This is a genomic window from Paenibacillus massiliensis subsp. panacisoli DSM 21345, assembly GCF_000426545.1.
Taxonomy (GTDB): domain Bacteria; phylum Bacillota; class Bacilli; order Paenibacillales; family Paenibacillaceae; genus Paenibacillus; species Paenibacillus panacisoli.
In genome coordinates, this window is the sequence record NZ_AUFO01000035.1 from 1 (window position 1) to 57671 (window position 57671).

A 57671-nucleotide genomic window follows, 5' to 3' on the forward strand; every position below is an offset into this window, starting at 1 on the left:
TTAATCATAAAAAAGTGCAGCGTATCATGAAGGAGTTAGGTTTGAAATGCATAGTTCGAATGAAGAAATACCGTTCATACAAAGGAACTGTAGGTAAAATAGCCCCAAACCTGCTTGACCGCCATTTTCAGGCGCAAAAGCCAAATGAGAAGTGGGTTACCGACATTACGGAGTTTAAGTTGTTGGGTCAGAAGCTGTACCTATCTCCCGTATTGGACTTGTTTAACGGTGAAATTATCACCTACACTATCAGATCTCGTCCCATCTACTCCTTGGTCTCGGATATGCTAAACCAGGCCTTTGAACGCTTATCCGAAGGGGGTGAACTCCTCCTGCATTCTGATCAAGGCTGGCACTATCAGATGAAACAATATCAGCATGCTTTAAAGAAACAAGGTATTACCCAGAGCATGTCTCGAAAAGGGAATTGTTATGATAATGCGGTGATGGAAAACTTCTTTGGCATTTTGAAATCCGAATTTCTTTATCGCAACGAGTTTGAAAGTATAGCCCACTTCAAGCAAGAACTTACACGATACATCGATTACTACAATCACAAACGAATCAAGTCTAAACTAAAAGGCAAGAGCCCAGTACAATACCGAGCTCTTGCCGTCCAGGTTGCCTAAATAAAATGTCTAACTTTTTGGGGTCACTTCACTCACTCGAAGATGACGGGCTGCCTGCTTATTTTAGATAGTTGAATCTATATACATAACATTAACGAATGGCGACCTTATACGTGCGAAGCCAATAGTTGACTTGAGTCAGGTAGGCGAATAGCTGCGGACCTGACATGAGCTGACCGAACCAAGGCAGATTGGATGAGGCTTCAGGCGAAGCTGCAATTTCCCGTATCCGGGCTGCATCAATCAGTGGCAGAATCGGAGAGGACGGGTCATCCAGCATATCCAACGCCTGCTTGCGCACCTCATGAAGATAGGCGGGATTGTGCGTCTTGGGATAGGGGCTCTTTTTGCGATATAGCACATCATCAGGCAGAACACCTTCTAGCGCCTTGCGCAAGATACCTTTCTCACGATTGCCCGTCACCTTGATCTCCCACGGAATATTCCATACATATTGCACGAGACGATGATCACAGTAAGGGACACGCACCTCCAGGCCTACGCCCATACTCATTCGGTCCTTGCGATCCAGCAATGTGGGCATGAAGCGTGTAATGTTGAGATAGGACATCACCCGCATCTGTGCGGCCTTACCTGTCTCTCCCTGCAGACGGGGAACCTCTCCGACAGCCTCGCTATAACGATCCTGTAAATACTCCAATGGCTTGATCCAGGCCCTGATCTCGGGGGAGAGCAGATTAGCCCGCAGCTCTGGAGCTACTGCCCACGGGAAGGTGCCTGCATTCAACATTTCCTCCCGATGGAACCATGGGTAGCCACCAAAGACCTCATCAGCAGCTTCACCGGAAATGGCCACGGTCGCTCCCTTTTTGATTTCTCGGCAAAACAAATATAAAGAGGAGTCCACATCTGCCATTCCTGGCAGATCCCTCGTGCGAGTCGAATATTCCAAAGCCTCAACAACCTCAGGGGTGTCAAATTCAATCCAGTGATGCTGGGTGTTCAAATCCTCAACCATACGCTGTATCCATGGTGCATCTGCTCCAGGCTGGAAGGAATGGGCTTTGAAGTGCTTGTCATTATCGACGTAATCGACGGAATACGTGTGAATCTGCCCTTGTCCTGTTCGATTATAATAGCGCACTGCAAGTGAGGATAGTGCACTTGAATCCAGTCCTCCTGACAGCAAGGAGCAGACAGGAACATCCGAGGCCAACTGCCGTTCCACCGTATCCTGCAGAAGCTCTTTTACCTTGGCAGCGGTGTCCTCCACATTATCTTCATGGGCGGCGCTTTCCAGCTTCCAGTAGGTACGAATTCGGCTTCCATTGCGGTCGTAGGTCAACGTCTGTCCTGGTCTAAGCTCCTTAATGGAGGCATATACACCATGACCGGGGGTTCTTGCCGGGCCAATAATAAAAATCTCCGCAAGACCGTCTGCATGCACGACAGCCTCTACATCAGGATGCTGAAGCAAAGCCTTGGGCTCTGACCCGAAAATGAAAGCATCCTTGGTCTCACTATAGAAAAAAGGCTTTACCCCCAGTCGGTCCCTGGCCATAAAGACCTGTTCTTCCTTGCCGTCCCATATCGCAAATGCAAAGATTCCGTTCAACCGGTCTACGCAGTCAGGTCCCCATTCCATATAAGCAACGAGCAGAACCTCGGTATCACATTGTGTCGTAAACGAGTGACCTCTCTGCTGCAGCTCCAGCTTAAGCTCTGGCGCATTATAAATCTCCCCGTTATAGACGATCGTATACGTAGTGTCCTCACGCTTGCGGATCATGGGCTGTGCGCCGTTCTCAGGGTCCATGACGCTTAGTCTCCGGTGACCAAAGGCACAGGGATTGGAGATCCAGGTGCCCGATGCATCCGGTCCACGGCTCACGAGCGTGTTCGTCATTTGCAGGAGCAGATTGGATTGTCGGGTGAGATCTGTATTCCACTGTATGAATCCAGTAATTCCGCACATGTAGATTCATCCCTTCCTTGTCATAGTTCATCCAGTGTCTGGTTTTTGACATCGAGAGTATAAACAAGGATATGCCGAATCAAGGCATAAAATGTCTGTCCGCTTCGAAAACTACATATGATCCGGGGGACTACAAGCACTTAGCACCCTCAGGAAGGAGGACGCCAAATGTATTACATTAAGGATGCCAAGATCAGAAGATATACGGAAATCAACGGGATGCGCTGTGCCGAGATTGAGGTTGAGCCAGGAGCAGCAGATGACCCTTCTTTGCTCGTGTACGTTGCTCCCGCCGCAGATGGCAATCAGTATCAGTTGCTTCGTATTGTACGTAATGATGCTGATCTGGAGCTGGACTGGTACGATAACAATCTTCATTCTGCCTTTGAGGATGCAACAGAGCAGGCCTTTACAGATTCAACCTTAACTACAGCTGGCGAGGAACGTGGCAAATTCACCTCTGAGCTAGTAGGGTTCGGAAAGCTGGAGGCAGAGCTATCGGAGGAGTTCGGTGCTCGTTAGCAAGTCCATGCATGACGCAACATACGTTGTAGGCCAAACACTATAAGGAGCATTAGAGCCGTAGTGGAAAGGAGGGGGATTATGAACGTTAAGGATAACTATAAGAAGAACAAGGGCAACAACTATTCGCATGACTCTGAGTATGCAGAAAAAGTCCTTGATCAGAACGTAAAGCATCCATCTGGAAAGAATCCATGGCGCACAGGAAATAAGTAGCCCTGATCGTAAAAAAATAGTCGTCTGCTTGATGTGGACGGCTATATTTTTATGTGAACATTAGTGGCTGATTATTAATTTAAGAAAAAACACTTTCCATAGACCTCCAATCTGTGCTATAATCAAAAACGCACTAAATACATAATTTTAAAGTGTCCCAGTAGCTCAGCAGGATAGAGCAACGGCCTTCTAAGCCGTCGGTCGGGGGTTCGAATCCCTCCTGGGACGTACAGTTAAGAAGCACTCCACTAGGAGTGCTTCTTTTACGTCAGGGGAAGAGAACTCCTTGAGGGGGGCGTCGGAGCATAAGCTTCGTTAGCACGACTTCGCAGTCGGCTCGATTTATGAGCCGTATCCCTCCTGGAACGTACAGTATAAGAAGCACTCCACATGGAGTGCTTTTTTACGTCAGGGGAAGAGAACCCCTTGTAAGGACATTAGCTTGGCTTAACAGCCGTTATTCGAAGCCGCTTGTAATCCGCATACCAGTTCCCATCCTGGAGCAGTTCGGTGCGGCATGCAGCTGCTATTTTACTGTAGATTTCTTGTCTTTCTGATTCTGTAAAAGTTGAGAAGTAGGGCTTTCCAGCAAAGGCCTCCAGCCAAATGTGAAGCCCCTGCTCTCCGCATTCGAGCATAGTCGGACGATCATAGTGGACAGCTGACAGAACCCGGAACCCTTGCTTCTCCAGCAGAGAGCTGTAAGCGCCAAGCGTTGGGAAGTACCAGGGATGAAGGCTGTTGCCATCAATCCCATAATCTGCGCTTAAGACCTCGTGAATGGCATTAACGACTTGCTGCACATTGCCGTGACCACCGAATTCCAGCACCAGCCGTCCTCCGGGCTTAAGTGCTTGCCACATGCAGGATACGACCTCTGCAGCCTCGGTGACCCAGTGCAGAGCTGCGTTGGAGAAGATCGCATCCAGCGGCTCAGGGACGGCAAAGCTTGCCGCGTCTCCTTGCATAAAGGCTAGAGCGGGATATTTGTGCTGTGCCTTCTCGATCATTTCAGGTGACATATCTATGCCAATGACTCGTGCACCAGTCTCCGAAATTGCATGGCATAGATCGCCAGTGCCGCATCCCAGATCAAGAATAAGCTCTCCTGCCTGAGGAGCAAGCACCTCAACCAATCCCTTACCATATTGAGTTACAAAGGCTAACTGCTGATCGTAGGTATCTGGATTCCAAGCATTTGAAGACATCAGGACCATCTCCTTCATCATGTCATCTGTAGTTATGAATGTATTGTCGCACAGAAAGGCACCTGTATAGAAATATTGGAAAACTACTACCTTAATAGGTATATCCTATTAACGGTCGCTTTCTTATTGGATGATTCGGTCTTAATCATTTTCGGAATTAGATGCTAGTTGCTCAGTTAAGCAGATGTTTTCGACTAGTTAATGCTTAGGAATTCGATTGAGGGAGTAATTTGTCGAGCGGTTGTGGTTGTATGGGCTTCTTGAACTCGTTTACAATGGAAGGGTGTGATTACGAGCATTGAGTACATTTTTGATACATTTTGGATACATAGAAGGGAGAGCGCTTGCTGTGAAATTCAGAACGTTGGGCACGACCGGATTGAAGACCTCTGTCATTGGAGTAGGAACCTGGCAATTCGGTGGTGAATGGGGATTGACGTATTCGCAAAGTCAAGTGGACAGCATACTGGATAAGGCTGCCGAATTGGACATCAATCTAATTGATACGGCGGAATGCTATGGCGATCATTTGTCTGAATCGTTCATTGGGGATTATCTCAGTCGACGTGAACGTGAACGCTGGATCGTGGCCACCAAGTTCGGTCATCATTTTCATGGATTGTTCGAACGAACAGATCAATTCTCGGCTGAAGCAGTGCTTGCACAGCTGGATCAATCATTAAAGGCGCTTCGAACAGAGTATATTGATATTTACCAATTTCATTCCGGGTCAGATAGCAGCTTTGACAATGATAGGCTATGGACTATGCTGGACAAGCAGGTGGAGGCTGGGAAAATCAGGCATCTGGGCATCTCCATCGGGAGCAATGCGAACATCCATCAGACCTCGCAGGCCAGTGATCTGAAAGCGGAGGTTATTCAAGTGGTGTATAACCGCCTGGATCGAGTGCCTGAGAAAGAGGTGTTCCCTTCCTGCGAAGAGCAGAAGCTCGGTGTGCTGGCACGAGTGCCGCTGGCAAGTGGGTATCTGAGTGGTAAATATAAGCCGGGAGCGGCCTTTGGTGAAAATGATGTCCGTCATAAGCATGACGTGCAGCAACGGGACGAGCGACTGGCACAGGTGGAGCAGATTCAGCGTGACGAAGTACCAGCAGGCGTACCGATGGCCGAGTGGGCACTGGCCTGGTGCTTGCAGCATCCGGCTGTGACGGCTGTTATTCCAGGCTGCAAGACTCCTGAGCAGGTTGAGTCCAATGCGGCCGCTGCCTCGCTTGCACTGGTAAATGACGAGCATCCACAAGCTGTGAAGTCCTGAATGTACTAAAAGTCGGAATATGCTGTTCGACGTATATTTTTTAGAGTAGAAGAGGCGCTCTCATTATGGAGGGTGCCTTTTCATTTCGAGGGGGAGGGGAACAGGGGCCAGAACATGAAAGAACTTTATAAAAATAATTAAATTGTATTATAAAGAATTTTTAGAAATTAAGTGTTAAAATAACTCGAATGATACATTGTAGGAATAAATGGATGCTATTTCTATCAATATTCTATAAATAGAGGTGATTAGATTGAGTACACCCAAAAAGCGCGTTCAATTAATCGATGCATTACGCGGATTCAGTCTGGCCGGGATCGTGCTAGCGAATATACTGGCATTTCAATATGGGGTCTTCGGCCAGAGTACACCGCAATTATTCGGGATAGTCGGAGCTGAGCGGGCATTGCACTCGCTCCTCCTTGTCACTGTGGTAGGAAGTTTTATGCCAATCTTTGCATTTATGTTTGGCTTCGGCATGATTAAGTTATCAGAAAGCCTACAATCACGAGAGCTGCGCCCAAAGTGCCATCTGGCTCGCCGCTTCCTAATGTTATTTGTCATCGGTATGCTGCACATGACCTTCCTGTGGGAAGGGGACATTCTGATGTTTTACGGGGTCCTTGGCTTCTTCTTGCTGATGTTCCTCAACAGGAAGCCGAGAACGCTACTAATCTGGGCGGTACTGCTACTCGCCGGGTCAGGCTTGTTTGGTCTTCTTGCCTTCAATCCACTGGATCCGCTGGCCCATACACCGTCCACGCATATGGAGAATTATATTCTACAGAGTAAAGATGTCTACGGCAGCGGCAGCTATGCAGAGATCAGAAATTTCATGAACAACGCCGATCCATTCGGCCGGGACTTCGATGAGACGTTAGCCTTGTTGATTCTGGTGTCTGTTCCGCTGTTGCTGGTGCCGATGTTTCTGCTCGGTATGCGCGCCGCCAGAGTGGGCACGTTTGACGATCCTGAGGCAATGCGGCATACGTATCTGCGTCGAGCCGTGATTCTGATTCCGGTCAGCTTGCTGCTCAAAGCATACGGTGTATTGGCGCCACAGCTCAGTGTAGGAGGATGGCCCGGAATGGGCATTGGGGGCGCACTCGGAGGAACGTTACTTGCGCTTGGGTATATTTATGCATTTGCGTGGCTTTATGTGGGGCGCAGCCATGCGAGGCTGATCAGCAGATTCGAGGCGGTTGGGCGACTCTCGTTGACGAATTACTTGATGCAAAGTGTGATCTGTACAATGATTTTTTACGGATATGGCTTGGGATTGTTTGGTCGTGCTGGTGTGTTCATCGGGGCTGTTATTGCGCTTGCTGTCTACGGCTTTCAATTGTGGTTCAGCCCGCTCTATTTAAAGAAGTTTAGCAATGGACCGTTCGAGCATGTCCTACGGATCTGGACGTATCTGTCCTGGAAAGGGCAGCCGAAAAAGAAAAGAAGAACGCAGCAAATGACCACAGAAAATGCATCCGGCGTCAACTGAGCTGACAAGTAACTACGAAACGAAAAAAGATTCATTTATGTGAAGGGTAGTAAGGGGTTCTCATCCCAAGACGTAAAAAAAGCACTCCATGCGGAGTGCTTTTTTTACGTCCCAGGAGGGATGCGGCTCAAAAATCGAGCCGACTGCGAAGTAGCGCTACCGAAGCCTATGCTCAGACGCCCCCCCTGAAGGGGTTCTCATCCCCTGACGTAAAAAAGCACTCCATGTGGAGTGCTTCTTATACTGTACGTCCCAGGAGGGATACGGCTCAAAGTTCGAGCCGACTGCGAAGTAACGCTACCGAAGCCTATGCTCCGACGAACCCCTGAAGGGGTTCTCATCCCCAGACGCAACAAAAAGCACTCCAAGCGGAGTGCTTCTTGTAATACGTCCCAGGAGGGATACGGCTCAAAATCGAGCCGACTGCGAAGTAGCGCTACCGAAGCCTATGCTCCGACGCCCCCCTGAAGGGGTTCTCATCCCCTGACGTAAAAAAGCACTCCATGTGGAGTGCTTCTTACCTATACGTCCCAGGAGGGATTCGAACCCCCGACCGACGGCTTAGAAGGCCGTTGCTCTATCCAGCTGAGCTACTGGGACATAAAATTCAAGCGAATATTAATGTACCATATATCTGATACAAGTTCAAGTTTTATTTTCTAACTATTTCTAAAGTAAGTGATAGGAGGTTTTTTCGTTTTCGAAATAGGGTATGTTAGAATCATATAGGTTTCTAGTAAAAACAAGCTATTGGACTTCGACTGTTGTTTCCCAGTATAATCTACAATCATTTGGGCATTTGAGCTTTTGGAGGAGAGGGGGGAATATTATAAAGGACTCCAAGGTATCCACAGAAGATAACAATATTATCCTGTTCCCGAAGACGCTGGATTATTACCAGATTCAACTGACCGTGATGCTTGAGAACGAGCGATATCAGGAAGCCATGGGGTTGCTGCGCTTTTTGTTGAAATGTCAGGGACAGAATCCGAAGCATTACGAAGAATGGGATGCACTTTTGCAATGGCTGGAAGCGGCTTTTCCGCAAGGAACTGTACATACCGAGCTGTCTGAGAATCGTACGGATGATGAGGGAGACGTCAGTGAAGAGGAGTTGGCAAGAAGGCAGGCTCACCTGAAGCTTCAGCAGGATTCGGGATATGGCGACAAGCTCCTTCGCATGGTCATGGAAGAGCCATTGTCCGAGCAGACGATGCTGGCACTGGAGCAGCTATCTTATCTTGAGCAACCTGAAATTGATGAGGCCCTGATGCAATGGCTTGAGGAGAAGCCGATGCATCCCTTGCTGCAGTTCCGAGTGCTGCAGACGCTACGTAAGCGGGGCGTGGATGGCACGATTCGCTTCAAACGGGATGGATCGGCAGCAGAGATTGACATGGATACAGTGCCACTGCAGCCGGATGATTTTCCACAACCGATTATTCGTATTCTGGAACGTGTGGCGGATCAGACGGAGGTGCATGAACCGACACTGTTTTACTTTGCACAGGAATTGTGGTCTCAATTTGTCATGGCAGTGTATGGAACGGACGATTATCGGTCAATGCTGAGTGAAGACGACAGTATGATGGATATTTGGGCGGCAGCACTGCATCAGACCGTATCAGAGAGCCTGACAGGGGCAAAGGACGAGGAAGAGACAAGAAGTCTCTACGGCATTACCGATTCCATGCGCTTTAGGTATGAGCAGGCTTATCGATCGATGAAGCATTTTGTATCTGTTGGCATGCAAACTCCGTAGCCTCGGGACCAGTTTCCACTCCCTGCCATCAGGGTTGCCCTTGAAAAAGTTTTCAAAGTTGTATATACTATGATGGAAATTTTGTGCGTATTTTTAGCGTGAATTCAAGTTAAGATATTGTTGGAGGGGAAAGCATAAAATGAAAGCAACTTGGGAGAAAATAGACAAGAACGTAGGCGTTCTTGAGGTTGAAGTGGAAGCGGAACGTGTCTCCGCAGCGCTTGACAAAGCTTTTAATAAAGTAGTGAAACAAGTAAACGTACCAGGATTCCGTAAAGGTAAAGTGCCACGCCCGATTTTCGAAAAACGCTTTGGTGTGGAAAGCCTTTACCAAGATGCAATCGACATTCTGCTGCCAGAAGCTTACGGCGAAGCAGTGAATGAGACGGATATCTTCCCGGTAGATCGTCCAGACGTAGATATCGAGCAATTCAACAAAGGCGAAACTTTCAAGTTCAAAGCGAAAGTGACTGTGAAGCCTGAAGTTGAGCTGGGCGAGTACAAAGGCGTTGAAGTGCCTGTAGCCAAATCCGAAGTAACGGATGAAGAAGTTACAGCTGAACTGGAGCGTCTGCAACAGCGTCATGCTGAACTGATCGTGGTAGAAGAAGAGGCTGCTCAAGCCGGCGATACAGCTGTGCTGGACTTCGACGGTTATGTAGACGGCGAGCAATTTGAAGGTGGACAAGCTGAGCGCTATTCTCTGGAACTCGGATCCGGTACCTTCATCCCAGGCTTTGAAGATCAAGTCATCGGCATGAACACTGGTGATTTCAAGGATGTTGAAGTAACCTTCCCTGAGAACTACCACTCTGCTGAGTTGGCTGGCAAAGCAGCGGTATTCAAAGTGAAAATTCATGAGATCAAGCGCAAGCAACTGCCTGCTCTGGATGACGAGTTCGCTAAAGATGTCAGCGAGTTCGATACTCTGGCTGAGTACAAAGAAGATCTCAAGAAACAACTTCAAGAGCGTAAAGACAACGAAGCTAAAGCAGCACGTGAAAATGCTGTAGTAGAAAAAGTTGGCGAGAACGCAACAATCGACATTCCTGAAGCCATGATCAACAGCGAAGTTGAGAACATGATGCGTGATTTCGACAACCGTCTTCGCAATCAAGGCATGAACATTGACATGTTCCTGAGCTTCTCCGGCCAGACTCGTGAGGATCTGCAAGGACAAATGCGTGATGACGCTGCTAAGCGCGTACGCAACAACCTGGTGCTGGAGCAAGTAGCCAAAGCCGAGAATGTTGAAGTAAGTGAAGAAGAAGTGAACGAAGAACTGCAAAAAATGGCTGACACTTACAAGCGTTCTGTTGAAGAAATTCGCGGAATCCTTGAAGGTAATGGCTCCATCAGCAATCTTCGTGAAGAAATCTCTCTTCGCAAAACAATCGCTCTGCTGGTAGACAGCAGCAAAGAAGTAGAAGCTCCAGCGGCTGAGTAAGCTTATCGGCAACAGGGAGATTCACCGAATTACATGACAAATTACTATTGGGTGAGGTATACTCCGTTCCTGATAGTGAATGATACAGAAATAGGGCACGCAGTTAATCAACTCGTGCCTTATTTTTAACTTATGGCATCCAAACCCTGGCAGTTCAGGAGGCAAATAGTACCTGATACTACATGGGGATTCCCTATGACGGAGTGCAAGAATCCGCGGGGATTCAGTAGCCAGCATCTCTTGTACATAGGTCCATTTTGTCGTGTTATCGCCATTACGAAGTACATATACTGATTCAAAGCCTTGCTAATCGGGCTGCCTGAATGCCATTTGCACTGCACATATAAAACATGTTTAAATATGATAAGGTCTGCAATATGACATTGGACCTGTAACATGTTAAAATACGTTTAGGTAAAATTCTGTTTCGGTTTTGCCGATTTTCATTTTACCAATGGAAAAGAGGTTGGTCACAATGAGTCTCGTACCTATGGTTGTTGAGCAAACGAATCGAGGAGAAAGATCCTACGATATTTACTCCCGCTTGCTTAAGGATCGCATTATTTTTCTGAGCAGCGCAATTGACGATGATGTTGCCAATCTCGTTATAGCACAGCTTCTGTTTCTGGCTGCGGATGATCCTGAGAAGGATATCAGCTTGTATATCAATTCGCCCGGCGGTTCTGTAACAGCCGGTATGGGTATATATGATACAATGCAATTCATCAAGCCTGACGTATCAACCATCTGTGTAGGTATGGCTGCAAGCATGGGCTCTCTGCTGCTCACGGCCGGCGCGCCTGGCAAGAGATACGCTCTCACCAACAGTGAGGTTATGATTCATCAGCCGCTTGGTGGCATCCAAGGGCAGGCATCCGATATACAGATTCACGCTGACTGGATTATCAAGACACGCCAGAAGCTTAATCAGATTTATGTGGAGCGGACAGGTCAGCCCCTGGAAAAAATCGAACGGGATACAGACCGCGACTTTTTCATGGATGCCGAAGAAGCTAAAGCATACGGGATCATAGACCAAGTGCTTACCAAGCCGACCAATTTGTAAAGGGGTGGTTACATGTTCAAATTTAACGATGAGAAAGGGCAACTGAAGTGCTCCTTCTGCGGAAAATCACAAGAGCAGGTGCGCAAGCTGGTTGCGGGACCTGGAGTCTATATATGCGATGAGTGTATTGAATTATGTACGGAGATCGTGGAGGAGGAGCTGGGTCACGAGGAAGAGCTTGACCTGAAGGATATTCCAAAGCCACTTGAGATTCGTGCAATTCTGGATCAGTATGTCATTGGGCAGGATCAAGCTAAGAAATCCCTGTCTGTTGCAGTATATAATCATTACAAACGGATCAATACGCAGAGCAAAGCCGATGATGTTGAGCTGACGAAGAGTAATATTCTGATGCTGGGACCAACAGGCTCAGGTAAGACTTTGCTAGCACAGACGATGGCCAAGATTCTGAATGTGCCATTCGCTATTGCCGATGCAACGTCCCTGACGGAAGCAGGCTATGTCGGTGAGGATGTAGAGAACATCCTGCTGAAGCTCATTCAGGCAGCGGATTACGATGTAGAGAAGGCCGAACGCGGTATTATCTACATTGATGAGATCGATAAGGTTGCTCGCAAGTCCGAGAATCCTTCCATTACAAGAGATGTATCCGGGGAAGGTGTTCAGCAAGCTTTGCTGAAGATTCTCGAAGGTACGGTAGCTTCTGTTCCTCCGCAAGGTGGACGTAAGCATCCACATCAAGAATTTATTCAAATTGATACCACGAACATTCTGTTCATTTGTGGTGGTGCATTCGACGGCCTGGAGCAAATGATCAAACGCCGGATTGGCAAAAAGGTCATCGGCTTCAATGCCTCGGCAGACCAGAAAGATTTGAAACCAGGTGAATATCTGCAAATGGTACTACCTGAGGATCTGCTCAAGTTCGGTCTAATCCCTGAATTTGTAGGTCGTCTGCCAGTGATTTCTACGCTGGAGCCGCTTGATGAGAACACACTGGTACGTATTCTGTCGGAGCCTAAGAACGCGCTGACGAAGCAATATCAGAAGCTGCTGGAAATGGATAATGTCACGCTGGAATTCCAGCAGGACGCACTGGAGGCCATTGCCAAAGAAGCAATTAAGCGTAATACCGGAGCTCGTGGTCTGCGTGCGATTATTGAAGGCATTATGCTGGATGTCATGTATGAAGTGCCGTCCCGTGATGACGTTACTACTTGCATCATTAATGAGAAAGTCGTTCAGGATAAGATGGCTCCCGAGCTTCGTGGTGCCGACAAAGATAAAACACAAGAAGAGAGCGCCTAAGACAGTAACTTTCGCGACCTCGATAACATGAGCCTGCCATCCTCCACGTTTCGCCCGCTTTGACGTCTAAGCGGGCGGGGGTGGAGCTTTGGTATTATGGGAGAGATATGACCATGTTCTTAAGACAAGACACCCGTCCCGTCAAAGTCGGCAATCTGACCATTGGCGGAAGCAACGAAGTGATCATTCAGAGTATGTGTACGACGAAGACAGCTGACGTACAGGCTACCGTAGCTGAAATTCTGCGCTTGGAGGAGGCCGGCTGTCAGATTGTTCGGGTAACTGTCAACAATGAAGAGGCTGCCGCCGCCATCAAAGAGATCAAGAAGCAAATTCATATTCCTCTTGTTGCGGATATTCATTTTAACTACAAGCTCGCTCTGCTTGCCATTGAGAACGGCATCGACAAGGTACGGATCAATCCCGGAAATATCGGCCGTCGTGAGAAGGTTGAGGCAGTCGTTAAGGCTTGTAAGGAGAAGGGGATTCCGATTCGGATCGGAGTCAATGCAGGTTCCCTGGAGCAGCATTTGCTGGACAAATACGGCTACCCTACGCCTGATGCGATGGTGGAGAGTGCCCTCTTTCACATTAACATTCTGGAGGAGCTGGACTTCCACGATATTATCGTGTCTCTGAAGGCATCGGATGTGCCGATGGCGATTGAGGCATACACGAAGGCTGCTAAAATCATCCCTTACCCGCTGCATTTGGGTATTACCGAAGCAGGAACACTGTTTACAGGGACTGTGAAGAGTGCGGCCGGGATGGGAGCTCTGCTTTCTGCAGGTATCGGCTCGACGATGCGTATCTCGCTCAGTGCTGATCCTGTCGAGGAGGTTAAGGTGGCTCGTGAGCTGCTGAAGACATTTGGGCTGATTACCAACGCAGCGACGCTCATCTCCTGCCCCACCTGCGGGCGACTGGATATTGACTTGTTCTCCATCGCCAACGAGGTTGAGGATTATATTGCCAAGCTGAAGGTACCCATCAAGGTATCCGTGCTGGGCTGTGCGGTGAATGGACCTGGTGAAGCGAAGGAAGCGGATATCGGAATTGCCGGAGCACGCGGCGAGGGTCTGCTATTCCGTTACGGACAGATGATTCGCAAGGTTCCTGAGGCCGATATGGTAGACGAGTTGAAGAAAGAGATTGATATTATCGTCAAGGCCTATGAGGAGACCGGCGAGATTCCGGGACGTAAGGAACGGCACGGTCATCAAAAGCAAGAGGCTTGAGGATGGAGCGAGTGCTTGTGCTGGACGTGGCTTGTGAACTAATACATTAAATATCTGCCGGATTGGCTATAGATAAATGTGACTCTAACAGCTGTATACGTCGCTGTTCTTGAGTCACAACCGCATATGAGCGGGCTGCTAGGTTCAGTTGCAGCTTGTTATATTGAAGAAGCATGTGAGTAGCTCGCATGCTTCTTTGCTTTGTTACCATCTCTGTTATCATCTCTGTTGCCACTTCTATCTATCACCTCCGTTTTTGCTACGTCATTCACCTTTGACATCTCCCCCTATTTTCTCTGTCTGTAACTTCTTTTGTGTGTATCGTTTAGAGGTCGATGAAAAGGAAATAATGGTTGTCATAGACGATCCCTGCAGACAGGGAGTAAAACGGAGGAATGACAAATGGATTTCACTATGATTATCATGCTCGTGCAGTTGTTCTTTGGAATTGTAATCGGATTGTACTTTTGGAATTTGCTTCGCAGCCAGAAGACCAATCGGGGCGCTGTGGATCGAGAATCACGTAAGGAATTGGATAAGCTAAGAAAGCTGCGTTCCATCTCATTGACCAAGCCTTTGGCTGAACGTACTCGCCCTGCGGCTATTCAAGATATTGTGGGACAGAAGGATGGGCTACGTGCGCTCAAGGCAGCACTATGCAGCGCGAATCCTCAGCATGTCATTATTTATGGGCCTCCTGGAGTTGGTAAGACAGCCGCCGCTCGTGTTGTCTTGGAGGAAGCGAAGAAGAATCCGTCCTCTCCATTTCGGGCAGATGCAAAGTTCACTGAAATTGATGCAACGACGGCGAGATTTGATGAACGCGGAATTGCTGATCCACTCATTGGCTCTGTTCATGACCCCATTTATCAAGGAGCTGGCGCGATGGGAGTGGCTGGAATTCCCCAGCCGAAGCCGGGTGCGGTTACGAAGGCCCATGGCGGCATATTGTTCATAGATGAGATTGGAGAGCTGCACCCAACCCAGATGAACAAATTGTTGAAAGTGCTGGAAGATCGTAAAGTATTTTTGGAGAGTGCATATTATAATTCTGAAGATACGCATACACCTGCGTACATTCATGATATTTTCCAGAATGGCTTACCAGCGGATTTTCGTATGGTCGGGGCAACGACACGTTCTCCACACGAGCTACCGCCAGCGCTTCGCTCCCGCTGCATGGAGATTTACTTTCGCTCGCTGCTGCCGGAGGAGATCGGGCGGATCGCGGAGGACGCTGTATCCAAGCTGAGCTTCGAGCCTTGTCCTGAAGCCGTGAAGGTGGTACAACGCTATGCCACGAACGGAAGAGAAGCGGTGAACATGATTCAATTGGCTGCTGGGATCGCACTGACAGAGCAACGCAATACGCTGCATCCAGATGATCTGGAATGGGTCGCTGGCAGCAGTCAGATCCAGCCACGTCCCGACCGGAAGGTGCCTTCCCGTCCACAGGTAGGCTTTGTGAATGGACTTGCGGTCTATGGACCGAATCTAGGTATGCTGCTGGAGATTGAGGTTACGGCCGTTCCTGTGCCCAGAGGACAGGGAAACTATAATATTACTGGTGTAGTGGATGAAGAAGAGATCGGGGGCGGCTCACGAACGCTGCGGCGCAAGAGTATGGCTAAAGGCTCTGTGGAAAACGTACTCACAGTATTGCGGACCTGTGGGCTACGGCCTGAGGATTATGAGCTGCACATCAATTTCCCGGGTGGAACACCAATTGATGGACCATCAGCTGGCATTGCCATGGCTACGGCCATCACATCTGCCATTCGGAATATTCCGATTGATCATGAGCTGGCCATGACTGGAGAGGTCAGTATACATGGCAGAATCAAGCCGATAGGCGGAGTGCTGGCGAAGATTGAAGCAGCCGTGCAAGCTGGCGCCAAGCGTGTCATCATTCCGCTGGATAACTGGCAGAGCTCTTTTGATAAGCTAGCGGATTTACAGGTTATTCCCGTGCAGTCCGTAGATGAAGCCTTCGGACATATTTTCGGGGAAGCATGGAATCCAGAGCAGGAAGCAACAGCGCCCATGGAGAATTTTTTGCCAGCAAGAACGAGCTTTTTACAGGCAGAAGGGCCGCAGGGAAGCAGCATGTGAGTTCCTATTTGGCATAGATGGGTGCCTCTCATTGGTTTTTCCATGAAACATTTGTTAAAATAGCAATAATGACAACCTGGGCATCTTGTATGTGAGGTATTTCGGCTTATCGATATAGGCCTGAGGGTACATGATGCTGAACCTGAGAACCATTGGAGGTGCGAAAGCGATGGGACCAAGTAAAACTAAAGGCCGTCGTTTTCCTTTACTGCCTTTAAGAGGACTTCTTGTCTACCCGAGTATGGTTCTGCATCTCGATGTGGGCCGGGAAAAATCGGTCAAGGCTTTGGAAAAAGCGATGGTAGAGAATAATTTGATCCTGCTGTGTTCTCAATCCGATGTTAATATTGAAGAACCTACGCAGGATGATATTTTCAAGATTGGTACAGTGGCCAAAGTACGTCAGATGCTCAAGCTTCCGAATGGAACCATTCGTGTTCTTGTAGAGGGGCTGGAGCGTGCAGAGATTATCCAGTACTTGGAGAATGAGGAGTATTACGAGGTAATGGCAAAAGAACTGCCCGAGCCTGACGTGACTCATCTGGAAATTGATGCTCTGATGCGCACGGTGCTGAACCAATTTGAGAACTATATCAATTTATCGAAGAAGGTCACTCCGGAGACGCTGGCGGCTGTCTCTGATATCGAGGAGCCTGGCAGATTGGCTGATGTCATTACCAGTCACCTGGCACTCAAAATAAAAGACAAGCAGGAAATTCTGGAGACGATCGATGTTGCAGAACGGCTCGAAAAGCTGCTGGATATTCTGAACAACGAACGTGAAGTGCTGGAGCTGGAGCGCAAAATCAACCAGCGCGTGAAGAAGCAGATGGAGAAAACGCAAAAAGAGTACTATCTCCGTGAGCAGATGAAAGCGATCCAGAAGGAACTGGGCGATAAGGAAGGCCGTGCCGGTGAGGTAGAGGAGCTTCGCGCACAGATGGCGGAGCAGGAGTTGCCTGACAAGGTAAAGGAGAAGCTGGAGAAGGAAATCGAGCGACTGGAGAAAATGCCTACCAGCTCTGCTGAAGGCGGGGTCATTCGCAACTATGTGGATTGGCTGCTCAGTCTGCCATGGAGCAAGACGACAGATGATGATCTGGACATGGCGCGTGCAGAAGAAGTGCTCGATGAAGATCATTATGGTCTGGAGAAGCCCAAGGAGCGTGTGCTGGAATACTTGGCTGTACGCAAGCTGGTGAAGACGATGAAGGGTCCGATTCTATGCCTCGTTGGGCCGCCAGGGGTCGGGAAGACATCACTTGCTCGCTCGATTGCCAAAGCACTTGGTAGAGAATTCGTGCGAATCTCCTTGGGCGGTGTGCGTGATGAAGCCGAGATTCGTGGGCATCGGCGAACGTATGTCGGTGCGATGCCTGGTCGGGTTATTCAGGGGATGAAATCAGCCGGTACCATGAATCCTGTCTTTCTGCTTGATGAGATTGACAAAATGGCTTCGGACTTCCGTGGTGATCCGGCCTCTGCTCTGCTGGAGGTGCTGGACCCGGAGCAAAACAATACGTTTAGCGATCATTTTGTAGAGCTGCCGTTCGATCTGTCGAATGTGATGTTCGTGACGACGGCTAATGCACTTCATAATATTCCGCGCCCATTGCTGGACCGGATGGAGATACTGAGCATTCCGGGCTATACGGAGCTGGAGAAGCTTCAGATTGCAACTCGTTATCTGGTACCCAAGCAGAAGCGGGAGCATGGACTTGAAGATCAGCAGCTAATCATTGAAGAGGACACACTGCTTACCGTCATTCGTGAGTATACACGGGAGTCCGGTGTCCGTAATCTGGAGCAGCAGATTGCTTCTCTGTGCCGGAAGGCTGCGAAGACTATTGTATCCACGTCTGAGGAGCAAGCGATTCATATCCAGCCTGATGATGTAAAGGATTATCTGGGTATACCCAAATTCAGATATGGCATGGCTGAGCTTGAGGATCAGGTTGGGACAGTCACTGGGCTGGCCTGGACGGAGGTTGGTGGCGAGACTCTCACGATTGAGGTGACGGTAGTGCCTGGCTCTGGCAAGCTGATCCTCACGGGCAAGCTGGGAGATGTGATGAAGGAATCAGCACAGGCTGCCTTCAGCTACACGCGCTCCAAAGCCTCGGAGCTTGGCATTGAGACGGATTTTTATGAGAAGAACGATATTCACATCCATATCCCTGAGGGAGCCATTCCGAAGGATGGTCCATCGGCTGGTATTACAATTGCTACAGCGCTTGTCTCTGCCCTAACCAATCGCCATGTCTCCAAGACGGTTGCCATGACGGGGGAGATTACACTGCGCGGTCGTGTACTGCCCATCGGGGGATTGAAAGAGAAATCACTAGCCGCCCATCGAGCGGGGTACAAGAAAATATTGCTGCCTAAGGACAATGAACGGGATCTGAAAGACATCCCTGATAGTATCAAGGATGATGTGGAGTTCATTCCTGTGGCTCACATGGATCAAGTGCTGCAGCATGCGCTTGTCGAGCAGGCGAGCGTGCATTAGAGAGGACACATATTACATGAAAGTAACCAAATCGGAATTCGTGATCAGTGCAGTACGCCCTGATCAATATCCTGAGGATGCCCTGCCTGAGGTAGCTCTGGCAGGGCGCTCCAACGTCGGGAAATCATCGCTCATTAACCGCATGATCAACCGCAAGAATCTGGCCCGGACCAGCTCAACACCGGGGAAGACGCAACAGCTGAATTATTACCGCATTAATGATGAATTATATTTTGTGGATTTTCCAGGTTATGGATTTGCGAAGGTCTCCAAGTCGCTTCGCCAAGCATTTGGCAATATGATCGAGACCTATCTGATGCAACGGGAGCCACTCAAGCTGGTTCTGCAGATGGTCGACCTTCGTCACCCACCATCCAAGGATGATCGACTGATGAATGAATGGCTTATGCATTACGACCTGCCATTGTGCGTAGTAGGAACGAAGGCAGACAAAATTCCGAAGACCCGTCGTGACAAGCACATCAAGATGATCAAGCAGGAGCTAGGAATCGGCCCTGGAGGGTTGTTCATCCCATTTTCGTCAGAAGAGGGCCTGGGAAGAGATGAGCTGTGGTCTGTGATCTCGCAGTATACAGGAGTTGGACAGGAGACACCAGCCACGGCTGAGTCTGAGAACGAGACAGAGCGTGATTAGTCTTACGATGAGGAAGTTCGTGGAAAGTCTGATTTAGCAATAGGATGTAGCAGCTATACAATATGATTATAGATATTTTATGATATAAGGTTTACATTATGAGCATCCCGAAAGGGGTGCTTTTTTGTATGGTGATTTGGTTAGGTATAACATAAGTGGACACAGATTAAACTAAAGGGGTCTTAGTTTCTTCATAAACTTTTCATAAAAATCGCCTGGAGCTATCGGGGTTCTGTGATATACTTAACATAGTTGAAAGAACGTATGTGATTTTATTTACTACAGTAAGGCAGGTGGACTATTCATGCACATCCTCGCAGTGGGATTAAACTATAGAACAGCTCCTGTGGAGGTCAGAGAACGATTTACCTTCGCTGAGCAGGATTTGCCAGCAGCACTGGAGAAGCTAAAACTCACGAAGAGTGTGCTTGAGGGTGTTATTGTAGCTACCTGCAATCGTACGGAAATCTATGTGGTGGTAGATCGGCTGCATATGTGTGGGTATTTTATTCGCAGCTTTATGGAGCAATGGTTCGGTATCCCTCGTGATCAATTTACACAGCATCTATATATATACGAAGACGAACAAGCCATCCGTCACCTATTCCGTGTAACCTGTGGGCTGGATTCCATGGTGCTTGGCGAGACACAGATTCTCGGTCAGGTGAAGCATGCGTTCCTCGCTGCTCAGGAGCGGAAGGCAACAGCGACCTGGTTCAATATGCTGTTCAAGCAGGCCGTGACGCTTGGCAAAAGAGCGCACTCGGAGACGTCTATTGGCGAGAGCGCAGTGTCTGTCAGCTATGCGGCTGTAGAGCTCGGCAAGCGGATTTTTGGCACATTTAAGGATAAGAAGGTTATGATCCTGGGTGCTGGCAAGATGAGTGAACTGACAGTGAAGCATCTGTACGCAGGCGGGGCAGCAGAGGTGATTGTTGCCAACAGGACACTGGCGCGCGCCGAGGAGCTGGCCTCCAAATTCCAGGGTACTCCTGTTACGATGGACCAAGCGCTCCAGCGTCTGCATGAGGTGGATATCGTCATTAGCTCCACAGGAGCCAAGGAATATGTACTGGATACCAGAAGTGTACGAGAGCAGATGAAGCAGCGTCAGTCGCGGCCACTATTCATGATTGATATTGCGGTCCCACGGGATATTGATCCTGCTGCCGGGGATATCCATAACGTGTTCCTGTATGATATTGATGATCTGGAAGGCATCGTAGAGAGTAATCTCGAAATGCGTCGAACGGAAGCAGCCAAGATTGAAGTGATGATGGAATCAGAGATGGAGCAATTCTATCAGTGGCTTAAGACCATGGGTGTACGCCCGGTCATTCGTGCACTGCAGGAGAAATCTGCTTCTGTGCATGAAGAGACTCTGCAAAGCCTCTTCAATCGTCTGCCTGATCTGGATGAGCATGAGCGTACCGTCATTCGCAAGCTGACCAAGAGTATGATGAATCAGATGCTGCATGACCCGATTAATCGGATCAAGGAACTGGCTGTCGAGAAGCAGGGGAATGAATCGCTGGAGATGTTCAGCCAGATATTCGCTCTGGAGGATCGCTTGGACGATGCGGCAGCGAAGGTGGAACATAGTCACGCATTGGCTATGAGAATGAAAGGGACAGCCCAGAAAGAAAAGCAAGCCAGCGTGTCCGAATCTGCACCGGCTTCTTATGCGCCGGTCGGTCTATAGGTAGGTGATGCATATTGTCACCGGGTAATGGAATTTATGATGCCATGATGTACACATATGCCCTGAGCCTACTGTTTGTGTTCTCGGATTGCATTCGTCGTAATGCGACGGCCAAGCGGACGGGTACAGGGCTTCTTGTTGCTGTTCTGGTCCTGCAGCTGGCCTATCTGGGAGTCAGGACATGGACCGACGAGCATCTCCCTTTTTTGATAACGTATGACTTTTTGTTCCTGGTCTCATGCTTGCTCGTGGCGCTTTCCTTAATCATGGCTCGATTTCAGCGATCAGAGATGGTTGTACTGCTCCTGAATTTGATTGGATGTACAATCGTTGTCCTGAATAAGCTATGGTTTCGACCTGTGGATGATCCCTTGAGCACATGGCAGACTGTACATGGCTTTTTGATTTTGCATATTGTATTGGCTAACCTAAGCTTTGCTGCACTGACTGTCGGTGCTGTATTTGCCGCTTTGTACTTATTCTTGCATCATAATCTCAAGGGCAAACGGTGGAGTGATACCCTGCGGCGCTTACCGAGTCTGGAGGTGCTCGATCGCTACACACATACCTCATTGCTGATTGGAACGCCTTTGCTGATGGTATCTGTGTTCGTTGCCGTGATCTCGATTGTCGCTGAAGGTCGCTGGTTTCTGCTGCTGGATTCGAAAGTAATAGCCACAAGTGCGGCTATGTGTTTGTACATTGTTTTTTTACTTGTCAGGCGCTTCAAGAGTCCTTCGGGTGTCATTAATGCACGTCTGGCTCTGATCGGGTACGGGTTCATGATTTTGAATTTTGTGGTGAATTCCTGGTCAGCATTTCACCAATGGACAGGGGAGTAGAGGGATGTCACACATGATTCCTGTGATGCTGAATGCCAAGGGACAAACTTGTTATATTATCGGTGGGGGAAAAGTGGCCGAACGCAAAGCAGCCGGACTGGCAGACAGCGGAGCCTCCCTTGTCCTCATTAGCCCAACGCTTACGCCAGGTCTTCAAGCCATGGCCGAACAGAAGCAGCTCCGCTGGATCGCCCGAGCATATGCCGCCGGTGATTTACAGGGAGCATTTCTTGTATTTGCAGCTACAAATAGACCTGAAGTGAATGAGGCAGTAATGCGCGAAGCCCATCAGATGGGTATACTGGTGAATAGAAGTGATGATGCAACTGAGAGTACATTTATTAGCCCGAGCGTGCTACGTAGAGGAAGGCTTACAGTGAGCGTCTCTACAGATGGTGCTGGACCAGCGGTGTCCAGGAGGATCATGGCCCGGCTCGCAGAGCTATGGGGACCTGAATATGAGGAATATCTGGATTTCATGGCCCAAGTGAGGCAGCGTGTCAAGGAGACCATTCCTGATTCAGACACTCGAGCCAGGGTGCTGCGAGGGCTGGCAGAGCTCGAATTACCGGAGCCATCGGGCTCTGTGGAGTGGAAAGCTGCAGCAGAACAGGTGGAACGCTGGATTGCCCAGCAGCTTGAGCGCTGACATGCGAAATATGGGAGGACTGACATGAGAACGATTATTGTAGGAAGCAGACAAAGTGCGCTTGCCTTGACCCAGACAGGCTTTGTCATCGAGGACCTCAAGAAGCTGTGTACGCAGCATGGAATCGCCATGAACTTTGAGGTGCGCAAGATTGTGACCAAAGGAGATCGAATTCTGGATGTTACACTGTCCAAGGTTGGTGGTAAAGGTCTGTTCGTGAAGGAAATTGAGCAAGCATTGCTGGCTGGAGATATAGATATGGCTGTGCATAGCATGAAGGATATGCCTTCCGAGCTTCCTGAGCGCTTGGTGAATGGGGCAGTGCCAAAGCGTTTTGACCCCAGGGACTGTCTTATCTCTCGTACGGGAGGAGACCTGGACAGCCTTCCATTGGGAGCTAAGGTAGGTACAAGTAGCTTGAGGCGTTCCAGTCAATTGCAGGCAATGCGGCCTGATCTCAAGCTTGAACCTGTACGTGGCAATATCGACTCTCGCTTGAAGAAGCTGGAGACGGAGGGCTTCGATGCGATTATTCTGGCAGTAGCTGGCCTGCAGCGCATGGGCTGGGAGGACCGGATTAGTGCGTATTTACCTGAGCAGATATGTCTGCCTGCGGTCGGGCAAGGGGCACTTGGCATCGAATGCAGGGAAGATGATGAGGAGCTATTGGCCTTGCTTGCGTTGTATAATGATCAGGATACTGCGCTGACGGTAGCGGCTGAACGACGCTTTCTCAGCGAGCTGAACGGAGGCTGTCAGGTCCCGATTGGTGCTCATGCAACCCTGTCAGCGGAAGGAGTTATTGAGTTGACAGGAATGGTCGGCTCTCCAGATGGACAGATCATTCTGAAGGAGACACTTTCCGGCAACGACGCACAGGAACTGGGAACACGTCTGGCGAACAATCTGAAGAAGCAAGGTGCAGAAGAGATATTGGCAGAAGTTAGGGGCTGAAGGTTATGACGGGGAAGGTATATTTGGTAGGAGCAGGACCAGGTGATGCGCGGTTGATTACAGTAAAGGGCTGGCAATGTATTCAGAAAGGCGATGTGGTCGTCTATGACAGACTAGCGAGCCCTCGTTTGCTGAATCTAATGAAGCCGGGTGCACAAAAGATCTATGTAGGCAAGCTGCCTGATCGTCATACAATGAAGCAGGAGGAGATCAATCAGTTACTGGTTGATCTTGCTCTGGAGGGAAAGACTGTAGTTCGTCTGAAGGGTGGCGACCCAACGATTTTCGGAAGAGTGGGAGAGGAGGCGGGCCTTCTCCGCAAGCATTCCATTCCATATGAGATCATTCCAGGCATTACGTCTGCCATCAGCGTACCTGCATATGCAGGTATTCCAGTAACACATCGGGATCTGGCGTCATCGTTATCCATCATTACTGGACACGAGAGCCCTGACAAGCTGGATCGGAGTATTCATTGGGACAAAGTTACGAATGCTACGGGTACATTAATCTTCCTCATGGGGGTTGCCAAAATTGGATATATCAGCGAGCAGCTCATTCGTAATGGCCGTTCTCCTGAGACACCTGTAGCACTGGTTCGCTGGGGGACACGTGCGGAGCAGGAGACGCTGGTCGGTACACTGGCTGATATTGAGCAGAAGGTGCAGGAGTCGACCTTCAAGCCGCCAGCTGTCATTGTTGTCGGTGAAGTAGTCCGTCAACGCGAGCAACTGAAGTGGGCTGAATATATGCCTTTATTCGGGAAGCGTATCCTGGTTACGCGCACCCAAAAACAGGCAAGTAGCCTAGTACAGCAAATTGAGGATTTGGGCGGCGAGCCTTACGAATTCCCTGTCATTGAGACCATTATGCCAGACGAAGCTGAGGAACTGGAACAGATCAAGGAAGCCCTGACTCGATTGGAGACATATGACTGGGTATTTTTCACGAGTGTGAACGGAGTTGAATTCTTCTTCACCCATCTGGACCAGTTAGGACTGGATGTGCGGGCTCTTTACAAGGCAAGGATTGGCGCTGTTGGGCCGGCTACTTATGCTGCCCTACGCAGCAGGGGGATTGCGGCTGAGCAGGTAGAGGGACCCTTTCAAGCGGAATCCTTCATGGCTACCTTTGGCAAGAATATGCATGCAGGGCAACATGTGCTGCTGCCGCGCGGCGATCTCGCCCGCTCATGGCTTCCAGGCCAATTGATTGAGATGGGGCTAGAGGTCACGGAAGCTGCGGTGTATAAAACCGTTCCAACCCATGTCCATGATGATGAATTAATCAAGCTCATAGAGGATGGAGCCATTCATGCGATTACACTAACCAGCTCATCGACGGTGACTCATCTGCTGGAGGCACTGCGCCGGATGGGCATGGACAACCCGGAGGAGAAGCTGCGTGGAGTTACGCTGGCTGCGATCGGGCCCCTCACGGCTGAGACAGCAAAGCAGGCAGGCCTTGAGGTTGAACTGATGTCGGAGGAAGCGACCATCCCTAGTCTGGTCCAATGCTTATGTGATTGGAATGAACAAGCTTCAGCTTCGAGAGAACGGGAATTGTAGAAGGGACGCATTAGAAATAATAGGAGGTAGTACTTGATGATACAATCATTTGCTAGACATCGCCGCCTACGGCAGACGGCAGCACTGCGTAGCATGGTTCGTGAGACCTGGTTGAACCCTGCTGATTTTATACAGCCGATCTATGTCACTTATGGTGAGGGAGTGAAGCAGGAGATCAAGTCGATGCCGGGTGTATATCGGTTCTCACTTGATCAGCTGGGGCCAGAGCTTCAAGAGATTCATAGTCTTGGCATTCCTGCAGTGCTGTTGTTCGGCATTCCGGATACCAAGGATGATGTCGGTTCATCTGCTTACGATGAGCATGGCATTGTACAAGAGGCGACGCGTCTGATCAAAGCGCAGTATCCCGATCTGCTCGTCGTGGCTGATACCTGTCTATGCGAATTTACAGATCACGGACATTGCGGGATGGTACATACCTATGAGCAGGATGGTGTCCTGTGTGGCGATGTTCTTAATGATGAATCATTAGAGCTGCTGATCAAGACGGCCGTATCCCAAGCAAAAGCTGGTGCAGACATTATTGCGCCATCGAACATGATGGATGGTTTCGTACAGGCGATACGCCATGGCCTCGACGAGGCTGGCTTTACGCATATTCCCATTATGTCATACTCGGTGAAGTATGCTTCTGCCTTCTACGGACCGTTCCGAGAAGCAGCTGACTCAGCTCCGCAGTTCGGAGACCGCAAGTCCTATCAGATGGACCCGGCAAATGCTCGTGAAGCGCTGCGCGAGGCGGAGTCTGATGTGCTGGAGGGTGCTGATATGCTGATGGTCAAGCCTTCTTTGTCCTATCTAGATGTGATGCGGACGATTAAGGACCAGTTCGATCTCCCACTGGTCGCTTACAACGTAAGTGGTGAGTATGCGATGGTGAAGGCAGCTGCCCTGCAAGGATGGATTGATGAGCGGGCGACCGTGCTGGAGATTCTCACCAGTATGAAGCGTGCCGGAGCGGATATGATTATTACGTATTCAGCTAAGGATGCAGCCAAATGGCTGGCGGATGGAGGCAAAAAATAAAATGAGCAAACCCTTTGGAAGACATGATGATGGAAAATCAGCAGCAGCCTTTGCTGAAGCCAAGCAATATATTCCAGGTGGAGTGAACAGCCCTGTTCGCGCCTTCAAGTCCGTAGGGATTACACCCATTTACGTGGAACGTGGTGAAGGGGCCTATGTATACGATATTGACGGCAATGCTTACATTGATTTTGTCGGCTCGTGGGGGCCTCTTATTATGGGACATGCACACCCAGAGGTCGTTAAGGCGTTGCATGATACCGCGATCAAGGGCACGAGCTTTGGTGCACCAACACTGCTGGAGACCGAGATGGCGAAGCTCGTCTGCGAACGTGTGCCTTCTGTTGATATTGTACGGATGGTTAACTCAGGCACCGAGGCTACCATGAGCGCTATTCGTCTGGCGAGAGGCTATACCGGACGTAGCAAAATCCTCAAATTCGAAGGCTCTTACCATGGTCATGCTGACAGCCTGTTGATCAAGGCAGGCTCCGGGGTAGCTACACTGGGACTGCCTGACAGCCCGGGTGTACCAGAAGGCGTAGCTAGCAATACGATCACGGTGCCTTATAATGACGAGGCTTCTGTGTCTCTGGTCTTTGAGAAATATGGTGAGGATATCGCAGCCGTCATTGTTGAGCCCGTAGCGGGAAATATGGGGGTTGTTCCTCCGCTGCCAGGATTCCTGGAGAGCTTGCGCCGATTGACTGAGCAATATGGCAGTCTGCTTATTTTCGATGAGGTCATGACAGGGTTCCGTGTCGGCTATCATTCAGCTCAAGGGCGTTTTGGCATTACCCCGGATCTGACGTGTCTTGGCAAAGTCATTGGTGGCGGTCTTCCGGTCGGTGCCTATGGTGGACGAAGAGAGATTATGGAGCAGATGGCACCAGCTGGCCCGATCTATCAGGCGGGAACGCTGAGTGGCAATCCACTGGCTATGGCAGCAGGCTACACCACACTGAGTCTACTCACGCCAGAGATATATGACCAATTGGAGGAGCGGGCCGCTAGACTACAGGAGGGCTTCGAACGGAATGCGCGGGAGATCGGAATTCCTGTATCCATTAACCGTGTCGGCTCTATGGTGTGTCCGTTCTTTAACGACAAGCAGGTTACAAATTATGATGTGGCACGTGCAAGTAATCCGGATCATTTCCGTCGCTACTTCGCGGAAATGGTGCGTGAGGGAGTCAGTGTGGCGCCTTCTCAGTTCGAGGGCATGTTCGTATCGGCAGCGCACACTATTCAGGATATTGATGCCACGATTGAAGCCAACTATAATGCGCTGAGACGTCTATGAGCTGGCGGAAGAGCTGGAAGCGACGCGGACCGTGGCTAGAGCTGACTCCTGGCAAGGAGGTCACTTCAAGTGAGGACAAGCACCTTGCCGCAGAGCGTTGGATACAGGGGCAGCTTGGCATGCCTGAGAAGCTATACCGTAGATTACAGCACGATAAGCTTTTCCTGCTAGCCGGGGATCGATTGCGGATACAGTTGTTCCCTGAGCTGGACTACGGCGTGGAGCCGAGGTGGCATGAGCTGACGGTCCTGTACGAGGACGACTTTTGTCTGGTCGTGCACAAGCCTGCCGGCATGCCTGTACATCCGGATGGAGGAGCGGGAGATGGCCCTGTCACTCTGGATCATGCGGTGGCATCTTATTATGAGATGAACGGGATTCGGACACCTGTGCGGCATATCCACCGTCTGGATGTGGACACGACAGGTCCTGTGCTGTATGCGAAGAATGGCTTTGCCCAGCTCAAGCTAGACGAGCAGATGAGGAGCAAGGAGATCCACCGCCGCTATGTTGCTATTGGTCAGGGTAAGGTGCCGAAGGCTCTTGTTCGGATTGATGAGCCGATCGGTAAGGATCGACACCATAAGCAGAGACGGCGCGTATCGACTACCGGTCAAGAGGCAGTTACCCTTGTGCAGACTGAGGAATATCTGCAAGGAGCTACTCTTGTACATCTGACTCTGGAGACAGGCAGGACCCATCAGATTCGCGTACATATGAGTCATGTTGGGCATCCGCTGCTAGGTGACGTGTTGTACGGAGGTCCGTCATTACAGATGCGGAGGCAGGCACTTCATGGTGAGGAGCTGACATTCCAGCATCCGATCAGTGGACAGGAGATACTCGTCCATGATCCTTGGCCATCGGACTTTCGAGAGTTATATGATCGCTTGAAGCTATAGCAAATTACTATTTATGCAGATAGATCAGTGCTAGACTTACCCGATTAGCAAGGCAGGCAGGAAGGACTTCGTCCGAGGCCGCTTGTCAGGGGAAGTGTGGCACTGTTCTTTTTTGTTAAGAAGAGACCTATAACGTATTCAGCATTGGGCTAATCACGAGGGTTCTTTTTGCAAAAGATGGCATGCTCTTCTTTCTGGTGCATATACATGAACCGAACGAACAATGGTTGGATTAAGGACTATCCGCACAGGCAATGAACATGCGGAAGCTCCCGAAAGGAGGATGCTATCTATGCAAGATAGGCCCTATGGCTTGCGTTTTGATATCTATGAACGTATCCATCTGACGGAGGAAGCTGCGGGCATAGCAGAGTTAGAGGAAATTGAGCTGCTGCCGCGGATTCAGGTTGTTGAGCAGGAGGATCAGGCGGCGTTACGCGGACATTTGCTGCTTGAAGGGGTATATCGGGGAGAGGAAAATGAGCTCCAGAGTCTTACTCATCTCATCCCTGTGGAGATTACGATTCCTATGAACCGGGTCAGCAGTGTAGAGGACATCTCGGTAGAAATTGAAAATTTCGATGTGGATTTGTTGTCTTTGCGAAGTCTGAATATTACCGGGGTGTTGTCACTCCATGGGGTGGAAGGGATAGAGCCAGCCGACTCTTCTGTCTGGGCCGATGATGAATTTACGGTCGTGCATACACCGCAGCCTCCCACAAATCTTGTGCAGCAGCGAGAGGAAGTACAGGAGCAACAGAGTGAGCCGGACTCTGCCTCTGTGGCATCATCAACGACTGCTCCAGAGCAATGGAGTCCTCATTTTGGCGATTCTGCTGCACATAGCTCTTCTACGTCAGATAAACCGGCTGCAGAACAGTCATCGAATAAGCCACAGGTCTGGCAGTTCGAGAGTGCCTCTCATGCGAGAGAAGAAATTCGTGAGCCTGACAGGCCATCTGGTACATCCCAAGCGAACACGGATGCTGACCATTCGCCATGGAGTGAAGAACGGGAGCAGCAGGTGGAAGTGGATGAGCGTGATCCTTCCTCCGATATTCAGGTAGAAGACTCCGATGCTGCGGTATCCGCTCTGTCTGAATCCGAACTACAGAACGAGCAAGAAGAAGTGACTGCAGCTGTAGATTCATCCTCAGAGGACAAAAAGGAAATGAAGGTGGCCTTCGGCAGCAAAAAGGATGTTCTGGTTACCGAGCTGGAGGCTGTCCCATTCTCTACATTGCTGCCAACCTCACGGGTATCCAAGGAGCCGCCTGCTACGGAAGCAACGGAGGCAGAAGCACATGCTGAGCAGGAGCCAGAGGATTTCACAGCAGCAGGTGGTCGGTGGAACTCCCTGTTCCAGCGCAGTGAAGGGGAGCAAGGCTCCTTCCGTAAGCTGAGGCTATGTATTGTGCAGCGGGAGGAGACACTGGAGACCATTGCCGACCGCTATGAGCTAAGTGTACGTGAGCTGCAGCTATACAACAGGCTTACAGAGCATGGGGTGGAGGAAGGACAGGTATTGCTCATCCCATGATGTATGGACGGGGCGTGAGCTTGTAGCCTCTATGCAACTTGTGTCTGAGTTTTTGAATTATGCCTTCTACTAGAGCTCTGAAAAGACAGCTATACTCCGTGTAAAAGGCAATGCGGGGCTTTGGATATTGACTAACAGCATTCAGCAAGTTATGATGTGGTATAGCAACTGGAGAGATGATGTGCTTGACATCACGCGCTTTGAATAGCGCAAGGTCATCTGCCAGCTATACAACAGACATTGAACGGGAAGAGTAGGCAGTGAGCCCTTCAGAGAGCGGAATTGTAGCGCTGTGAGGTTCCGCAGGATGCAGCTGGCCGAAGTCGCCCGGGAGTCGCTTGTTTGAACCCGCCGAGGCAAGATGCGTATTAGAACAAGCCGGGGACGGCCGTTATCCGTAGAGTGTCACAACCTTGTACCCCTATGGGTCAGTTGCAGGGATGTGAAACAAAGGTGGTACCGCGAAAGAACAGCCTTTCGTCCTTTGAGGATGGAGGGCTTTTTTTATTTTCGTCCCCATATATGCATGGTATTGAATGCGGATTAGAGCACGGAAACCAATTACGTTGGAGGGAATAGATATGTCAGAGCAAGAGCACCAAGCAACAACCGAGATGCCGACAACCTATGATCCGAAATCGGCGGAGCAAAAGTGGTATAAGTACTGGATGGATGGAGGATATTTTCGTGCAGGACGTCTGCCAGAAGCAGAGCCGTTCTCGATCGTTATCCCGCCTCCAAATGTGACAGGAATGCTGCACATCGGTCATGCCCTCGATTTCACTTTACAGGATATTATTATTCGTACGAAGCGGATGCAGGGCTATGATGCACTGTGGCTGCCGGGAGCAGACCATGCAGGGATCGCTACACAGACCAAGGTAGAACAGCAGCTTCGCGCTGAAGGGCTGACACGCTATGATCTAGGACGCGAGAAGTTCCTGGAGAAGGTATGGGAGTGGAAAGACCTTTACCTGAACAATATCCATAGACAATGGGAAAAAATGGGCTTCTCTCTGGATTACTCCCGTGAACGCTTTACGCTGGACGAGGGTCTATCCAAGGCCGTTCGTGAGGTGTTCGTCAAGCTCTATAATAAAGGCTTGATCTATCGCGGCAAGCGGATCATTAACTGGGACCCTGTGGCTCGTACAGCCCTGTCTGACATTGAGGTAGAATACAAGGAAGTGAATGGTCACCTGTATCATCTGCAATACCCGCTGAAGAATGGCAATGGGCATATTACGGTGGCAACGACACGTCCTGAGACGATGCTGGGAGATGTGGCCGTAGCCGTTCATCCAGAGGACGAGCGCTACAAGGATATGATCGGCCAGATGCTGGTCCTCCCTATTGTGGGTCGTGAGATCCCTGTCATTGCTGATGATTATGTAGATAAGGAATTTGGTAGTGGCGCAGTCAAGATTACGCCTGCCCATGACCCTAATGACTTCGAAATGGGGCAACGCCATCAGTTGCCACAGATCAATGTGATGAATGAAGATGGATCGATGAATGAGGAAGCTGGCAAATATCAAGGTCTCGACCGTAGTGATTGCCGGAAGCAGATCGTCGCAGACCTTAAGGAACAGGGGGTGCTGATTCGCATTGAGGATCATGTGCATCAGGTGGGACATAGTGAGCGGACGAATGCTGTAATCGAGCCTTACTTGTCTACACAATGGTTCGTGAAGATGAAGCCGCTGGCGGATGCTGCTATTGAAGCGCAAAAAGGCGGTAATGGTGTACAATTCGTACCGGATCGCTTCGAGAAAATCTATCTGCACTGGATTGAAAATATAAGAGACTGGTGTGTATCCCGACAACTATGGTGGGGCCACCGAATTCCAGCCTGGTATGACGAGGAGACTGGCGAGATTATCGTCAGCGCTGAGGATCCTACGACACTGCCAGAGTATGCGGGACGCAAGCTGAAGCAGGACGAGGATGTGCTCGACACTTGGTTCAGCTCAGGGCTGTGGCCGTTCTCTACCATGGGGTGGCCTGATGAGACAGAAGACTTCAAGCGCTACTACCCGAATAATGTACTCGTAACGGGCTACGACATTATTTATTTCTGGGTAGCACGGATGATCTTCACCGCTTTGGAATTCACTGGACAAAGACCGTTTGCGGATGTATTGATTCATGGACTTGTTCGTGATGCGGAAGGACGCAAAATGTCTAAGTCACTCGGCAACGGGGTAGACCCACTGGAGGTCATTGAGAGCTATGGCGCGGACGCCATGCGCTACATGATCTCGACAGGCAGTACGCCTGGGCAGGACCTGCGCTTCCGCATTGAGAAGGTGGAGCAGGCTCGTAATTTTGCCAACAAGATCTGGAATGCTTCCCGCTTCGCTCTGATGAATCTGGAAGGCGTAACGTATGAGGATATTGATATTACGGGTGAACTCAGTACGGCAGATCGCTGGATCTTGCATAGACTGAACGAAACTTCACGTGATATTACGCGTCTAATAGATGCCTATGAATTCGGGGAGACTGGACGTCTTCTGTATAACTTCATATGGGATGATCTCTGTGACTGGTATATTGAATTCTCCAAGCTCACACTATATGGAGAGGATCCAGCAGCCAAGAAGAAGACGCAATCCGTCCTTGCTTATGTACTGGATCGTACACTGCGCATGATTCATCCGTTCATGCCATTTATTTCCGAAGAAATCTGGCAGCATTTGCCGCATGAAGGGGAGACCATCACACTTGCCTCCTGGCCAGTATATGATGCTGCCCTGGAGAACGAAGCAGCGGTAGCCGAGATGAATCATCTGCGTGATGTGATTCGCTCGGTGCGAAATATCCGTGCTGAAGTGAATGTTCCGATGAGCAAGAAGATTGAGCTGCAGGTGAAGGCAGCGGATTCGCATATTCTGGATATTCTGAGCCGTAATGGAGAGTACATTCGTCGCTTCTGCAATACCTCCGATTTCTTGCATGGAATTGAGCTGAATGTACCAGACAAGGCGATGTCTGCAGTAGTAACCGGAGCAGAGCTCTATTTACCGCTAGCGGGTCTGCTCGATATCGGACAGGAGATTGCCCGACTGGAGAAGGAGCTTCAGCATCTGAACAACGAGGTGCTGCGTATTGACAAGAAGCTGTCTAATGAGGGCTTCGTGGCCAAGGCACCAGCGAAGGTCATTGAGGAGGAGCGTGCCAAGCATGCAGACTACTCTGATAAGCGGGATAAGGTAATCGCTCGTATCCAGGAGTTGAAGGATTAACACACGCTTGTTGATGAATAACAACCACTTTGCTGACAAACCCCCATGGTCTGAGGTGCTTGTCAGCAATTTGGCTGTGTAATTTGGTACGGCTGGAAGAGAGCTGGCTGTAGCAGCGTGACAAATAATAGCGACCTGAAGGTGAAAAGCATGTCTGAACAGTACGAGGCTCGCGGGTCAACGGGACCCTTACACACATATACTGAAGCAGTTGACTGGATTAATGGTCTGATTCCATTTGGCATCAGACCTGGCCTGGAACGAATTGAACGGTTGATGACCATGCTGGGTGAGCCGCATCGACATCTGAAGTTCATCCATGTAGCTGGAACCAACGGCAAAGGCTCTACCTGCGCGATGCTTACATCTGTGCTGCTGGAGAATGGTTACGATGTTGGGACTTTTACCTCTCCCTACATCACCAAATTTACAAATCGTTTTCAGTTTAACGGAGCTGACATTTCCGAATCGGATCTTGTGATGCTGTCCAATCGTCTGTACCCATTGGTACAGGAAATTGCGGAGACAGAGCTTGGCTCCCCCACCATGTTCGAGGTAGCTACGGCCCTTGCCATTTTGTATTATGCAACAGTTACTTTTCCTGATGTTGTGGTATGGGAGACAGGGCTCGGGGGAAGGATGGATGTTACCAACATTGTCACCCCGATTGTATCGGTGATTACCAATATCGGCTTCGATCATACGGATATTCTGGGGGATACGCTGGAGCAGATTGCTGGAGAGAAGGCGGGGATTATCAAATCCGGTGTGCCAGTCGTGAGCTGTGTCACTCAGCCGGAAGCTCTTGAAGTGATTCGGAGGACTGCCATTGCCAAGGGGGCTACGCTCTATCTTGCTGGTGAGCATTTCATATATGAGCTGCTTGGCGGCGATGAGCATGGACAGAGCTTCCGCTTTGCTGGTCCGTTCAGAGAATTGGAGATTTCGATCACCATGCTGGGCGAGCACCAATGTACGAACGCAGCCGGTGCTATGATGACACTGGAGGTACTGCGCCAGTATATGGCCTTCGTACTTGACGATGAGCCGTTGCTAGAGGGCTTCCGCAAGACTCACTGGGCGGGGCGCTTGGAGCTGTTATCAACGGAGCCGAGAATCGTCGTCGATGGTGCGCATAATCCTGAAGGGGCAGAGTCACTTGCCAAGAGCATTCCTTCGCTGTTCAAGTACCGGAAGTTGATTTTCATGATGGGGATGCTTGCGAACAAGCATCACGAAGCTTATCTCAAGCATATACTGCCACTAGTGGATACGCTTATCCTGACCGAGCCCGATTTTCGCCGCAAGATGGATGCCGGAGAGCTGGCAGACCTGGTGGATAGATTGCGCCCATTATATGCAAAACAAGATTTACAAGTCATTGTGGAACGAGACTGGAAGCAGTCGCTTGAGCTGTTGAAGTCGCGTACAGAAGAGGGGGATCTAGGAGTCGTGTCCGGCACATTGTATCTGATTTCCGATGTGCGTGCGACTCTTGTGCATCAGACCGATTCGGAAAAAGGTTGGTGAAATTTTTTGTTGAATACTGCAGAACATGTTCATTTTATCGGTATCGGCGGTTATGGAATGAGCGCCATTGCACGGGTCATGCTGGAAATGGGGTACACGGTGACCGGCTCAGACGTTGCGGCACAGGAGCTGACCGAGAAGCTGGCAGCAAAGGGTGCAAAAATATACATTGGCCATACAGCGGAGCATGTACATGGTGCTGATCTGGTCGTATATTCAACAGCGTTATCACGTGATAATGTGGAGCGCGTAGCAGCTGAGCAGTTGAATATACCTACACTGCATCGATCACAAATGTTAGCACGGCTGATGAATGAACGAAAAGGCGTAGCTGTTGCTGGAGCTCATGGCAAGACAACGACCTCTTCGATGATCGCTCTCGTCATGGAACGTTGCGGAACAGATCCCACATACATTATCGGTGGAGAGATTATGAACGTGGGCACCAATGCCAAGGCTGGCACGGGAGATTGCGTCGTTGCTGAGGCGGACGAGAGCGATGGCTCCTTCCTGCAATATCATCCGTGGTTAGGGATCGTTACGAATATTGAAGCGGATCATCTTGAGAACTACAATGGGGATTTTGCCGAGCTCAAGAAAGCTTATGTCCAGTTCCTGAATCAGATTAGACCTGAGGGAACGGCTGTCGTATGTGCGGATGACGCTAATATTCAGGAGCTTAGCTCGCAATTGACGACTCGTCTGACGACCTACGGAATCGATTCCGAGGCGGAATACACTGCAACCGATATTCACCTGGGAGATCGTCAGGTATCCTTTATGATGAATCATAAAGGTCAGCCGCTTGGTGTGATTCGGCTGTCGGTACCTGGACGGCATAATGTGTATAATGCCATGGCTACAGTCATTGCTTGTCTGGAGGCAGGAATTGAATTCAGCCGTATTGCCGAGGCGATCGTAGAATTTAACGGGGCCAAGCGACGCTTTCAAGTGCTGGGTGATTATAATGATATTCTGGTTATTGACGATTATGCTCACCATCCTACGGAGATTGAAGCCACGATCAGCGCTGCACGAGCTACAGGGAAGCGTATCGTTGCTGTATTCCAGCCACAGCGATATACCCGTACCTTCTTCCTGCTGGATGCGTTCAGTCGTGCCTTTGGCGGAGCGGATGAGGTCATCATAACCGATATTTACTCTCCAGCCGGAGAGAAGCAGATTGAAGGAATTCACTCCTCCAAGCTGGTAGAGCTGATTGTAAGTAATAGCAATGCTAATGCTCGCTATCTGCCTACCAAGGAGGCCGTAGTGGAGGAGCTTAAGCAGCGAATTCAGCCGGGAGACCTTGTCATTACGATGGGAGCCGGAGATATCTGGAAGGCTGGGGAAGCCCTTGCTCAGTATCTGAAGGGGCGTTTGTCCTAGACTACAACTTGAAGTGTCCTGTCGTCGATTTATTGGCGGCTCAGGGCACTTTTTTTTGAACAAAACAGTCATAAAACGAGAATGCGGTGCATACAACTTGATATGAGGCTTAAAGGGACAAGGGGTGTGTACCGTGAATAATTCCAGAATGACGTTCCACTTCAATCAGCCAGAGGCTGATCCATCGAAGCAAACGACGCATGGTTCTGCTGACAGACTGCGACAGGTCCGGCAAGAGCCGACTGAATCCTTAGTGACGAAGCCTGCTGTGAAAAGCATAGAAGAACTCGAAGACAGTCCATCCAAGGTGGACAAAGTGCCTGTACCGGGTCATGAGGACTGGGACGACCCGTTTGGGGCATCGGCCTCTTCATGGTCTTCCCCTGCTTACTGGAGAGAAAAGGTAGGTCCTGTTGCACGAGTTCGTCGTACCTCACCCTGGAAGATTGCTGGGTCAGTAACCAGTGCTTTGATGACGGGTGCCTTGTTCGGCTATATTGTGCTGGCAATCTTCGGTGATAGCAGCAGTGTGCAGGCACCATCACTTGAGAATCAGGCTGCTGTTCCTGTATTCTCACAGGAGCAGGGCACACTCGCTGATCTTACCGTTCCTCCATCATTTCCTGTGGTGGAGGCGAAGATATCTCCAAGCTCTTATTATATGCTTCAATATGGTGTGTTCAGCTCGGAGGAACGCGCCCTGCAGGCTGCTACAGAGCTGGCCGCCGCTGGTGTAGCCTCTGGAAGGGACGCTCTTGAGGATAACAGGGTATATGCCGGAATCTCTCCTGACCGGGAGCAGGCGAAGCTGCTGGGAGGGCAGATGAAGACGCAAGGCATGGAGCTGTATGTCCGCCAGTTGGATCTTCCTGGAGCAGACAGACTTGCTTTTACGGGGACTTCGGACGGAGCAGAGGAATATTTTACGGTCAGCACCGAGCTTGTTCACAGTCTGACAACCTTGTCTGCCTCATTGCTTCGTGTGGCGCAGCCTGGTGAGGTGCAAGACTCCACCATGTCAGAGCTAGAGAGTATACATCAACGCTGGACAGAGAGCGTTACTGTATTGTCCAAGGGGATTCCCGGCGAAGCGAAATCGCTCGTAGAGGGAGAACTAATCAAGTCGATGAACAGTGCGATGTCGGCTTTGTCGGAGTACAACAAGAATAAGGCGAAGGAGCATTTATGGGAGGTACAATCCTCCATGATGAAGTATGTTTTTGGACAGCGGCAGCTCCTGGAATTCATCAAACAATAGCCAAGTGTCCCATGATCCGGCACGGAACTGGAAATACTTCCCCGTGTCGGATTTCTGTTTGTGTTGCACCTGAAATCACCGTATAATAATATGGTGTAAAAAAATGGCGAGGGAAGATCAGGATGAGGAAAAATGCAGGCATATTTACGCTGTTTATTATTCTCGGCTGGCTGCTGGGGGCTTGGATTGCCAAGGCGCTTCAGTCGGTTCAGGTTCTGTCCTTCTTGACGAAGGCTACGTCCATAACATGGAAGCCTGCGGCTGATCTGGATATCATCAGCTACAATATAACATTAACATTGCAGATGAGCCTGCTCAGTTTGATCGGCATTATTGTAGCGATCTGGCTGTACCGCAGGCTCTAGTTGTGGTCAAAGGAGTAAGCTACTGTGATGAATATGGATGTTCCGCATATCATTTTGGCATCGGGATCACCGCGTAGACGAGAGCTCATGACTGCATTGCAGTTGCCATTCGAGGTAATTGTCAGTCATGCAGACGAAGAGGTTGAGGAAGGTCTTAGTCCTACACAGATTGTTGAATCTCTGGCTCTTCGGAAGGCATCTTCTGTGCGTGATGCGATGGAGCCTGACGCAGCAGAGGCTGTTATCGTTGGGAGCGATACGATTGTGGTGCTCGATGGCGAGGTTCTTGGCAAGCCTGTAGATCATTCGGAGGCTGTTCGAATGCTTACAGCATTGCAAGGAAGAACACATGAAGTATTCACAGGTGTGGCTTGTCTACATACAGGAAACGGAATGACACGGATTAGTAGCCGTAGAACGCTCGTAACGATGAAGCCTTTGGACGAGCAGTCTATTCGAGCGTATGTTGCTACAGGAGAGCCCGCAGATAAGGCGGGTGCTTACGGAATTCAAGGACTTGGAGCCACCCTGGTGGAAGCGATCGAGGGGTGCTATTTTAACGTGGTTGGGCTACCAGTGTCTCTTCTGACAGACATGTTGTCTGAATTCGGGATACATGTGCTTCGCCCGCAATAAAAGGGGAATGCTATGATGGAGTCGCATAAGTTCATGCTTCGCGACCTCCCCCATGAAGAACGACCAAGAGAGCGCATGATGCAGTATGGGGCCGAGGCTTTAAGTCATGCTGAGTTGCTTGCCATCCTACTAAGGACAGGCACACAGCAGGAATCAGCTTTACATTTGGCACAGCGGATTTTGATGCAAGCAGGTAATCTGCGCCAACTGGTGGATCTCAGTCTTGAAGAACTGATGGAGATCAAGGGTATTGGGGCGGCCAAGGCACTTCAGCTCAAGGCAGGTATCGAACTCGGGCGTAGGTTAGCCCTGTCCCGGCATACGTTGTCTCCAGCAATCCGTAGTCCTCGCGATGTCTCCGATCTGCTCTCAGAGCAGCTCCGATATTTGCAGAAAGAGCATTTTGTTTGTCTCTTTCTGAACACGAAGAATGTAGTGATTGCTCAAGAGACCTTGTCGATTGGCAGTCTTAACGCTGCGGTGGTGCATCCTAGAGAAGTGTTCCGGGCAGCCATCAAATGCAGCAGTGCTTCCATCATTTGCGCCCATAATCATCCGAGCGGAGATCCTACACCCAGTAAGGAAGATGTTCAATTGACGCAACGCCTGATCGAGGCGGGCAGCATCGTCGGGATTGATGTACTGGATCATATCGTCATCGGGGATGGACAATACGTAAGTTTGAAGGAACGAGGTCTTATATAATATAATGTGTTGGTTGGTAATACCACAGGGCTCATGAATACCACACATTTCCCTCAACGTATGCATTCGGTCGGAATGACCGCATAATAACATATTACATCAATAATGGAACTGACTAGAAAAGGAGATTACAGCATGTTTGGTGGATTTACTAAGGATTTGGGAATTGATCTCGGGACAGCAAATACATTGGTCTATGTACGTGGACGCGGTATTGTCGTAAGAGAGCCTTCAGTAGTGGCTTTGCGGACAGACACGAAGAGCATAGAGGCAGTTGGTGAATCTGCCAAGAAAATGATTGGACGTACACCTGGCAATATTCGTGCGATTCGTCCTATGAAGGATGGAGTCATCGCCGATTTCGATACTACAGCCACGATGATCAAGTACTTTATTCGTCAGGCTCAGAAGCAACGCTCCATATTTCCGCGCCATCCGAACGTCATGGTATGCGTACCTTCCGGCATTACAGCTGTAGAGCAGCGGGCAGTGGAGGATGCGACAAGACAGGCAGGAGCTCGTGAAGCATACACCATTGAGGAGCCATTCGCAGCAGCGATTGGAGCTGACCTGCCAGTATGGGAGCCTACAGGTAGCATGGTCGTAGATATCGGTGGAGGAACAACTGAGGTTGCTGTGATCTCCCTTGGAGGTATCGTGACCAGCCGCTCTGTGCGAGTAGCCGGTGACGAAATGGATGAATCTATTATCCAATATATCAAGCGTCAATATAATCTGATGATTGGTGAGCGCACCTCCGAGCAGCTGAAGATGGAAGTGGGTTCGGCTATGCCACTGGAGACCGTGGAGACAATGGAGATTCGTGGACGTGACCTGGTGACAGGCCTGCCGAAGACCATTACAATTACATCAGATGAGATTAGTGAAGCGCTATCGGATACGGTAAATGCGATCGTGGATGCTGTGAAAGTGACTCTGGAGAAGTGTCCTCCCGAGCTGGCGGCTGATATCATGGATCGCGGTATTGTGCTTACAGGCGGTGGCGCATTGCTTCGGAATCTGGACAAACTGCTTGCTGGCGAGACTGGCATGCCAGTCATTGTCGCTGAGAATCCATTGGATTGCGTTGCCATCGGTACAGGAAAAGCACTCGAAAACATCCACCTGTTCAAATCGCGTAGCAGCTCTGCAGTCCGCTCCAAACGTTGAATCGGGGGTGTAACCACTGTTTAAGCTGCTTGGGAACAAAAGACTGTTTATTCTGCTGATCGGTATTGTTACATTTATAGCCCTGATGGGCTTCACATTGAATAACAGGGAATCTCTGTCCTGGCCTGAGAAGTTTGTCAGGGATACTACTGGTTTTGTACAAAGCATCTTTTACAAGCCCGCTGGAGCCGTAGCGGGCTTCTTCAAAGATATTGCGAATATGCGAGCTGTGTATCAGGAGAATGAGCAGCTGAAGATTGCAGTTGCTCGTTATACCCAAAATGAAGTTCGCATCAGTGGTCTTGAAGAAGAGAACAAGCGTCTGCAGGAAGAGCTCAATTTCACGGAAATGCAGAAAAATAAATACAACTACACGGACAAGATTGCCAATGTTGTCAATGTTGGCTCTGATCCTGTCGTGAAGACTTTGACGATTGATATCGGCTCTAATGAAGGCGTCAAGCCCGGCATGGCCGTTCGCTCTATTGATGGACTGGTCGGTGTCATTGATCATACGGCCAATTTCACTTCTACAGTCAAGCTGCTGACCTCACTGGATCCGACTACAAATGCCATCGCAGCTACAGTAGTGGGCAGAGAGGATCAAGCCTTCGGCATGCTTGAAAATTACAATCCCAATACAGGTAAGTTCGAGATGACAAGGATTGAAGAGGGCGATGTTGTAAAGCCCGGTGATCAGATCATGTCCTCCGGAACTGGTGGGGAATTTCCAAAGTACATGCTGATTGGGAAGGTAGAAGAGGTAAAGGTCGGAGAGTTCGGTCAGACACGTACAGCAATTATTGAACCAGCCGCGAAATTCTCAGACTGGAAGGAGCTCTTCGTTGTATTCACTCCAGAGGTGCCAGAATCATGAGGTTCCGCGGACATGTACTGATCATGCTTCTATTTGTGCTCTTTATCGTGGAGGGTACGATTATCCCTTGGCTGATTCCAGGTGGCTGGCAGTATCGTTTGTCTCCTAATTTGGTCTTTATCATTATTTTATTCGTATCGGTATATTATCATCGTCATACTGCACTTGTGCTAGGCATTATCTTCGGATTGCTACATGATATCATCTTTTATGGAGCCATGATTGGACCTTATTCCTTCGCTATGGGGTGCGCAGCTTACCTGATGGGTCTGATCTTTCAGGCCCCACGTGCTCCCATGCCGATCATGATGACTGTAGTGCTGCTGGGAAGTCTGCTCTTTGACTCCACACTGTTCGGCATCTATCAGCTATTTCAGCTCAATGTGCACTCATTTAACTGGGCGCTTACCCAATATATGATCCCCAATCTATGCGTGCATTTCCTGTTTGCATTGATCATCTATGTACCTATGCGTAAGCAATTCGAGCTCCTGGGTGGCCGTCCAAAAAAAGAAGAGAGCTTGTAGCTGCACGTTTTTGCGGGGCCAAGCAGGAGATTCGACGTTCCGGCGCGAAAGAGTTGGGATGGGAGGGACAGGCTAATGACGGTTAAACCAAATCGTGTTACGATTAAAGGCATCAAAGACGGCCTGGTATTCCTGCTGGATGATCAATGTGAATTTGATGAACTGCTGGGAGAATTGCGCTTCAAGCTTGAGCATAGCCACCAAAATATATTGACTGGACCGATAGTTCATGTAGATATTAAGATGGGGAACCGTGAAATCAGCGAAGAGCAGAAGGAATCCTTACTGGAGGTATTACGTACCAGGGGGAATCTGCTTATTCGCTCCGTTGAATCACCGAACCTGCAGTCCGAGGATGACAAAGGACAGCATATTCATACGATGACAGGTATGGTCCGTTCGGGCCAGGTGCTGCATTACAACGGAAATCTGTTGTTTCTGGGTGACGTGAATCCGGGAGGAGCGATTACTTGCACGGGTGATCTGTTCATTCTCGGTTCATTGCGAGGAATGGCTCATGCGGGAATGGAAGGCAATAGAGAGGCGATTATTGCCGCTTCTTACTTCGCCCCTACTCAAGTACGGATCTCGGACGTAATCAGTCGTCCCCCGGATGAATGGGAATCACGCGAGGCCGGCATGGAATTTGCATATCTGCAGGAGGATACCATGCAAATTGACAAAATTACGAATATTGGCAGACTTCGCCGTGAATTTAATGTGTTTAAAGGAGTGTAGCGCATGGGAGAGGCCATAGTTGTCACCTCGGGAAAAGGCGGCGTCGGTAAAACGACGACCTCAGCAAATATCGGAACAGCTCTCGCACTGCTCGGCAAGAAGGTGTGCCTGGTCGATACGGATATCGGCCTCCGCAACCTGGATGTGGTTATGGGACTGGAGAATCGCATCATTTACGATCTTATTGATGTAGCAGAAGGACGCTGCCGCTTGAACCAAGCCTTGGTGAAGGACAAGCGCTTTGAGGAATTATATATGCTTCCTGCTGCACAGACGAAAGATAAGAATGCTATTACGCCTGAACAGGTCAAGGATATTATTCTGGAGCTCAAGAAGGATTTTGAATACATCATTATTGACTGTCCTGCAGGAATCGAGCAAGGATTCAAGAATGCCATTGCCGGAGCAGATCAGGCTATTGTTGTGACTACACCGGAGAATGCAGCAGTACGTGATGCAGACCGGGTTATCGGACTGCTCGAAAATTCGGAGATTGGCTCACCGAAGCTGATCGTCAACCGGATTCGCAGCAGCATGGTGAAATCCGGGGATATGCTGGATATCGACGGCATTTTGCAGGTACTGAACATTGATTTGATCGGAATTGTGCCTGATGATGAGCTTGTCATCAAAGCAGCTAACATCGGCGAACCTACCGTCATGAATCCGGATTCTCAGGCTGCGATTGCATATCGTAACATTGCTCGGCGTATTCTGGGAGATACTGTTCCATTGATGCAGTTGGATCAGAAGACAAGTGTGCTGACTCGCTTTAAGAAATTCTTCGGGGTCAAGAGCTGATTATCTGAAGGTGTAGCTTCCTTGTAGCTGTGAGCTCAACCTTTATTCCTTATCGATTGGCTTACGGATATCGTCTTGATAGTAGTCAAAAAAGAGCTGCTGATGTGTTCCTCTCACCGCGTAGAGCACATCAGCTATTCGTTTTCCTCTGCTCCTCACTTCAGTTTCCAGCCATTCTTTGCTTAATCCCTGATTTTGAAGGTTTTGTTCCAGGATTACCCCATCCATAACCAGTTCAATAGGGAACTTCTGGGTACTTGGTGCAAGCTTCATATCCTTCCTAGTTACGAATTGGTACTCCTCCTTCAATAATACCGAAACTGTCCCATTATCCTCAAGAACCGCATAGTTGACCTCATTCAGATTGAAAATTCCCTTGCTTCGTAATACCTGATTCAGCGTATCAAGCGTATACCTTATCTGCTTCATGTTATCCTCAAGAATCTTCCCATTCTCGATCAACACAGTTGGCGAGCCAGAAATCCATTTTCGCAATTTACTGCTCTTGATCGCAATGACGGATAGTAAAAATGAAATGCTGGCCATGACACCGAGTGCCAGAATGAAATAGGAATATTTCAACGGTACATTAAACGCCAAATTAGCTGCAACGGACCCCAGTGTAATGTTGGTTACAAAATCATGTAACGTCATGTTAGATATGGTCTGTTTACCAAGTAAACGGGCAATCAGCAATACGCTGAAAATGGCTAATATAGTTCGAACTATAATGTCTGCGTAAGTCTGCATTTGAATAATCCCTCCTCCTATGTTCATTATTTCCACACGAGATCAAAACACCACTTGTTAACGATAATTTTTCACCAACTGGTCATAAGGCACATAAGTCTTCTGCTCAATGCGTTTGGTTCTGCTCATAAGTTGGAGCCCGTCCTCATATACATGAAGCAAAAGATCCTCGCTGGAGGGACAGAACATGGACAGAGATACAGGAATTAAACGTCGTCGCGAAATGCGCATTCAGGAGCTACTCACACAGGAGATACATCCTCAGGATGTTTACCGGCAGAGCATGCGCCTACAAGAAGAGGACTCGCATCTACGGACCATCGATCCGTATATTCGAGGAAGGCAGTCACAAAAGCGCAATTCGCTCAACCCGAAGTCGTCGTCGCCACTTATGAAGGATTCAACAATGCGTGCCGGACAAGCGCAGGAGATGGAGCCAGATCCAGAATTCGAATGGAAAAAAAATAGGCATCGCTGGAATGATAGTTTCACAGCTCCACGAAAGCCTTCATTCGTGGCATCGTTAATCCGAAGGCTATGGGTAAGTGCTGCTTTGTTTGGATTGGTGTGGGGAGTATTCCACTGGGAAATGCCATATAGCTCGGAGATTCGCTTGTTTGTAGCGGATGCAATGCATCGTGATATGGATGTACAGTCTGTTGCTGGTTGGTATGAGGAGCATTTTGGTGGCTCACCGGCCTTCTTACCTATATTCAAGGGTCTGGAGCAGAAGGTGCAGCAGGTGCATGGACAGCATCACTTGGCACCTCCTGTACGAGGCAGCATTGTCCAGCCCTTTGCCGTGAGCTTAAAAGGTATAGAGATTGTGCCGGAATCCTTTTCAACCGACCCAGTCCTGGTTAAGAGTATGGATGCGGGACGAGTCATGGATGTCGTACCAGGCACGGAAGGAGACAGCACAGTAGTCATTCGTCATACAGATGGACTGACTGCTATATATGGGCGCTTGTCGGGCACCTCGCTGAGGACTAATGATTGGGTACAGGAAGGGGACGTTGTGGGGCAATTTACAATCATGCAGGAAGCACAAGAAACCAATACCTTGTACTTAGCTGTGAAGCAGGGAGAGCAGTATGTAGACCCGGCAGAAGTGGTAGCGTTTGATTAAGGTCAGAGGAGTAAGGCTGTCCTTACATCCGCTCTTCGTTCTGATCATGATGGCCTCGGTGCTCACAGGACATTTTATCGAGCTAGTGACCTTGTTTGCCATAGTGTTCGTTCATGAGTTGGGGCATGCTGCTGCTGCATCGATGCTCGGAGCGAGAGTAGTGTCCATTCAGATGCTTCCCTTCGGCGGTGTGGCCGAGATTGAGGACCAGGGCTGTCTTCCGGCATGGAAGGAGATTGTGATTGCACTCGCCGGGCCTCTGCAAAATCTGTTTATGATTGCGGTGCTGCTCTTGATTCGTAATCTGGGGACAGAGCAACACGAATTTATCGACTATGTCATCCGTGGCAACCTGATGATTATGTTATTTAATCTGCTGCCTGTGCTTCCACTAGATGGTGGAAAGATTGTCCAGGCGTTGCTGAGTATACTGCTGTCCTATCATGCTGTTCTCCAGCATACGTTACGCGTTAGTATGGTCTGCAGTATCATGATGTGTGTAGCGGCGATTATCCCTGCCCTCTCAGGCAAGGGACCACCGTATTTGAATATGCTCGCTATGGGCTTGTTTCTCTTTTACTCCAATTTTACTGACTACAGGAACCTTCCCTATCGTTTTGTCCGCTTCCTGCTTGGTCGAGATAATCAATACCGTAAAAAGCTAGAGAAGGGAATCATTGCCACGCCAATCATCTCTCATCCAGTGCAACATTTGGAGGGGATTCTGCGTCTATTTAAGAGGGAGAAATACCATATGATTTATGTCATGAATGAAGAGGGCGGCATTATAGCCATGCTCCCGGAGCAGCGGTTAATACGATCTTTTTTCACTAATTATCATGCATCTGGTCCACCTGACCGAAATATATCATAGTGGGGTAATATGGAAAAAATAGAGATATAAACTCATCATAAAAGTTGTTATGATAGATAGAGGAACTTAGCCGGGATAGGAGAATTCCATGAAACAGATGATCGTACACTATAAGCAGCAGACCACGCAGATGGCTCTACTGGATCAGGGAAGACTGGTAGAATATGCTGCGGAGCGTTCACGGGAGCGGGATACGCTGGGCTCCTTCTACAAAGCGCGTGTAGTCAATGTGGTTCCTGGCATGCAGGCGGCATTCGTTGACATCGGCCAGCGTAAGAATGCTTTTTTGTACGTGGATGATGTATTGCACGCTCATACGGACAAGCAGCCGAAGGTGAAGCCCGATATTGCTAGTCTGCTTCATGTGGGGCAAGAGCTGATTGTGCAGGTATTCAAGGAGCAGTTCGGTAATAAAGGAGCAAGAGTTACAACCCATTATTCGTTGCCTGGGCGCTGGATCGTGTATATGCCCTGTGCTGATTATGTAGCCGTCTCCAAGAAGATTGAGCGTGAAGGGGAGCGTGCCCGCCTGAAATCCTTGGGGGAGCAAGTGCGAACTGGCGAGGAAGGACTAATCATTCGGACTGTCTCCGAGGACGAGGGCCAGGAGGCGATTGAAAGTGATCTGCGCTTGCTTCGCAGGCAATGGGAAGCCATACAATCCAAGGCAGAACGGACAAATGCACCGGCAGAGCTACATAAGGATCTAAGTATTGTACAGCGGTTCATACGCGATGCATTCACACCCGAGCAGGATGAGCTCATCATTGATACGGAGTCACAGGTGGAGGAGGCCATTGCCTTTCTTGAGGGGCTTGGAGTCAGCCGACCCTCCGTCAGACTGTACAAAGGGGCAGAGCCTATTTTTAACGCCCATGGTGTCCAAGAGCAGCTTGAGCGGGATTTTGCCCGTAAAGTCTGGTTGAAGGGCGGAGGCTACATCATTATTGATCATACCGAAGCTCTGACCGTTATTGATGTAAATACAGGCAAATATACAGGCGGTAGTAATCTGGAGGAGACGGTGACCCAGACGAATATGGAAGCCGCATCAGAGATTGCTCGTCTGATGAGAGTACGTGACATTGGCGGGATCATTATTGTCGATTTCATTGATATGGAAAGGGACGAGCATCGAAAGGAAGTGGCGAGTGTGCTTGAGCAGGAGCTGAAGCAGGATCGGACCAAGTCCTACATTGTAGGCTGGACGAAGCTGGGGCTACTCGAGATCACTCGCAAGAAGGTTCGTGAGGAGAAGACGCTTGTGCCTTAATGAGCTGATGGTCGCATGATTGAAATAATATCTTGAAATCACATACCACATATGCTAGAATCATCTGGTATGTGTATGATCTATTGCTGCACATGCTGTAACCGCACCAGTGAGGTCGAAGTGTGACATTCCTAGTGGATGTGACCACCTGCATCAGGGCGAGTCTGAGAAATAAGGAGGTGCAAGCAATGTACGCAATTATCGAAACTGGTGGCAAGCAATACAAAGTTCAAGAGGGCGATGTATTGTACATTGAGAAGCTGAACGCAAATGATGGTGATACTGTAACTTTTGACCGTGTCCTGGCTGTGTCCAATGACAAAGGTCTTAACGCAGGTACTCCACTCGTATCCGGAGCTTCCGTAACAGCTAAGGTTGAGAAGCATGGCAAAGGCCAAAAGGTTGTTGTATACAAATACAAACCGAAAAAGAACTACCATGTGAAGCAAGGTCATCGTCAACCTTACACTAAAGTAACGATTGAAAAAATCCAAGCATAAGAGGGTTCGATAAGTGATTATCGTACACATTAAGCATATGGAGAACGGAAGCATCGCTGGTTTTTCGGTGAAAGGTCATGCGAACTATGCTAAATCTGGTGAAGACATTGTGTGTGCTGGAGTATCAGCCGTCACTGTAGGAACAGTTAACTCGATTGAAGCTTTGACAGGTGTCGTGCTCAACTCGAGAATGAAGGACGGATTTTTAAGTGCCGATCTTCCTGAACTGCCTCATGATCATGTCTTTGACGAGATTCAGCTGCTGATGAAATCTATGGCTGTTATGTTGGAGACTATTGCAACGTCATACGGTAAGTATATTGAAATACACAATTCCTAAATGAAGGAGGTTGACACGATGTTGAGATTGGACCTTCAGTTGTTCGCATCCAAGAAGGGTGTGGGCTCCACAAAGAACGGACGTGATAGCCGTTCCAAACGTCTGGGTACAAAGCGTGCTGACGGACAAACCGTTACTGGCGGAAGCATTCTAGTTCGTCAACGCGGAACGAAAATTCATCCGGGTACGAACGTGGGAATCGGTAAAGACGACACTTTGTTTGCGAAAGTAGACGGCGTTGTTAAGTTCGAGCGTTGGGGACGTGACCGCAAAAAAGTTAGCGTCTATCCGGTTGATGTCGCTCCGGTAGCGGCTGCAGTAGAAGCTTAATAGCGGTTGAACCGTGACCAGGCCTCCGGCATTACGCCGGGGGCTTTTTTTGAATCATGGATCATTCGAATTATGAATCATTTGGCTCATGGGTCCAGGCATTAGAGGTATAGCAGTAATATTCTTTTTTATTGGTAATGTACTGGAAAGTAACTCATGCTATACTGGATGTTGAATTCATGATCTGACCTTAAGCGTTGAGAACGGAGAGAAGCCATGTTATTGCGGAAATATTTACCGCTGCTGGCGGTATGTTCGATTCTGATTCCTTTCGTTATAGCACTTTTATTTCCGGGTACAATGAGTATAGTCCTGCTTGGGCTTTGGGGTGGCGTGGCAGGTGTTACTGCGATGCGGATTGCCCAACGTAAAAAAGATACCGAGCAAGCTTCAGCCATTCGGGAGTTGAAGCAGACGGCAATGGATACATTAACGCACCACAGGCATGATTGGATGAATGATCTGCAGGTGCTCTACGGATATATCCGTATGGGGAAGCATGAGAGGTCGGTCCAGTACGTGGAACGAATCAAGGAACGTGTCCTTGAGGAGAGCCGAGTTGCCAAGCTGGGTGTCCCATCACTTGTATTCTACTTGCAGTCGTTCCGGACATGCTCTGGTGACCTACAGCTAAGCATTCATGTGGAAGACCAACTGCAACTGGAGACTGCCATCTCTCCCGAAGACGGCGAGTCGCTTGCTTCAGCCGTCATTGAGTTTCTTGATGCCTGCAAGCACAGAGAGGGCCGGTCGTCCTGGGGAGAAGTGCGCAGCCTGAGCTTGTATTTTGAGATGGACCATGAAGATATTGTCGTGCGTATTGAAGGAGACGGGATACCTGAGCAATCGGACAAGCTGTTACAGCTGCGATCTGTTGTCAGTAATACCCGGGTAAGAGCAGAAGAGCATCCGTCAGGGCATATTATTCGAATGAGGATGCAGTGTCAAGCATAAGGAAGGTGAAATTGCATGTTTGTAGATAAAGCCAAAATTTATGTCAAAGGCGGAGACGGCGGGGATGGACTCGTAGCGTTCCGTCGTGAGAAGTATGTGCCTAATGGAGGTCCAGCGGGCGGTGATGGTGGAAAAGGTGGTCATGTGATCTTTCGTGTAGACGAGGGTCTTCGTACCTTGATGGACTTTCGTTATCAGCGTCACTTCAAAGCACCTAAAGGCGAGAAGGGGCGTAACAAGAGTCAGCATGGTGCCAACGCGGAGCATATGATCGTTCGTATACCACCAGGTACCATGATTCTGGATGATGATTCTGGTGAGATGCTTGCCGACATGACCCGCCATGGGCAAGAGGTTATCGTTGCCAGAGGTGGACGTGGTGGACGTGGGAATATGCGTTTTGCTACGCCAGCTAATCCTGCACCTGAATTGGCTGAGAATGGTGAAGATGGACAGGAGCGTTATATTACGCTGGAGCTGAAGGTCATGGCTGACGTCGGACTTGTCGGATTCCCTAGTGTCGGCAAATCCACACTGCTGTCCGTTGTATCGGCTGCTACTCCGAAGATTGGAGCCTATCATTTTACAACCATTACACCGAATCTTGGTGTTGTCGAAGCGGGAGATGGACGTAGCTTTGTTATGGCTGACCTTCCAGGGCTGATTGAAGGTGCCAGTGAGGGTGTAGGGCTTGGTCATGAGTTCCTCCGTCACATTGAGCGTACACGTATCATTATCCATGTCGTGGATATGGCAGGCTCAGAGGGCCGTGATCCTTATGATGACTGGTTGAAGATCAATGAGGAGCTTAGACAGTACAATGCGAATCTGGAGTCCCGTCCGCAGATCGTTGCAGCCAACAAGATGGATATGCCGGAAGCTGCTGAGCATCTGGAGGAGTTCCGCCGTCAGGTAGCTGAAGTACGTCCGGATCTCGAAATTCTTCCGATTTCCTCACTTACACGCCAAGGTATTCAGGAGCTACTATATCGCGCAGCCGAGCTGCTGGATCAGATTCCTGATGAGCCAGACGTTGAGGAAGTAGCAGAGCTTCAGGAGCGTAAGGTGTACAAGCTGGAGACGGAGGAAGATAACAGCTTCCGTATCGTGAGAGAGAACGACATCTTCGTTGTCGAGAGCGTGAAGATCGAACGTATGATGAAACGGATGCAGCTAACGTCGCATGAGGCAATTCTCAAGCTTGCCAGAACACTGCGCCACATGGGGGTAGATGACGAGCTGCGGAAGCGCGGTGCCAAGGATGGCACGATTGTGCGCATTAATGATTTTGAATTCGAATTCGTTGAGGGTAGCAGTTACTACTAAGTCAGCAGACATCCCTCAATTGTAGTGGATACTGATCAGAAGGTCATAGGGGCAAAGCCTCTATGCATGAATATTAGATTCACATATGAAGAACACGATCCTTGCTATAGAGCGAGGGTCGTGTTTTTGCATATACAAATGATTCATGGGAGTCTTACCTTACATCTGGTGTAATAGGGACACTTGGCTCATCGGGACATAAAGTTATTGCTCTAATTCATTTCTTTCGATATAATGTCCTCTATATGAAAACATAAGTCTTTGAGGAGAGGACGTTCGTGAAAGAACGCTACTATTTGGTTAATGAGGATATTTTGCCTGAAGCCATTGTGAAGACGATTCAAGTGAAACAGCTTCTAGCCTCCGGGGACGTCAAGACAGTTCATGAAGCCGTAGAGCAGGTGGGCCTGAGTAGAAGCGCTTTTTATAAATACAAAGATGGTATCCACCTGATCAATCAGCTCGAACGAGAGCGCATTGTGAATGTCTCTATTGATCTAGAGCATCAATCAGGATTATTATCCAGGGTATTGGCAATGGTAGCAGAGCATGGAGGGAATGTCTTGACGATTCAGCAGAGCATTCCACTGCAGGGCCGAGCCAACGTGGTCATTTCTGTGGAAATGTCGAGGTTGAATGAGGATCTTGGGGGTATGCTGGAGGATCTGCAAAGCGTTGCAGGAGTCAAGAGAGTCCGTATGATTGGACAGGGGTACATGGGTGTGATCTAAGTTGGAATAGTGAGGGGATATCATGAAACCGGTGAAGATAGGCTTATTGGGATTAGGGACTGTAGGTACTGGGGTTGTCCGAATTGTGGAAGGCAATCAAGAGGATCTCAGCAGCCAGGTTGGCTCACCGATCGTTATCGAGAAAATCGCAGTAAAGAACACAGAGAAGACTCGTTCCATTCCGATTGAACCATCCAAGCTCACCGAGGATCCTTGGGAGGTCATCCACGACCCGGAGATCGATGTCATTATTGAAGTTATGGGCGGTGTTGATAAGACCAAGACTTATCTGCTGGAGGCATTGGAGCGTGGCAAGCACATTGTGACAGCCAACAAGGATCTCATGGCTCTGCACGGCTCCGAAATTCTGGCCAAGGCACAGGAGAAGCAATGCGATGTGTTCTATGAGGCGAGTGTTGCCGGAGGTATCCCGATTATCAGAACGCTGATTGAGGGCTTCTCTTCGGATCGAATTACCAAGATCATGGGCATTGTGAACGGGACGACCAACTATATATTGACGAAAATGAGCAAGGAAGGTGCATCTTATGCAGAGGTGCTTAAGGAGGCTCAGGAGCTTGGCTATGCAGAATCGGACCCTACCTCCGATGTAGAAGGGCTGGATGCTGCACGTAAAATGGCGATACTCGGTACACTTGGCTTTAGATCCAATGTGGAGCTGAGCGACGTTCAAGTCCGTGGGATCTCCGGGGTATCGAGTGAGGATATCCTGTATGCCAAACGTCTCGGCTACGAAGTGAAGCTGCTCGGTATAGCTGAGCGTAAGGATGATCAGTTCAGCATTAGCGTCGAGCCTACGCTGGTAAGACAGAACCATCCACTGGCTTCTGTGAATGGGGTCTTTAATGCGGTCTTCGTTCATGGTGAGGCCGTAGGAGAGACGATGTTCTACGGTGCTGGAGCGGGAGAGATGCCCACGGCAACCTCTGTTGTAGCAGACCTGGTGGCTGTCATTAAGAATCTGAAGCTGGGTGTGAACGGACTGAAGGGGATCGTGCCGTATAAGACCAAGAGCATCACAAGTGACGAAGAGGTGTACTGCAAGAACTTCATTCTGCTCCATGTCGATGATAAGGCTGGCGTTCTGGCCCGAATTACGCAGGTGTTCGCAGAGTTTGGAGTTAGCCTTGCGTCTGTAGTGCAGCAGCCGAATGAGCATAATCCGAATGCCGAAATTATAATAGTGACCCATATGGCGAGCAAGGCCAACATGAAGAAGGTACTGAGCCACTTTGAGTCACTGAGTGTCATTCGCCGAATCAAAAGCGTATACCGTGTAGAAGGATAGGAGAGGGAGCTCTAGCAGCCCCTTGCTGAAACGTGGACGATAAAAGGAGCTGTAACCATTGGATTATCCCGAAATGCTTGCAAGTGATATGAATCAAGGAACAGTCTTAAGGTGTTGCTGGAAGGAGGCTTGTAGCCCATGCCGACCATAGGCAAAGTCTCCAGAGTCAAGATACCTGCCAGTACCGCCAATCTCGGTCCAGGCTTTGATACCTTGGGAATGGCCCTGTCGCTATACGCCTGGATTGAAATGAAGCCTTCTGAACATACAGTTTTCCACTTGTATGGTGAGCAGTTGGAGGGGGTGCCTGGTGACAAGAGTAATCTAATCTATCAGGTGGCACAGCAGGTGTTTGAAGCGGCAGGTGTGACCATCCCTGAGCTTGAGATCTCGATGTACTCGGATATTCCGCTCACCAGAGGGCTGGGGAGCAGTGCATCAGCGATTGTTGGTGCACTGGCTGCGGCGAATGCACTAATTGGCTCGCCTTTATCTGATGCCAAGCTGTTTGATATGGCGACCTCCATTGAGGATCATCCTGACAATGTCGGGGCTTCTTTGTATGGAGGAATTGTAACAGCGATCTGGGATGGACAGCATGCGGACTGTATTCGATTGGAGCCTGACGTAAATCTGGAGGCGCTCGTCGTGATCCCTCATTTTCAATTATCCACTTCCAAGGCCAGACAAGTTCTGCCTTCGGAATTCGGCATGAAGGACACGGTATACAATATCAGTCATTCATCGCTGTTGGTGGCGGCTTTGGCGACGGGTCAGTTGGATAAGGTCGCAGCAGCTATGAAGGATCGTGTTCACCAACCATACCGTGCTGCACTTGTGCCTGGCATGACAGAGGTACTGGAGGACGCTCATAAGCATGGTGCGCTGGGAGCTGCTCTTAGCGGAGCTGGGCCAACGTTGCTTGTGCTTGCTGATCGACGTTCAGACCGTAAGGCTGAGCTAGAGAATTATGTCACGAGCAAAATGCAAGAAGCGGGTATTGAGTCTACGGTTATGTGGTTGCGTCCAGAGCGGAATGGAGTTAAGGTATACAACGGGGAGGATGTTCTTCCCTTCTTGGATATGATAAAAGGGGAAACGGAATCATGAAACGAATTGCATTGCTTCAGGAAGGAACAGTATCCCACGAGGCAGTGAACAACCTGCTTGCGGGCGAGCCAGCACAGTTGGTTCATTATCAGCAGATCACGGATGTTTTCCGGGCAACGGCGCAGGGGACTACGGATTATAGTGTCATTCCCATCGAGAACACGATCGACGGTTCCGTAAGCCTGCATCTGGATTGGCTCGTGCATGAGGTGGATATTCCCATGCAGGTGGAGTGGGTATATCCTTCCAAGCAGAATCTGATCGGATCAAGTCAGGAGTTCACCCTTCCGTCGGGAGAACTGGATTTAAGCAAAATTGTAAAGATTATGTCTCATCCAGTGGCTATTCCCCAGTGTCAGAAATTCATACGAGAGCATGTTCCGCAAGCGCAGCTGGAAAGCGTCAGCAGTACAGCACAGGCAGTAGAGATTGTGAAGCAAAATCCGGGCCAAAGCTGGGCAGCCATCGGCACGACTCTTGCTGCGCACACTCATCAGCTGGACATATTGGCGAGTGGCATCACGGATCATCACAATAATTTTACAAGATTTGTCCTGATTGGCCAGCAGCCTCTTGTACTGCAACGGCAGCCGGAGGGGCATCGGACGAGCGTATTGGTCATGCTCCCATCAGACTATCCTGGAGCGCTGCATCAGGTGCTGGCTGCTTTCGCATGGCGTCGTTTGAACCTGCTGCGGATCGAATCCAGACCGACGAAGAAGCAGCTCGGCAGTTATTATTTTTACATTGAAGTGATGGAGTCGGTTGAATCAGTACTGCTCACGGCAGCCTTTGCAGAGATTGAAGCTCTGAAATGCCAGGTGCGAGTGCTGGGTTCTTACCCGTGCTTCCCATATTTAGACAATACTATAAAGATTGATTGAATTAGCGGAGGTGGCCATGATGGCAGAGCAGTGGATTTATCTGGATGGAGAATATGTTACGAAAGAAAATGCTAAGGTATCCGTATACGATCACGGATTTTTGTACGGAGACGGAATCTTTGAGGGTATTCGGATTTATGGAGGAAATATCTTTAAATGCAAGGAGCACTTGGACCGTCTGTATGACTCCGCCAAGTCCATTCAATTGAACATTCCATTGACTCAGGACGAAATGCGTGATGTGATGGCTGAGACCATCCGCCGAAACGACATGCGTAACGGCTATATTCGTCTCATCGTGTCCCGTGGCCCTGGTAACCTCGGTCTGGACCCGAATCGCTGTCCGAAGGCTAGCGTTATCATAATTGTAGAGCAGCTTGCGATCTATCCAGAGGAAGCCTACAAAACAGGCCTCAAGACGGTCTCCGTCTCCCAACGTCGTAATATTCCGGATGCGTTGAATCCGAAGATCAAATCCTTGAACTACCTCAACAACATTCTCGTAAAAATCCAGTCCAACTACGCCGGTGCTGGGGAAGCGATTATGTTGAACTCGCAGGGCTATGTAACCGAAGGCTCCAGCGACAATATTTTCATCATCAAAAACGGTACGGTATTTACTCCTCCATGCTATCTTGGTGCCCTTGAGGGGATTACTCGTAATGCCATTATTGAGCTGTGCGATAAGCTGGGGTACACGCTGAAGGAGCAACCATTTACCCTGCATGATGTCTATGTCGCGGATGAAGTGTTCTTTACGGGAACGGCAGCTGAGGTCATTGCTGCTTATGAAGTGGATGGACGTACCATTGGTGCTGGCGTTGCAGGCCCAATCACATTGAAGCTGCTGGAAGAGTTCCGTAAAATTGTAACTGTAGATGGCTACAAGGTATGGTCCGAGTAACTTTTTAATTCGAATAGTCTTTTTATTGGAGAAGTGGCTTTGCTCTCCTCCAAGTACAACCTAATTATTGCCCCAGGATATTTGTCCTACATGGGTATGTATTCTCTGTTAACCTCTTTGGCTACCTACGGCTGAAGAGGTTTTTTCTCGTCATTGCATTATTGCTTTTGGTGAGGAACGGTATTTTTTTCGTTTATAGGATGTCATATGCCCAGAAACTGCATAGGATGTATTAACGAACAAGGGCGAATGCCATGCCCAGGAATGCCGAGGAGGTTAGCGAACAGGTGAAGATACACATTGTTAAAAAGGGAGACAGCATGTACTCTCTCTCTAAAAAGTATAATGTCGAGCTAGATAAGCTGATCAGCATGAATCCACAGATTACAAATCCGGATGTCCTGAACGTTGGGGATAAAGTGAAAATCCCGACTGCACCAGTCGCCACCCAGCCAACAAAACCAATCGTCCATGAGCACAAGGTGCAGCAGGGAGATACGCTATGGAAGCTCAGCAAGGCGTGGGGAGTCAGCCTGAAGGACATGATTGATGCGAACCCGCAACTTAAAAATCCAAATGCGCTGCTGGTTGGTGAGGTTGTGTATATTCCGGGTACCGTCGCAGCCAATACACCTTCTAATTCCGCTAATCCCCAAATGCCTTCTGTGTCTGGGGAGATGAATGCCAAAAAGAAAAATACAGCCGTCAAGGAAGAGATGGAGAAACCTGAGGAAAAAGATACGAATGTAGCTAATGAGAGTAATGAAGGGCATGAAGAGAATGAGAAGCTAGAGGCTGAGTACAATGAGCCTTGGAAGGAAGAGAAGGCCATAGAACACGCAAAAGAGAATATGGCAAAAGTGGAAGCGAAAGAAACGAAGAAGAGCCAGCCGATGCCTGAGCTGCCGAAAATGCCAGACCTTCAACAGATGGCCTCCGAGCTTTTCAAGAAGCAGCCTGAACCCGTAGCCTATCAGCCTCAAAGTATGTCACCAGCGCAGAAGTCCAATATCAATCCTCAATTAAGTCCTTTATCCCAGCCTGACTACAATAATGCTAATATTCAGCCTATGTACCAGCCTGCGTCCAAGGGAAAGGGAAAACAACAAGTAGCTCCATGGGGGGAGCAGTCTGAGACGGTAGAGCATCCCTATATGTCTTACCAGCTTCCTGCCTATGAGGCCTACTCCCCGGCTTATCCTGAGGGTAATTCACCTATGGGAATGGGGAGCAGTCCTTACATGGGGTCTAATCCTACCCTTGGAGCTAACGTCTCCATGGCATCTAACCCGATGTTTCCAGGGATTGGTGCGGGTGATGAGAACAGTTATATAATGCCAGCAACGGATGAGAACATGCAGCCTATGGTAAATATGGGATACCAAGAAAATATGAACATGCCTTATGGCTACAGTCCGGAGTATACAAGTGCTCCACAGGCTGAAGCAAATACATGGGCGCCTAGTTCTCAAGCGACTGAATCGCCCTATTCATGTCCTCCAGGGTATATGTGGCCGATGCAGCCTTGGGGCTACCCTGCACAGTATCCATCCTATTATGGTGGCCATCCATTCTCACCAACGCCTTGGGGGCATGGAGAGCATATGCCATACTATAATCAGTCGCCAGGCTATTTGAATACAGAGAACACGTCTTATTCGCCACTAGGGGAGCATGTCACTAAAAAGGCAGAGGTTCAAAGCACTAATGCTAATATGCTACCTTATCCTCCCTATAATTGCGGATGTCGTGCTGAAGAAGGAGCAGACTATGATTCGACGAGGGTGACTCCACAAAAGAAGCAGAAGAAGAGTGCAACGAAGTCCACAGGTAAAGCTTCAATATCGAGTGCTCGATCTTCATCCAAGAAAAAGTCAACGGCGAGTAGCGTGACGAAGTCACGTCGAACCACGAAGGGAAGCTCTCGAAAAAATCCCTGGCTGCAAGGCTAGTGCAATTATAGTGAAATAACATGGAGCGGTGAAGGCTTGCACTCACCGCTTCTTCTCATGCTTTGGGATCATGAGCAGCCTTACAAGTGCTAGAAAAATTAATAATTAAAATAATGCTTGCAATTAATGATTCATCATGATATATTATTTAAGTCGCCGCTGAGATGCGGTGGTAACGCAAGAAAAGAAGCTATGAATGAAGTTGATCTTTGAA

Annotated in this window: 51 protein-coding genes, 2 tRNA genes and 2 other annotated features; of the genes, 49 read left to right on the forward strand and 4 right to left on the reverse strand. The window is 49.3% G+C overall.

Annotated elements, in window-relative coordinates:
• Positions 1 to 629: IS3 family transposase (locus tag K331_RS0120975; protein ID WP_028591805.1), on the forward strand; the 629-nt coding region annotated here is incomplete at its 5' end.
• A gap of 91 nt (positions 630 to 720) precedes the next feature.
• Here the strand turns inward: K331_RS0120975 and asnB are convergent.
• Positions 721 to 2565 (reverse strand): asparagine synthase (glutamine-hydrolyzing), encoded by a 1845-nt coding sequence (asnB, locus tag K331_RS0120980; protein ID WP_028591806.1) that lies wholly within the window; start codon positions 2563 to 2565, stop codon positions 721 to 723.
• 168 nt (positions 2566 to 2733) lie between these two features.
• On the opposite strand from asnB, the gene K331_RS0120985 reads away from it, so the two are divergent.
• The 3 genes from K331_RS0120985 to K331_RS0120995 all read left to right on the forward strand — a co-directional run bounded on the left by K331_RS0120985 (position 2734) and on the right by K331_RS0120995 (position 3531).
• Entirely contained in the window at positions 2734 to 3087 is a 354-nt protein-coding gene (locus K331_RS0120985) for a hypothetical protein (RefSeq protein ID WP_028591807.1), read from the forward strand.
• A gap of 81 nt (positions 3088 to 3168) precedes the next feature.
• The gene (locus tag K331_RS32985) at positions 3169 to 3303 is read left to right on the forward strand and encodes a hypothetical protein (RefSeq protein WP_018885444.1); all 135 of its coding nucleotides are present in this window, start codon (positions 3169 to 3171) and stop codon (positions 3301 to 3303) included.
• A gap of 154 nt (positions 3304 to 3457) precedes the next feature.
• Positions 3458 to 3531, forward strand: a tRNA-Arg gene (locus tag K331_RS0120995).
• Between the two features lie 209 nt (positions 3532 to 3740).
• Here K331_RS0120995 and K331_RS0121000 read toward each other — a convergent pair.
• Positions 3741 to 4511, reverse strand: coding sequence for a methyltransferase domain-containing protein (locus K331_RS0121000; protein ID WP_036635475.1), 771 nt, complete (start codon positions 4509 to 4511; stop codon positions 3741 to 3743).
• A gap of 349 nt (positions 4512 to 4860) precedes the next feature.
• On the opposite strand from K331_RS0121000, the gene K331_RS0121005 reads away from it, so the two are divergent.
• Together K331_RS0121005 and K331_RS30100 are read left to right on the forward strand one after the other, a co-directional pair.
• Positions 4861 to 5787 (forward strand): aldo/keto reductase, encoded by a 927-nt coding sequence (locus tag K331_RS0121005; RefSeq protein WP_028591809.1) that lies wholly within the window; start codon positions 4861 to 4863, stop codon positions 5785 to 5787.
• 244 nt (positions 5788 to 6031) lie between these two features.
• Positions 6032 to 7282 carry a DUF418 domain-containing protein gene (locus tag K331_RS30100; protein ID WP_226383659.1) on the forward strand — a complete coding sequence of 417 codons (1251 nt, stop codon included), beginning with the start codon at positions 6032 to 6034 and terminating at the stop codon, positions 7280 to 7282.
• Between the two features lie 526 nt (positions 7283 to 7808).
• Here the strand turns inward: K331_RS30100 and K331_RS0121015 are convergent.
• Positions 7809 to 7882, reverse strand: a tRNA-Arg gene (locus K331_RS0121015).
• Between the two features lie 316 nt (positions 7883 to 8198).
• On the opposite strand from K331_RS0121015, the gene K331_RS0121020 reads away from it, so the two are divergent.
• From K331_RS0121020 to minD, 29 genes are all read left to right on the forward strand, one after another.
• Complete coding sequence (locus K331_RS0121020) at positions 8199 to 9044, forward strand: hypothetical protein (protein WP_033413012.1); 846 nt, start codon at positions 8199 to 8201, stop codon at positions 9042 to 9044.
• A 139-nt stretch (positions 9045 to 9183) separates the two neighbouring features.
• Positions 9184 to 10491 (forward strand): trigger factor, encoded by a 1308-nt coding sequence (tig, locus tag K331_RS0121025; protein WP_028591810.1) that lies wholly within the window; start codon positions 9184 to 9186, stop codon positions 10489 to 10491.
• A 475-nt stretch (positions 10492 to 10966) separates the two neighbouring features.
• A complete protein-coding gene (gene clpP, locus K331_RS0121030) occupies positions 10967 to 11557 on the forward strand; it encodes an ATP-dependent Clp endopeptidase proteolytic subunit ClpP (protein ID WP_025680824.1) in 591 nt (196 codons plus the stop codon).
• Positions 11558 to 11569: 12 nt separating this feature from the next.
• Positions 11570 to 12826, forward strand: coding sequence for an ATP-dependent protease ATP-binding subunit ClpX (gene clpX / locus K331_RS0121035; protein ID WP_018885435.1), 1257 nt, complete (start codon positions 11570 to 11572; stop codon positions 12824 to 12826).
• A 113-nt stretch (positions 12827 to 12939) separates the two neighbouring features.
• Positions 12940 to 14064 (forward strand): flavodoxin-dependent (E)-4-hydroxy-3-methylbut-2-enyl-diphosphate synthase, encoded by a 1125-nt coding sequence (gene ispG / locus K331_RS0121040; protein WP_018885434.1) that lies wholly within the window; start codon positions 12940 to 12942, stop codon positions 14062 to 14064.
• 402 nt (positions 14065 to 14466) lie between these two features.
• On the forward strand, positions 14467 to 16176 hold the full coding sequence (gene lonB / locus K331_RS0121050) for an ATP-dependent protease LonB (RefSeq protein WP_025680825.1): 1710 nt from the start codon (positions 14467 to 14469) through the stop codon (positions 16174 to 16176).
• A gap of 169 nt (positions 16177 to 16345) precedes the next feature.
• Entirely contained in the window at positions 16346 to 18685 is a 2340-nt protein-coding gene (gene lon, locus K331_RS0121055; protein ID WP_028591812.1) for an endopeptidase La, read from the forward strand.
• A gap of 16 nt (positions 18686 to 18701) precedes the next feature.
• Positions 18702 to 19340, forward strand: coding sequence for a ribosome biogenesis GTP-binding protein YihA/YsxC (gene yihA, locus K331_RS0121060; protein WP_028591813.1), 639 nt, complete (start codon positions 18702 to 18704; stop codon positions 19338 to 19340).
• 304 nt (positions 19341 to 19644) lie between these two features.
• Positions 19645 to 21042 carry a glutamyl-tRNA reductase gene (gene hemA, locus K331_RS0121065; RefSeq protein WP_028591814.1) on the forward strand — a complete coding sequence of 466 codons (1398 nt, stop codon included), beginning with the start codon at positions 19645 to 19647 and terminating at the stop codon, positions 21040 to 21042.
• 14 nt (positions 21043 to 21056) lie between these two features.
• Entirely contained in the window at positions 21057 to 21884 is an 828-nt protein-coding gene (gene ccsA, locus K331_RS0121070) for a cytochrome c biogenesis protein CcsA (protein WP_028591815.1), read from the forward strand.
• Between the two features lie 4 nt (positions 21885 to 21888).
• A complete protein-coding gene (locus tag K331_RS0121075) occupies positions 21889 to 22533 on the forward strand; it encodes a precorrin-2 dehydrogenase/sirohydrochlorin ferrochelatase family protein (protein ID WP_028591816.1) in 645 nt (214 codons plus the stop codon).
• Between the two features lie 24 nt (positions 22534 to 22557).
• The gene (hemC, locus tag K331_RS0121080; protein ID WP_028591817.1) at positions 22558 to 23487 is read left to right on the forward strand and encodes a hydroxymethylbilane synthase; all 930 of its coding nucleotides are present in this window, start codon (positions 22558 to 22560) and stop codon (positions 23485 to 23487) included.
• A gap of 5 nt (positions 23488 to 23492) precedes the next feature.
• Positions 23493 to 25055: a uroporphyrinogen-III C-methyltransferase gene (gene cobA / locus K331_RS0121085; protein ID WP_028591818.1), complete on the forward strand. Its 1563-nt coding sequence runs from the start codon at positions 23493 to 23495 to the stop codon at positions 25053 to 25055.
• Between the two features lie 36 nt (positions 25056 to 25091).
• Complete coding sequence (hemB, locus tag K331_RS0121090; protein ID WP_028591819.1) at positions 25092 to 26102, forward strand: porphobilinogen synthase; 1011 nt, start codon at positions 25092 to 25094, stop codon at positions 26100 to 26102.
• Between the two features lies 1 nt (position 26103).
• Positions 26104 to 27405, forward strand: coding sequence for a glutamate-1-semialdehyde 2,1-aminomutase (gene hemL / locus K331_RS0121095; protein WP_028591820.1), 1302 nt, complete (start codon positions 26104 to 26106; stop codon positions 27403 to 27405).
• Entirely contained in the window at positions 27402 to 28307 is a 906-nt protein-coding gene (locus tag K331_RS0121100; protein WP_028591821.1) for an RluA family pseudouridine synthase, read from the forward strand. Before hemL ends, K331_RS0121100 begins: the two co-directional genes overlap by 4 nt.
• A 292-nt stretch (positions 28308 to 28599) precedes the next feature.
• Entirely contained in the window at positions 28600 to 29847 is a 1248-nt protein-coding gene (locus tag K331_RS0121105; RefSeq protein ID WP_051289956.1) for a LysM peptidoglycan-binding domain-containing protein, read from the forward strand.
• Positions 29848 to 30078: 231 nt separating this feature from the next.
• Positions 30079 to 30335 (forward strand) — a binding site (T-box leader).
• A gap of 93 nt (positions 30336 to 30428) precedes the next feature.
• Complete coding sequence (locus K331_RS0121110; RefSeq protein WP_028591823.1) at positions 30429 to 33095, forward strand: valine--tRNA ligase; 2667 nt, start codon at positions 30429 to 30431, stop codon at positions 33093 to 33095.
• Positions 33096 to 33245: 150 nt separating this feature from the next.
• Positions 33246 to 34625, forward strand: a complete 1380-nt coding sequence (locus K331_RS0121115; RefSeq protein ID WP_028591824.1) for a bifunctional folylpolyglutamate synthase/dihydrofolate synthase — start codon at positions 33246 to 33248, stop codon at positions 34623 to 34625.
• 9 nt (positions 34626 to 34634) lie between these two features.
• Positions 34635 to 36014, forward strand: coding sequence for a UDP-N-acetylmuramate--L-alanine ligase (gene murC / locus K331_RS0121120; RefSeq protein WP_028591825.1), 1380 nt, complete (start codon positions 34635 to 34637; stop codon positions 36012 to 36014).
• 133 nt (positions 36015 to 36147) lie between these two features.
• Positions 36148 to 37272 carry an SPOR domain-containing protein gene (locus tag K331_RS0121125; RefSeq protein WP_028591826.1) on the forward strand — a complete coding sequence of 375 codons (1125 nt, stop codon included), beginning with the start codon at positions 36148 to 36150 and terminating at the stop codon, positions 37270 to 37272.
• Positions 37273 to 37394: 122 nt separating this feature from the next.
• Complete coding sequence (locus K331_RS0121130) at positions 37395 to 37637, forward strand: DUF4321 domain-containing protein (RefSeq protein ID WP_018885417.1); 243 nt, start codon at positions 37395 to 37397, stop codon at positions 37635 to 37637.
• Positions 37638 to 37664: 27 nt separating this feature from the next.
• Positions 37665 to 38273 (forward strand): Maf family protein, encoded by a 609-nt coding sequence (locus K331_RS0121135; RefSeq protein ID WP_036635483.1) that lies wholly within the window; start codon positions 37665 to 37667, stop codon positions 38271 to 38273.
• A gap of 12 nt (positions 38274 to 38285) precedes the next feature.
• Complete coding sequence (gene radC / locus K331_RS0121140) at positions 38286 to 38978, forward strand: RadC family protein (protein WP_208115242.1); 693 nt, start codon at positions 38286 to 38288, stop codon at positions 38976 to 38978.
• 135 nt (positions 38979 to 39113) lie between these two features.
• Positions 39114 to 40148, forward strand: a complete 1035-nt coding sequence (locus K331_RS0121145; RefSeq protein WP_018885414.1) for a rod shape-determining protein — start codon at positions 39114 to 39116, stop codon at positions 40146 to 40148.
• Positions 40149 to 40191: 43 nt separating this feature from the next.
• Complete coding sequence (gene mreC, locus K331_RS0121150) at positions 40192 to 41025, forward strand: rod shape-determining protein MreC (RefSeq protein ID WP_404821516.1); 834 nt, start codon at positions 40192 to 40194, stop codon at positions 41023 to 41025.
• On the forward strand, positions 41022 to 41552 hold the full coding sequence (gene mreD / locus K331_RS0121155) for a rod shape-determining protein MreD (protein ID WP_018885412.1): 531 nt from the start codon (positions 41022 to 41024) through the stop codon (positions 41550 to 41552). The genes mreC and mreD overlap by 4 nt, the downstream gene beginning before the upstream one ends.
• Positions 41553 to 41627: 75 nt before the next feature.
• The gene (minC, locus tag K331_RS0121160; protein ID WP_018885411.1) at positions 41628 to 42290 is read left to right on the forward strand and encodes a septum site-determining protein MinC; all 663 of its coding nucleotides are present in this window, start codon (positions 41628 to 41630) and stop codon (positions 42288 to 42290) included.
• Between the two features lie 3 nt (positions 42291 to 42293).
• Positions 42294 to 43091, forward strand: coding sequence for a septum site-determining protein MinD (gene minD / locus K331_RS0121165; protein ID WP_018885410.1), 798 nt, complete (start codon positions 42294 to 42296; stop codon positions 43089 to 43091).
• Positions 43092 to 43133: 42 nt separating this feature from the next.
• Here minD and K331_RS0121170 read toward each other — a convergent pair whose 3' ends face one another.
• Complete coding sequence (locus tag K331_RS0121170; protein WP_028591830.1) at positions 43134 to 43841, reverse strand: DUF421 domain-containing protein; 708 nt, start codon at positions 43839 to 43841, stop codon at positions 43134 to 43136.
• Positions 43842 to 44028: 187 nt separating this feature from the next.
• Between K331_RS0121170 and K331_RS0121175 the strand changes: the two genes are divergently transcribed.
• The 14 genes from K331_RS0121175 to K331_RS31120 all read left to right on the forward strand — a co-directional run bounded on the left by K331_RS0121175 (position 44029) and on the right by K331_RS31120 (position 57457).
• Positions 44029 to 44970, forward strand: coding sequence for a peptidoglycan DD-metalloendopeptidase family protein (locus K331_RS0121175; RefSeq protein ID WP_028591831.1), 942 nt, complete (start codon positions 44029 to 44031; stop codon positions 44968 to 44970).
• Positions 44963 to 45844 carry a M50 family metallopeptidase gene (locus K331_RS0121180; protein WP_028591832.1) on the forward strand — a complete coding sequence of 294 codons (882 nt, stop codon included), beginning with the start codon at positions 44963 to 44965 and terminating at the stop codon, positions 45842 to 45844. The genes K331_RS0121175 and K331_RS0121180 overlap by 8 nt, the downstream gene beginning before the upstream one ends.
• A gap of 88 nt (positions 45845 to 45932) precedes the next feature.
• The gene (locus tag K331_RS0121185; protein ID WP_028591833.1) at positions 45933 to 47117 is read left to right on the forward strand and encodes an Rne/Rng family ribonuclease; all 1185 of its coding nucleotides are present in this window, start codon (positions 45933 to 45935) and stop codon (positions 47115 to 47117) included.
• 89 nt (positions 47118 to 47206) lie between these two features.
• Positions 47207 to 47293: a sequence feature (ribosomal protein L21 leader region), on the forward strand.
• 12 nt (positions 47294 to 47305) lie between these two features.
• Complete coding sequence (rplU, locus tag K331_RS0121190; protein ID WP_018885405.1) at positions 47306 to 47617, forward strand: 50S ribosomal protein L21; 312 nt, start codon at positions 47306 to 47308, stop codon at positions 47615 to 47617.
• Positions 47618 to 47630: 13 nt separating this feature from the next.
• Positions 47631 to 47957, forward strand: a complete 327-nt coding sequence (locus K331_RS0121195; protein WP_028591834.1) for a ribosomal-processing cysteine protease Prp — start codon at positions 47631 to 47633, stop codon at positions 47955 to 47957.
• 18 nt (positions 47958 to 47975) lie between these two features.
• Complete coding sequence (gene rpmA, locus K331_RS0121200; protein ID WP_018885403.1) at positions 47976 to 48287, forward strand: 50S ribosomal protein L27; 312 nt, start codon at positions 47976 to 47978, stop codon at positions 48285 to 48287.
• A gap of 216 nt (positions 48288 to 48503) precedes the next feature.
• A complete protein-coding gene (locus tag K331_RS0121205) occupies positions 48504 to 49241 on the forward strand; it encodes a Spo0B domain-containing protein (protein WP_018885402.1) in 738 nt (245 codons plus the stop codon).
• Positions 49242 to 49256: 15 nt separating this feature from the next.
• The gene (gene obgE / locus K331_RS0121210) at positions 49257 to 50567 is read left to right on the forward strand and encodes a GTPase ObgE (protein ID WP_025678921.1); all 1311 of its coding nucleotides are present in this window, start codon (positions 49257 to 49259) and stop codon (positions 50565 to 50567) included.
• Between the two features lie 278 nt (positions 50568 to 50845).
• The gene (locus K331_RS0121215; RefSeq protein ID WP_018885400.1) at positions 50846 to 51298 is read left to right on the forward strand and encodes an ACT domain-containing protein; all 453 of its coding nucleotides are present in this window, start codon (positions 50846 to 50848) and stop codon (positions 51296 to 51298) included.
• 22 nt (positions 51299 to 51320) lie between these two features.
• A complete protein-coding gene (locus tag K331_RS0121220) occupies positions 51321 to 52607 on the forward strand; it encodes a homoserine dehydrogenase (protein WP_018885399.1) in 1287 nt (428 codons plus the stop codon).
• A 138-nt stretch (positions 52608 to 52745) separates the two neighbouring features.
• Positions 52746 to 53717: a homoserine kinase gene (gene thrB / locus K331_RS0121225; RefSeq protein WP_028591835.1), complete on the forward strand. Its 972-nt coding sequence runs from the start codon at positions 52746 to 52748 to the stop codon at positions 53715 to 53717.
• Positions 53714 to 54601, forward strand: coding sequence for a prephenate dehydratase (gene pheA / locus K331_RS0121230; RefSeq protein ID WP_028591836.1), 888 nt, complete (start codon positions 53714 to 53716; stop codon positions 54599 to 54601). Before thrB ends, pheA begins: the two co-directional genes overlap by 4 nt.
• Before the next feature lie 19 nt (positions 54602 to 54620).
• Positions 54621 to 55505 carry a branched-chain-amino-acid transaminase gene (gene ilvE / locus K331_RS0121235; protein ID WP_018885396.1) on the forward strand — a complete coding sequence of 295 codons (885 nt, stop codon included), beginning with the start codon at positions 54621 to 54623 and terminating at the stop codon, positions 55503 to 55505.
• Positions 55506 to 55792: 287 nt separating this feature from the next.
• Positions 55793 to 57457: a LysM peptidoglycan-binding domain-containing protein gene (locus tag K331_RS31120; RefSeq protein WP_051289957.1), complete on the forward strand. Its 1665-nt coding sequence runs from the start codon at positions 55793 to 55795 to the stop codon at positions 57455 to 57457.
• Positions 57458 to 57671 lie beyond the last annotated feature (214 nt).

Coding starts and splice junctions, on each gene's coding strand:
- asnB (WP_028591806.1), bottom strand. CDS start 2,565: ATGTGCGGAATTACTGGATTCATACAGTGGAATACAGATCTCACCCGA.
- K331_RS0120985 (WP_028591807.1), top strand. CDS start 2,734: ATGTATTACATTAAGGATGCCAAGATCAGAAGATATACGGAAATCAAC.
- K331_RS32985 (WP_018885444.1), top strand. CDS start 3,169: ATGAACGTTAAGGATAACTATAAGAAGAACAAGGGCAACAACTATTCG.
- K331_RS0121000 (WP_036635475.1), bottom strand. CDS start 4,511: ATGTCTTCAAATGCTTGGAATCCAGATACCTACGATCAGCAGTTAGCC.
- K331_RS0121020 (WP_033413012.1), top strand. CDS start 8,199: ATGCTTGAGAACGAGCGATATCAGGAAGCCATGGGGTTGCTGCGCTTT.
- tig (WP_028591810.1), top strand. CDS start 9,184: ATGAAAGCAACTTGGGAGAAAATAGACAAGAACGTAGGCGTTCTTGAG.
- clpP (WP_025680824.1), top strand. CDS start 10,967: ATGAGTCTCGTACCTATGGTTGTTGAGCAAACGAATCGAGGAGAAAGA.
- clpX (WP_018885435.1), top strand. CDS start 11,570: ATGTTCAAATTTAACGATGAGAAAGGGCAACTGAAGTGCTCCTTCTGC.
- ispG (WP_018885434.1), top strand. CDS start 12,940: ATGTTCTTAAGACAAGACACCCGTCCCGTCAAAGTCGGCAATCTGACC.
- lonB (WP_025680825.1), top strand. CDS start 14,467: ATGGATTTCACTATGATTATCATGCTCGTGCAGTTGTTCTTTGGAATT.
- lon (WP_028591812.1), top strand. CDS start 16,346: ATGGGACCAAGTAAAACTAAAGGCCGTCGTTTTCCTTTACTGCCTTTA.
- yihA (WP_028591813.1), top strand. CDS start 18,702: ATGAAAGTAACCAAATCGGAATTCGTGATCAGTGCAGTACGCCCTGAT.
- hemA (WP_028591814.1), top strand. CDS start 19,645: ATGCACATCCTCGCAGTGGGATTAAACTATAGAACAGCTCCTGTGGAG.
- K331_RS0121075 (WP_028591816.1), top strand. CDS start 21,889: ATGTCACACATGATTCCTGTGATGCTGAATGCCAAGGGACAAACTTGT.
- hemC (WP_028591817.1), top strand. CDS start 22,558: ATGAGAACGATTATTGTAGGAAGCAGACAAAGTGCGCTTGCCTTGACC.
- cobA (WP_028591818.1), top strand. CDS start 23,493: ATGACGGGGAAGGTATATTTGGTAGGAGCAGGACCAGGTGATGCGCGG.
- hemB (WP_028591819.1), top strand. CDS start 25,092: ATGATACAATCATTTGCTAGACATCGCCGCCTACGGCAGACGGCAGCA.
- hemL (WP_028591820.1), top strand. CDS start 26,104: ATGAGCAAACCCTTTGGAAGACATGATGATGGAAAATCAGCAGCAGCC.
- K331_RS0121100 (WP_028591821.1), top strand. CDS start 27,402: ATGAGCTGGCGGAAGAGCTGGAAGCGACGCGGACCGTGGCTAGAGCTG.
- K331_RS0121105 (WP_051289956.1), top strand. CDS start 28,600: ATGCAAGATAGGCCCTATGGCTTGCGTTTTGATATCTATGAACGTATC.
- K331_RS0121110 (WP_028591823.1), top strand. CDS start 30,429: ATGTCAGAGCAAGAGCACCAAGCAACAACCGAGATGCCGACAACCTAT.
- K331_RS0121115 (WP_028591824.1), top strand. CDS start 33,246: ATGTCTGAACAGTACGAGGCTCGCGGGTCAACGGGACCCTTACACACA.
- K331_RS0121130 (WP_018885417.1), top strand. CDS start 37,395: ATGAGGAAAAATGCAGGCATATTTACGCTGTTTATTATTCTCGGCTGG.
- K331_RS0121135 (WP_036635483.1), top strand. CDS start 37,665: ATGAATATGGATGTTCCGCATATCATTTTGGCATCGGGATCACCGCGT.
- radC (WP_208115242.1), top strand. CDS start 38,286: ATGATGGAGTCGCATAAGTTCATGCTTCGCGACCTCCCCCATGAAGAA.
- K331_RS0121145 (WP_018885414.1), top strand. CDS start 39,114: ATGTTTGGTGGATTTACTAAGGATTTGGGAATTGATCTCGGGACAGCA.
- mreD (WP_018885412.1), top strand. CDS start 41,022: ATGAGGTTCCGCGGACATGTACTGATCATGCTTCTATTTGTGCTCTTT.
- minC (WP_018885411.1), top strand. CDS start 41,628: ATGACGGTTAAACCAAATCGTGTTACGATTAAAGGCATCAAAGACGGC.
- minD (WP_018885410.1), top strand. CDS start 42,294: ATGGGAGAGGCCATAGTTGTCACCTCGGGAAAAGGCGGCGTCGGTAAA.
- K331_RS0121170 (WP_028591830.1), bottom strand. CDS start 43,841: ATGCAGACTTACGCAGACATTATAGTTCGAACTATATTAGCCATTTTC.
- K331_RS0121175 (WP_028591831.1), top strand. CDS start 44,029: ATGGACAGAGATACAGGAATTAAACGTCGTCGCGAAATGCGCATTCAG.
- K331_RS0121185 (WP_028591833.1), top strand. CDS start 45,933: ATGAAACAGATGATCGTACACTATAAGCAGCAGACCACGCAGATGGCT.
- rplU (WP_018885405.1), top strand. CDS start 47,306: ATGTACGCAATTATCGAAACTGGTGGCAAGCAATACAAAGTTCAAGAG.
- rpmA (WP_018885403.1), top strand. CDS start 47,976: ATGTTGAGATTGGACCTTCAGTTGTTCGCATCCAAGAAGGGTGTGGGC.
- K331_RS0121205 (WP_018885402.1), top strand. CDS start 48,504: ATGTTATTGCGGAAATATTTACCGCTGCTGGCGGTATGTTCGATTCTG.
- obgE (WP_025678921.1), top strand. CDS start 49,257: ATGTTTGTAGATAAAGCCAAAATTTATGTCAAAGGCGGAGACGGCGGG.
- K331_RS0121220 (WP_018885399.1), top strand. CDS start 51,321: ATGAAACCGGTGAAGATAGGCTTATTGGGATTAGGGACTGTAGGTACT.
- thrB (WP_028591835.1), top strand. CDS start 52,746: ATGCCGACCATAGGCAAAGTCTCCAGAGTCAAGATACCTGCCAGTACC.
- pheA (WP_028591836.1), top strand. CDS start 53,714: ATGAAACGAATTGCATTGCTTCAGGAAGGAACAGTATCCCACGAGGCA.
- ilvE (WP_018885396.1), top strand. CDS start 54,621: ATGGCAGAGCAGTGGATTTATCTGGATGGAGAATATGTTACGAAAGAA.